General features: G+C 35.0%; 40 protein-coding genes and 1 pseudogene. 29 read left to right on the top strand and 12 right to left on the bottom strand.

Annotated features, from left to right (window positions below):
- Positions 1 to 1,020 precede the first annotated feature (1,020 nt).
- The 6 genes from ASU00_RS16145 to ASU00_RS16120 form a co-directional block, all read right to left on the bottom strand.
- The gene (locus ASU00_RS16145; protein WP_057914502.1) at positions 1,021 to 1,965 is read right to left on the bottom strand and encodes an alpha/beta hydrolase; all 945 of its coding nucleotides are present in this window, start codon (positions 1,963 to 1,965) and stop codon (positions 1,021 to 1,023) included.
- Positions 1,966 to 2,425: 460 nt separating this feature from the next.
- Positions 2,426 to 3,316, bottom strand: coding sequence for an ROK family protein (locus ASU00_RS16140; protein ID WP_057914501.1), 891 nt, complete (start codon positions 3,314 to 3,316; stop codon positions 2,426 to 2,428).
- A 14-nt stretch (positions 3,317 to 3,330) separates the two neighbouring features.
- The gene (locus tag ASU00_RS16135) at positions 3,331 to 3,774 is read right to left on the bottom strand and encodes a PTS sugar transporter subunit IIA (protein WP_057914500.1); all 444 of its coding nucleotides are present in this window, start codon (positions 3,772 to 3,774) and stop codon (positions 3,331 to 3,333) included.
- On the bottom strand, positions 3,764 to 4,441 hold the full coding sequence (locus ASU00_RS16130) for an HAD family hydrolase (RefSeq protein WP_057914499.1): 678 nt from the start codon (positions 4,439 to 4,441) through the stop codon (positions 3,764 to 3,766). The genes ASU00_RS16135 and ASU00_RS16130 overlap by 11 nt, the downstream gene beginning before the upstream one ends.
- 15 nt (positions 4,442 to 4,456) lie before the next feature.
- Entirely contained in the window at positions 4,457 to 5,866 is a 1,410-nt protein-coding gene (locus ASU00_RS16125) for a PTS mannitol transporter subunit IICB (RefSeq protein ID WP_057914498.1), read from the bottom strand.
- 65 nt (positions 5,867 to 5,931) lie between these two features.
- Entirely contained in the window at positions 5,932 to 6,933 is a 1,002-nt protein-coding gene (locus tag ASU00_RS16120) for a Gfo/Idh/MocA family protein (protein WP_057914497.1), read from the bottom strand.
- A 105-nt stretch (positions 6,934 to 7,038) separates the two neighbouring features.
- Here ASU00_RS16120 and ASU00_RS16115 point away from each other — a divergent pair, with 105 nt between their 5' ends.
- Positions 7,039 to 7,842: a MurR/RpiR family transcriptional regulator gene (locus tag ASU00_RS16115; RefSeq protein ID WP_057914496.1), complete on the top strand. Its 804-nt coding sequence runs from the start codon at positions 7,039 to 7,041 to the stop codon at positions 7,840 to 7,842.
- Positions 7,843 to 8,647: 805 nt separating this feature from the next.
- Here ASU00_RS16115 and ASU00_RS16110 read toward each other — a convergent pair.
- On the bottom strand, positions 8,648 to 9,946 hold the full coding sequence (locus ASU00_RS16110) for an MFS transporter (protein WP_057914495.1): 1,299 nt from the start codon (positions 9,944 to 9,946) through the stop codon (positions 8,648 to 8,650).
- 523 nt (positions 9,947 to 10,469) lie between these two features.
- Here ASU00_RS16110 and ASU00_RS16105 point away from each other — a divergent pair.
- The 14 genes from ASU00_RS16105 (at position 10,470) to ASU00_RS16045 (ending at position 23,070) form a co-directional block, all read left to right on the top strand.
- Entirely contained in the window at positions 10,470 to 11,345 is an 876-nt protein-coding gene (locus tag ASU00_RS16105; RefSeq protein ID WP_057914494.1) for a MurR/RpiR family transcriptional regulator, read from the top strand.
- Positions 11,346 to 11,371: 26 nt separating this feature from the next.
- Entirely contained in the window at positions 11,372 to 12,061 is a 690-nt protein-coding gene (locus tag ASU00_RS16100; RefSeq protein ID WP_057914493.1) for an N-acetylmannosamine-6-phosphate 2-epimerase, read from the top strand.
- Between the two features lie 245 nt (positions 12,062 to 12,306).
- Positions 12,307 to 12,858 carry a GNAT family N-acetyltransferase gene (locus tag ASU00_RS16095; protein WP_057914492.1) on the top strand — a complete coding sequence of 184 codons (552 nt, stop codon included), beginning with the start codon at positions 12,307 to 12,309 and terminating at the stop codon, positions 12,856 to 12,858.
- A 599-nt stretch (positions 12,859 to 13,457) separates the two neighbouring features.
- Positions 13,458 to 14,216, top strand: coding sequence for a glucosamine-6-phosphate deaminase (nagB, locus tag ASU00_RS16090; RefSeq protein WP_057914491.1), 759 nt, complete (start codon positions 13,458 to 13,460; stop codon positions 14,214 to 14,216).
- 42 nt (positions 14,217 to 14,258) lie between these two features.
- Positions 14,259 to 14,525 carry a hypothetical protein gene (locus tag ASU00_RS16085; RefSeq protein ID WP_057914490.1) on the top strand — a complete coding sequence of 89 codons (267 nt, stop codon included), beginning with the start codon at positions 14,259 to 14,261 and terminating at the stop codon, positions 14,523 to 14,525.
- A 443-nt stretch (positions 14,526 to 14,968) separates the two neighbouring features.
- Complete coding sequence (locus ASU00_RS16080) at positions 14,969 to 15,535, top strand: hypothetical protein (protein ID WP_057914489.1); 567 nt, start codon at positions 14,969 to 14,971, stop codon at positions 15,533 to 15,535.
- Between the two features lie 14 nt (positions 15,536 to 15,549).
- Positions 15,550 to 15,732, top strand: coding sequence for a hypothetical protein (locus ASU00_RS16075; RefSeq protein ID WP_057914488.1), 183 nt, complete (start codon positions 15,550 to 15,552; stop codon positions 15,730 to 15,732).
- Between the two features lie 348 nt (positions 15,733 to 16,080).
- Entirely contained in the window at positions 16,081 to 16,263 is a 183-nt protein-coding gene (locus tag ASU00_RS25040; protein ID WP_152983770.1) for a hypothetical protein, read from the top strand.
- Positions 16,264 to 16,306: 43 nt separating this feature from the next.
- Positions 16,307 to 16,483 carry a hypothetical protein gene (locus tag ASU00_RS25510; protein ID WP_161809748.1) on the top strand — a complete coding sequence of 59 codons (177 nt, stop codon included), beginning with the start codon at positions 16,307 to 16,309 and terminating at the stop codon, positions 16,481 to 16,483.
- Positions 16,484 to 16,622: 139 nt separating this feature from the next.
- Positions 16,623 to 17,078 (top strand): NUDIX hydrolase, encoded by a 456-nt coding sequence (locus ASU00_RS16065; protein ID WP_057914486.1) that lies wholly within the window; start codon positions 16,623 to 16,625, stop codon positions 17,076 to 17,078.
- 86 nt (positions 17,079 to 17,164) lie between these two features.
- Positions 17,165 to 17,524 (top strand): hypothetical protein, encoded by a 360-nt coding sequence (locus ASU00_RS16060; RefSeq protein WP_057914485.1) that lies wholly within the window; start codon positions 17,165 to 17,167, stop codon positions 17,522 to 17,524.
- Positions 17,511 to 19,493: a 7-cyano-7-deazaguanine synthase gene (locus ASU00_RS25505; protein ID WP_161809747.1), complete on the top strand. Its 1,983-nt coding sequence runs from the start codon at positions 17,511 to 17,513 to the stop codon at positions 19,491 to 19,493. The genes ASU00_RS16060 and ASU00_RS25505 overlap by 14 nt, the downstream gene beginning before the upstream one ends.
- Before the next feature lie 344 nt (positions 19,494 to 19,837).
- Positions 19,838 to 21,292: a zinc-ribbon domain-containing protein gene (locus ASU00_RS16050; RefSeq protein ID WP_057914484.1), complete on the top strand. Its 1,455-nt coding sequence runs from the start codon at positions 19,838 to 19,840 to the stop codon at positions 21,290 to 21,292.
- 932 nt (positions 21,293 to 22,224) lie between these two features.
- On the top strand, positions 22,225 to 23,070 hold the full coding sequence (locus ASU00_RS16045; protein WP_057914483.1) for a hypothetical protein: 846 nt from the start codon (positions 22,225 to 22,227) through the stop codon (positions 23,068 to 23,070).
- Positions 23,071 to 24,218: 1,148 nt separating this feature from the next.
- Here the strand turns inward: ASU00_RS16045 and ASU00_RS16040 are convergent.
- The 4 genes from ASU00_RS16040 to ASU00_RS16025 form a co-directional block, all read right to left on the bottom strand.
- A complete protein-coding gene (locus tag ASU00_RS16040) occupies positions 24,219 to 24,467 on the bottom strand; it encodes a hypothetical protein (protein WP_057914482.1) in 249 nt (82 codons plus the stop codon).
- A 389-nt stretch (positions 24,468 to 24,856) separates the two neighbouring features.
- Positions 24,857 to 26,740: a pLS20_p028 family conjugation system transmembrane protein gene (locus ASU00_RS16035; RefSeq protein ID WP_057914481.1), complete on the bottom strand. Its 1,884-nt coding sequence runs from the start codon at positions 26,738 to 26,740 to the stop codon at positions 24,857 to 24,859.
- Between the two features lie 68 nt (positions 26,741 to 26,808).
- Positions 26,809 to 27,231 (bottom strand): hypothetical protein, encoded by a 423-nt coding sequence (locus ASU00_RS16030; RefSeq protein WP_057914480.1) that lies wholly within the window; start codon positions 27,229 to 27,231, stop codon positions 26,809 to 26,811.
- 22 nt (positions 27,232 to 27,253) lie between these two features.
- On the bottom strand, positions 27,254 to 27,433 hold the full coding sequence (locus ASU00_RS16025; RefSeq protein ID WP_057914479.1) for a hypothetical protein: 180 nt from the start codon (positions 27,431 to 27,433) through the stop codon (positions 27,254 to 27,256).
- 1,179 nt (positions 27,434 to 28,612) lie between these two features.
- Here ASU00_RS16025 and ASU00_RS16020 point away from each other — a divergent pair.
- The 14 genes and pseudogenes from ASU00_RS16020 to ASU00_RS26950 form a co-directional block, all read left to right on the top strand.
- Complete coding sequence (locus ASU00_RS16020) at positions 28,613 to 31,330, top strand: alpha-mannosidase (RefSeq protein ID WP_057914478.1); 2,718 nt, start codon at positions 28,613 to 28,615, stop codon at positions 31,328 to 31,330.
- A 5-nt stretch (positions 31,331 to 31,335) separates the two neighbouring features.
- Positions 31,336 to 32,664 (top strand): glycoside hydrolase family 125 protein, encoded by a 1,329-nt coding sequence (locus ASU00_RS16015; RefSeq protein ID WP_057914477.1) that lies wholly within the window; start codon positions 31,336 to 31,338, stop codon positions 32,662 to 32,664.
- 37 nt (positions 32,665 to 32,701) lie between these two features.
- Positions 32,702 to 35,398, top strand: a complete 2,697-nt coding sequence (locus tag ASU00_RS16010) for an endo-beta-N-acetylglucosaminidase (protein WP_057914476.1) — start codon at positions 32,702 to 32,704, stop codon at positions 35,396 to 35,398.
- Positions 35,399 to 35,465: 67 nt separating this feature from the next.
- On the top strand, positions 35,466 to 36,110 hold the full coding sequence (locus tag ASU00_RS16005) for a YesL family protein (RefSeq protein ID WP_057914475.1): 645 nt from the start codon (positions 35,466 to 35,468) through the stop codon (positions 36,108 to 36,110).
- 23 nt (positions 36,111 to 36,133) lie between these two features.
- Positions 36,134 to 39,268: an alpha-mannosidase gene (locus tag ASU00_RS16000; RefSeq protein ID WP_057914474.1), complete on the top strand. Its 3,135-nt coding sequence runs from the start codon at positions 36,134 to 36,136 to the stop codon at positions 39,266 to 39,268.
- 141 nt (positions 39,269 to 39,409) lie between these two features.
- On the top strand, positions 39,410 to 41,227 hold the full coding sequence (locus ASU00_RS15995; protein WP_057914473.1) for a sensor histidine kinase: 1,818 nt from the start codon (positions 39,410 to 39,412) through the stop codon (positions 41,225 to 41,227).
- Position 41,228: 1 nt separating this feature from the next.
- Positions 41,229 to 42,737, top strand: a complete 1,509-nt coding sequence (locus ASU00_RS15990) for a response regulator transcription factor (protein WP_057914472.1) — start codon at positions 41,229 to 41,231, stop codon at positions 42,735 to 42,737.
- A gap of 235 nt (positions 42,738 to 42,972) precedes the next feature.
- Positions 42,973 to 43,857: an ABC transporter permease gene (locus ASU00_RS15985; RefSeq protein ID WP_057914509.1), complete on the top strand. Its 885-nt coding sequence runs from the start codon at positions 42,973 to 42,975 to the stop codon at positions 43,855 to 43,857.
- Positions 43,858 to 44,046: 189 nt separating this feature from the next.
- Positions 44,047 to 44,901 (top strand): carbohydrate ABC transporter permease, encoded by an 855-nt coding sequence (locus ASU00_RS15980; RefSeq protein WP_057914508.1) that lies wholly within the window; start codon positions 44,047 to 44,049, stop codon positions 44,899 to 44,901.
- 39 nt (positions 44,902 to 44,940) lie between these two features.
- Positions 44,941 to 46,392, top strand: a complete 1,452-nt coding sequence (locus tag ASU00_RS15975; protein ID WP_057914471.1) for an ABC transporter substrate-binding protein — start codon at positions 44,941 to 44,943, stop codon at positions 46,390 to 46,392.
- Positions 46,393 to 46,473: 81 nt separating this feature from the next.
- Positions 46,474 to 47,880 carry a glycoside hydrolase family 1 protein gene (locus ASU00_RS15970; RefSeq protein ID WP_057914470.1) on the top strand — a complete coding sequence of 469 codons (1,407 nt, stop codon included), beginning with the start codon at positions 46,474 to 46,476 and terminating at the stop codon, positions 47,878 to 47,880.
- 61 nt (positions 47,881 to 47,941) lie between these two features.
- Positions 47,942 to 48,877, top strand: a complete 936-nt coding sequence (locus tag ASU00_RS15965; RefSeq protein ID WP_057914469.1) for an ROK family protein — start codon at positions 47,942 to 47,944, stop codon at positions 48,875 to 48,877.
- On the top strand, positions 48,855 to 49,748 hold the full coding sequence (locus tag ASU00_RS15960) for an ROK family protein (protein WP_057914468.1): 894 nt from the start codon (positions 48,855 to 48,857) through the stop codon (positions 49,746 to 49,748). The genes ASU00_RS15965 and ASU00_RS15960 overlap by 23 nt, the downstream gene beginning before the upstream one ends.
- Before the next feature lie 71 nt (positions 49,749 to 49,819).
- Positions 49,820 to 49,903, top strand: a pseudogene (locus ASU00_RS26950) (hypothetical protein); the annotation flags it as partial.
- Between the two features lie 363 nt (positions 49,904 to 50,266).
- On the opposite strand, the gene ASU00_RS26290 reads toward ASU00_RS26950, so the two are convergent.
- Positions 50,267 to 50,374, bottom strand: a complete 108-nt coding sequence (locus ASU00_RS26290; RefSeq protein WP_236712755.1) for a hypothetical protein — start codon at positions 50,372 to 50,374, stop codon at positions 50,267 to 50,269.
- Between the last annotated feature and the right edge of the window lie 618 nt (positions 50,375 to 50,992).

Below are 50,992 nucleotides of genomic sequence, written 5' to 3'. Positions count from 1 at the left end.
TGAGAGTAATAAAGGGAAGGATATATTTTTCTTTCCAGATGAAAAGCAGGCAATTGAAAAACTAAGTTTAGTGTAATCATTACTGATAAAGATAATTTTTTTTTTTTATATTAAAGATAGTGAAAGGTTGTACTTTTTATTCAATTAACAACATTAAAATTTAAAAGAGCCTATTCATTAAGCAAGATTGTGATGAATTGTACTTAAACTAACGGGTGCGTTAGCTGAAGATCGGGGCTGTCATTAAGGTAGCTCTAGGAACTAACGGGGCATGATAGTTCTAGAAGTACTGTGTATTCGTACTATTCAACTATAAGTTCGTTGGTTATTTTGTTATTACTGGGACATATACTTAGATAGCAGCTATAAAGTTCTCCGAATATCTTATTTTCNCTTGTGTAACTATTCTAATTCCAGAGTAGTTACCTTTTTTATGTGGTTTATTCGTGCTGTGAGCTATATTTATATGAATGAATTAATATCATTTCAGTTACACACAATACGAGTATCTGTATTAAAAGGAGCGTTACCACTGGAAATTCTAATTTCTTTACTTTACTTATTCTTGGTTGTTTTATTTCTCGTAACCGCAGCATTTATCTTTTATAAGCTGTTTNGGACTCTCATGGATATTCGCTATCTATGGAATAATTCTTATTTTTGTGTTTGCTCTTTTGTTGGTCTCTTATTGGTCTTCATAGTTCCTTTACTATGACATAAATCCTTTTTGAATTACCAATTTTATTCTTTCATAAATAGGTTTCTTTTATATGTATATAAGGCGGTTCTGCCGACAAAACGCGGATTTTATACGCTAAGCAAATTTCATTCTAAAAAAAGTCGAATTCCTGTACTCTAAGGAACCGACTTTTATGTTTTGTTAAACGAACTACCGTTAGCGATATAACAGAACAAAATATTTAATTATACTCCATTCTTTTTCTTGATTTTAAGGATGGTATTTTTGCTTTAACGGTAATCATTTGCTTAACATGATAGGCCTGTGACACTACCCCTTGTTTACAAGGCTGGATGTAAAGCTCTTTTTAAAGCACGCTCATATGTCCCATTTGCTTCTTTACAAATTGTTGCATTTGGGACTAACAATTCAAATCCATGGAAACCACCAGGATAAAGATGGAATTCTACTGGAACTCCATGTTGTCTTAATGTTTGTACATACGTAATGGTTTCATCACGGAACGGGTCTAAATCACCGACAAATGTAAAAGTAGGTGGTAAATTTGAATAATCTTTAGCACGAGCTGGCGCTGCGTAAATTGGCACTTCATCATTTTCATCTAAAGCACTTAAATACATGTCCCAAGAATTTCGATTGCTAATACCGTTCCAAACACGATTATCTGTAATTTCTTTATTAGATGGTGATTCACATCTGTCATCAATCATTGGATATAGAGGAAATTGTGCTGCGATTTTTGGTCCTTTACGATCTCTCGCAAGTAGCGTTAATGCAGCGACTAACCCACCGCCTGCACTGCCTCCTGCTACAACAATATGATCTGGATTTGTTTTTAGCTCTGCTGCATAGTCTACAAACCATTGTAACCCAGCATAACAATCTTCAAGACCTGCTGGATATGGATGTTCTGGTGCTAAACGGTAATCAACATTTACTACTACACACTGCATATTAACAGCATAGTTCTCACATGTAGCAGCCATCAAATCTGCCTCTCCCATGACAAAAGCGCCACCATGAATGTAATATAAACCAGGTAATACATCCGTTTGGTTTTTTGGACGGTGAATCAGCACACGTACATCAGGATCCCCCTTTTTTCCTGGAATATACTTTTCAATCGTCTCTGCTTTTTCATTTCCTTGAACACTTGTCATTTGCCTTAAAGATTCTCGCATTCCTTGCAAGCTTTCCTTTGAAATAAGCATCGATGGTATAACTGAAAATAGATCACGTAATTCTGGGTGAATGTTCTCTTCCATAATAAACCCCCTTATCATTTTAATTGTATAAAATATTCACAATTAAAATATATCGAAATAGGTTAAAATAGTCCAATATTCTAAATGCTGCAAATAAGTTGTCATTTTAGAAGCTTTAACTGATGGGGCAGTATTACACTGTAAGATTTTCTTTTCTATTGGTTTATTTTGTATTCGCTTCACAAAATTCCGCGAAACGTAGAAGGAATATAAATAAAGAATCACGATTGGAATTATGAAGATACACACTTAAACTAACAGGTGCGTTAGCTGAAGATCGGAGCTGTCTTTAAGGTAGCTCTTTTCTTATTCAACTAAAAAAGTCGATTCCTTGAGATAGAAATCGGCTTTTTTAATACGTGGCATTTCCTTATAGTTGTAACTCCGCATTTTCCTGACGCTAACCTACTTATACACCTCCAACTGCTAGATTTTTGTCTAACAATCGACTTGCAGTTTATTATATGGTGCTTTTTTCTACACATTTTTTCAGAAGATGATACGCGCCATACATCCCAGCATTATTACCTAATTTAGCAAAAGATAAATCTATATTATTATTAAAAACTCCATTCATAGCGTATTGTATTTTTTTATTGATTATTGGATATAGATATTCCGATTGTTCCATAATACCTCCACCAATTATAATTTTTTCTGGGTTTAATACATAAAATATATTAATTATACCTTCTACCAAATTTTCACAAAACGTTTCAATAATTTGCTGTATTTGCTCATTTCCTTTTAAAGCCTGCTCAAAGATTTTTTTACCATTTAATTCTAATCCCGTGATAGATTTTACCCTTTTAACTAAAAATGATGTGGAAGCAATATCCTCAAAATTCATTTTGTTAATTTTCATATATCCAATTTCTCCTGCATTAAAGGATACTCCATGATAGATATTTTTATCTATAATTATTGCCCCCCCTATACCAGTGCCAACTGTTAAACAAAAAATATTAGAATAACCTTTACCAGAACCGTAATATAGTTCTCCTATTGCTGCACAATTCACATCATTTTCGACAATACATGGTAAATTATAAATATTTCTAACTGTGTTTGATAAATTTATCCCTGTATAAAAAGGTATATTTTCATTGGCATATAGAATTTCGTTCGTATTAGAATCTACACCGCCAGCAGTTGATATAGCTACCCCTTTAATATCGTATTTTACGATATAGTTTTTAATAATCTCTACAATTTTTTTTTCAATTCCAATCCCGTGTACCCTCTTGGCATTTGTTGGAAATTCTTTTTTGTCTAGTATTTCAACTATCCCGGATTCTTTTATTATTCCTGACTTGATATTGGTTCCACCAATATCAATTGAAAGATACATCTTATTTTCCCCTTTTAAACGGTTTGTAGTAATTCTAAGAATTCTTGTTCATTTTTAGTCTCGTACATTTTTTCTGTCTTTTCTTTATCGGATAGTATATCGGACAACTCCGATAACAGATCTAAGTGACTTTCTGAATCTGTTGCAGCTAAAGTGATAATTAGTTTTACTGGATCGAACATTTCTGAACCAAAGGTTACTGGTTCTTTGAAAGTTGTAAAAGAAATTCCTTTTTCTAAAACTCCATGTTCAGGTCTTGCATGAGCTAGTGCAATGTGTTTTGTTATCACAATATATGGGCCGTTTTCTTCTACTGCTCTAATCATTGCGTCTACATACGATGTTTTTATTTTTTTAGATTCTATTAATGACAAAGAAGCTACATGAATAGCATCTTTCCAGTCAATCGCTTCTTTATTAACCTTTATATCACTCAATTTAATTTCATCATTTAGCATATTTCACACTACTTTCATCGAATTTTTTCAGTATATTTTGTAAATCTATTTTTTCTAACGAATCAACTTTACTATAATAATTCTGGAATGTAGAATGTTTCGTAACAGAATTCGTACAGACGATCGTTTTGATATCTGCGTTATTTCCTGCTAAAAGACCATTTGCAGAATCTTCTACTATAATAGCTTCTTCTTTTTTTACTCCTAATTTTTCAATTGCTTTATTAAATAAATCTGGATAAGGTTTAATTTTTTCTACATCCTCTGAAGTAACAATCACATCAAAATATTGTATGATGTTAAGCCTTTTTAAATGAGTGATAGGCTTTTTTCTAGAAGATGAAGTTGCTAAAGCCAACAAGATATTTTCATTCTTTATACTCTTTATAAATTCAAAAACTCCCTCTTTAGGTAGAAGATTCTCACTTTTAACTATAAAGTTTTGTCTAGTTTCCTCATCAAATTTATTTCTATCGATTATTATTTTATGTTCCTTTTCCAACATATTAAAAAGCTCCCCGGAATGAGCCCCTACACAAACTAAAAACTCTTCGATAGTTAGGTCATAATTCCTGTTCTTTTTAAACCACTCAGTAAAGATTTCAAACCAAATTACTTCTGTATCCACTATTACTCCATCAAAATCCATTATGACAGCCTTTAGCATAAATTAAACTCCTTTTCATCCTGTTTTTTTTCTTGATTCTGCTAATTTATCCACTAAAACACCGTATTCTGGATCATTTAAATAATCAGAGATAGCGATACAATACGTATTAGGTTGTTTTTCTAAGACTCTATCGACTAAAGACTGATGCGTAACTACAATATCTGCTTCTACTGGTAGATTACTTATTGAAACATGAAAGACTGATATATCATCAATTCCAGATTTTTTAATTTTCTTTTGTAATATATTAGCTCCCATAGCACTTGAACCTAATCCTGCATCACAAGCATAAGCAACTTTAGAAACACTTGAATAGTTTATACTTTCGACTTTAGAAGTATTAAAAACGGAAGAAATACTACTTTTTTTACCTTTTAGTGCTTCCATTTTTGATGCTGCTTCTTGTAACTCAATATCATTATTCTTAGCTCGTTTAACTAAAGGAATTGCCACCAAACATGTAATGGCTGCTGAAGCTAATACTGAAATTAAAATCTGAATATAATCCCCACTAGCAGACATCATTAAAACAGCTAAAATACTACCTGGCGAGGCAACTCCTATTAAACCTACATCAAATAAACCAAATAAAAATGTACCTGTTACCCCACCAAGAATTAATGGCAGTAGAAGTATAGGATTCATTAAAACAAACGGAAAATATATTTCGTGAATTCCACCAAAGAAAAGGATAATACTTGATCCAAATGCTGAACCTTTAGAATTTCCTTTACCTGCAATCATGTAGGCTAGCAATATACCTAGACCAGGTCCAGGGTTTGATTCTAAAAGATATAAGATAGACTTTCCAAATTCACCCACCTGCAAACTGCCTAGCGGACTCAATATTCCTTGACCTATAGCATTATTCAAGAATAATATTTTAGCCGGCTCAATAAAAATGGCTGTTAAAGGAAGCAGGCTGTTATCTACTAATACATCTACTCCTGCAGATAATATATTTGTCAAAACAGACACCAAGGGGGCAATCCCAATATAGCCTAACCAAGCCAACATAGCGCCAAAAATACCTACTGAGAAGTTATTAACTAATAATTCAAAACCTGTAGGAATTTTTCCATCTACCAATTGATCAAATTTCTTTAAAATCCAAGCTGATAACGGTCCTAATATCATAGCACCAATAAACATCGTTACATCTGCTCCAAGGATTGCTCCCATAGTAGCAACAGTAGCTATTACTCCACCGCGATAGTCATGTACTGCTTTACCAGCAGCAAATGCTATAAGTATAGGTAACAAATAAGTCAGCATTGGACCTATAAATTCTTTCAAAGTGGCACTATCTGTAGCAATTGCAACGGCTGTTATTATTCCCCAGGCCATGAAAGCACCTAAGTTTGGAATAACCATCCCACTTAATTTACTACCAAATTGTTGAGCCTTTACTCTTAATGACAAAATAATGCCTCCTCCAAGGGAAATGCAGCTGAAGGCTTTAAAGCTTCAGCTCCACTTTAAATATTTTATAGATTTACTTCTTGACCTTTTTCAATGGAACGTTCAATTGCCTCGACTACCCTTAAAGAATCATATGCTTCCTTAGGGGTAATAATCGACTTTCTGTTATTCATTGAATCATTTACAAAAGCTATTATTTCTTCAGCTAAAGCTCCACTTACTTCACCGTTTACATAATACCAATGCCTAGAATCCGGATAAGAAATGCCATTATTAGAAACAAATTTAACTCCATTGTCGCAAGAATCAATATATGCGACTCCTTTTGTACCAACTAATTCTAATTTATCATCAATAATTGTAGGCGAATTTTCGGGAAGAACCCAACAAGCCTCAAGACATGCAATTGCTCCATTTTCATACGTAACTAATGCATAAATGACATCATTCATCCCTTGCTCTTTAAGTAATACACTTCTACTCTTCGCAAACACACTCACTGGTTCACAACCCATATACCAATTGATGTAATCGATATCATGAATCATGACATGCATACTTAAATCAGAAGCTCCAATATATCTTTTAGGTCCTGTTATCGGGCTATTCCTTCTACAATATAAGTGGATAATATCTCCTAATTCTCCATTATCTAATCTTTGCTTTACCATATTAAATCTTGGATCGTATCGTAATAGGAAACCTACAGTAAATGTTTTATCATAGTCTTTTGTAATTTCATAAATAGCCTTTCCATCTTCTAATTCTTTTGCAATTGGTTTTTCTAATAAAATATGCTTATTATTCTTCACAGCAATTTCAACTGCATTTCTATGAATATTATCTGGTAGTACAATACTTACTGCATCAATATCCGGATTTTCTAATAAGTCTTTATACTCTTTGTATACCTTACAACCAAATACTTCTTCAACTTCTACTCTTCTCTCGTCATTGTATTCGCACAAAGCTACTAATTCTACTTGAGGTAGTTTTCTATAAATCTCCGCATGATATGTTCCCATTTGACCTACGCCAATGACGCCTACTCTTAGTTTGTTTTCCATTTTTATCAATTCCTCTCATTATTTAAAAAATTTATTGTTTATTGCTTTTAATAAAAAAATAGACTAATATGAATTCGAAAAAAAAATACGTATTGGAGAATAAATATGAATAATTTTACTTTTAAAAATAGGCTGCAAATTTTTGAATATACTCTTTCAACAAGTGAAAAGAAAATCGCTGATTATGTGCTCAATCATGTTGAATCGGTTCCTTTTGAATCTATTAGCGACTTGTCTACTAAAATAGGTACTTCTCCTTCTACAATAACCAGATTTTGCAAAAAATTAGATTATAGAAGTTATGTAGAGTTCCAAACTCTTTTAAAAACAGATTCTTTAAAAGTTCCAAATTACGATACAATTGCTGAAAAGGTTATTGAATACTATCAATTAACGTTAAAACTATCAAAAAGTATTTTTCAAAAGATATCACCTGAAGTTTTGGTTAATGATATTGAAGCTTCTAACAAGATAGCAATCTTGGGTATAGGTAGTTCCGGTCTAACTGCCACAGAATTCTCTTTAAGATTAAATAGAATGGGTATAAATTCCATGGCAGTTACAGATAGTTACTCAATGTTTGCCCAATCTGTTTTATTGAATGCAAATGATTTAATTATTGCTATTTCAAATTCTGGAGAAACACCAGAAATAGTTAAAGCATGTAAAGAAGCTAAAAATAAAAATGTAAAAATAGTGGGACTAACAAAAAAATTTAACTCTTCTATTAGTGAAACTACAGACAAAATTTTTTATACTAGTGATAGTGATCTTTTAGAAGACGATAAATTTCACAATGACCAACTTTCTTTTCTATTCTTTATTGATGTAATTACTTATCATTTATTAAAAAAAAATAGGTATAACGAGAATTACCAAAAAGTTTTACATGTATGGAAAGAAAAGTGAATTATTAAACAGCTCCCGCCAAACGTTCGTTATAATCAGCAAACATAAACTTCCATTTCTTGTTTCGGTAAATAATTTAGGACGAGTAATTGCACAAACTCCTACAAAATCGGAACAAGCACCATTTTTTAGGGATTTCTTTGTCAATCAGTAGTACTAATATGTCCTTCTGCAATCATAGGGATATTAACATTCGTAAAAAAATTCAGCTAAAGTAAAAAATGTTACATAATAACCTTTAGAATTTTACTGTATATTTTTGTATGGTCGAAACACAATCAAATCCTGAAGAAATTAATTCTTCATTTTTTTTTTGGTAGTCTTTATATTTAGATTCAATATACGCAACCCATTCTCTGCACCTCGCTGAACTACAAATGCACTCTCCCCATTACTATTAATTGATAAAGTGGTCATCTACTATAGCCTGACATTTTACTACTATATAGCCTTTAAGTCTCTCTAACATCTAAACGATCACTCTTCCCTTAGTGAAAATAATTTCATTTTTAAATTAATAAATGAAATTATTTTCCTAATTATAAACTATCGTTTTATTTTGCGCAATTTCTTTTTTTGTTTATTTAGACAATATAGATTATTCAGATATCAAGTTTTGTGCCACTGGGTTCTGGTGCAAATATGACCTGTTAGAAATTTTTCTCTTTTTCCACAAGAACCTTTTTTAGGAAGTTAATTAGTTAACTATACAACTTAGACCCCAAACTATATGAAAAACTACAAAAAGGAAAAATTTATTAAGTCTCAAATTCGGGAGTTAACCCGGTTTATTGCATAGTAGGTATTATAAAATTTTTTCTTTGGTATCTGTTTTAATAAGGTCAGATTTAGTTATAATTTCAGGAACTCTTTCTGGTTCATCTAGAAAGTTTGTGAGTAAGGCACCCACAAAATACAATATTGCTATTACCCAAGTAACACCACTTGCTCCAATGTAATTTATAAATAAACCGACTATTGCCGGGCCAATGAGAACAGATAAGCCTGTACCTAAATTCAATACTGACATGACTGCCCCCTTATCTTTTTCAACCATATTAGCTGACATTGCATCTAAAGGTACATATCCGCCCAAACCTGCTCCCCAAATAATCCCCAATATAATTACTACAGGGTAATTTGCTCCGACAAATTGTGGAGCGAAAAATAGGAGTAGACATGATACTCCTGTTAAGACTCCACCAAACCAAATTATAGTCCTTTTACATCCAATTTTGTCTCCAACTATCCCCCAAATTAAAACAAATAGGATATTACTAGTAAAAGCAGTACCCCATATACTTAACCATTGGGTGGTAGTAAAACCTTGAGATATCATATACATAGGTAAGTAAACAGGAAAAGCAAACTGAGAAATTGTATTAATAATTCGAATGATACAGACAATAAATAACTTAGGGTGATCTTTTAGAATAGTTAATCCTTTTAGAACTTCTTTAATATTCTCAATAGTATTACCATTATTATTACTTTGAGGCGTGAAATTATCCCGATTGAGCACTAATGCAAAAAAAGTGCCAGAAATGATAAAAACGAGAGAAGTCCATAATGTATTAATATGACCCAGTTGATTTATAGCCCAACTAGAATAAAAAGTAGCTAACACACTCATTCCACCTGAAAAAACAAACCAAAACCAACCATATGCTGTGCTTAGTTTTTCTGCTGGGCTTCTATAAGCAATCCATGTCGCTAAAGCATATACAAAAAGAGGATAACCAAAACCCTTTATAGCCTGTGTAACTAATAATATGGGATAAGACATTTCACTTAATCCTAAACTTACGAAGCATACTGTACCAACCACACAAAAAATTGATCCTAGCAGCATTGTACGTTTAGCTCCAAATGTTTCAAAAAACACTCCCGCAAACCAGGATGATAACGCCACGGTTAAACCATATATACTAAATAAAGTAGATACTTGTTGTATGCTTAATCCGTTATCCTTTAAATAGGGACTTAGCCAACCTATTTCAATACCATTACCAATCATAAAGACCATGACACCTAAATAACTCCAAGATAAAACGCTTGGTATACCAATTCTATCGAAGTAATTTTCTTTCCTAGACTTCTTCATCCTAATTCCACCCAACCTTTTAATTTATCCATCCATTACAACTGTTTACTGAAATAAGTTATAATTCATTTTCAATTTGAAGTCGGAAATTAATTTAAACAAATGAAAATAATTAGTAAGGAGGCTTGAATTTTTCTTAATAACCGAAGAACTACTACGACATATTTTTATCACCCCTAAGACTTAATACTTTGTTTTAACTTATTGGTAGAAAAGGGAGTTCTTATATATACTTCTTAAGAAAAAAAGAATAAAATCACCAATAAATAAATTAAATTGGATTTATTCTTTTTTTACGAAGAGACTCGATTAAATTAATAGTTTAAATATTCTGACAGCGCTTTCTTCAACAAAGTATAGCATGAATTTTTCCATTTTCAACTTAAAAAGGAGAAAAAAACTAATTTTATGGATAACATTGGTGAATATATTCTTTATTATGTTATAATCAAATTAAATAACTGATTATTTCGACAAAAATAACGTAGTATCATTAAATATCTAAGTAAAGGAAAGAGATGTCATGAATAAACCTAATGAATTTAATGATAAAGTTCACCTTGTTGCTAAAATATCGAGCTATTTAAATGCCTTTACCAAAGCAGAAAAAAAAGTTGCAGATTATGTCTTAGCAAATATGGACTTGACTATTTACATGACTGTAACTGAATTGGCTGAGAGTATTGGAGTAGGTGAAACCACTGTTTTACGGTTTTGTAGAAAAATGGGGTTTAAAGGATATCAATCTTTTAAAATGGGTGTAACTAAAGAAGTCGCTAAGTTGTCATATGAGGTATTTGATGAAACAAACATGGGAGAATTGGCTGAAATGCAAAATATTGTCCAAAAAACCATGTCTAATAATATTCAAGTGTTAAAAGAAACTGCTAGCTTAATTGACACTCAGGAGTTAGAAAAAGCCATTCATCAAATCATTTATAGTAAAAGAATTCTATTTTATGGAGTAGGCGTATCAGGAAACACGGCAGCAGACGCTCGAAATAAATTAATGAGAATAGGTATTGTTGCTGAAATGTTTACTGATTCTCATATGCAAACAATGTCAGCAGCAACACTAACGGATCAGGATATGGCTATAGGTATATCAGTAAGTGGAAGTACTAAGGATACTATTGATGCTTTAAATATTGCCAGAGAAAATGGTGCGAAAATTATATCTATTACTCATTTTACTCGTTCTCCAATTACTAAGATATCTGATATCGTCTTACTAACTGGAGGAAGAGAAACTGCCCTGCAAGGAGGGTCAATGTCAGCAAAGATGGCCCAATTATTGGTGATTGATATGTTGTGCACTGGTGTTGCTATTCGATTAAAAGATAAAGCATTGAAATATAAAGAGGCTACTGCAAAAGCAGTCGCTGACAAAGCTTATTAGTAACATTTACTGAGAGGAGTTATTTTATGATTGAGGTACTAAATGGAGGATTAATTGTTTCGTGCCAGGCCCTGGATTCTGAACCATTACATGGTTCAGAATATATGGCTACAATGGCGGTTGCTGCTCAGGTTGGAGGAGCCGTAGGAATAAGAGCAAACGGGTACTCAGATATCAAAAGAATTAAAGAGCGAGTAGATTTACCTATTATAGGTATACATAAAAAACATTATCAAGGTTTTGATGCATTTATTACACCAACAAAGGCAGATGCTCAGCTAGTGGCTGAAGCAGGTGCAGACATTATTGCAATAGATGCAACCAGCCAATCAAGACCTGAAGATCTACAGGATTTAATTCATTTTATAAAGAATAATCTTAATAAAATACTTATGGCAGATATCTCTACATTAGAGGAAGGTATTAAAGCAGAATCTATGGGCTGTGATTTAATTAGCACTACTTTAGCTGGTTATACAAAAGAAACACAGAATACGGAAGATGGGCCAGCTTTTCGACTATTAAATAGTCTGGTTAAAACATTAACAGTTCCGGTAATAGCAGAAGGTAAGATTGAAACTCCAGAGGATGCGAGAAAGGCGTTGGAGATTGGTGCTTCTTTTGTAGTAGTAGGTGGAGCTATTTCCCGTCCTCAAGAAATAACAAGAAGATTTGTAAAGGGCTTGAACAAATATGAAACAAGCCATCGTAATTGATCTTGGAGTAACAAAAATAGAGATTGGGTTAGTAAAAGAGGGTGCACATTAGGCTAATATTGCTACTAAATAGAAGCTGCTGCCCTTGCTAAGTTCCAGTGGATTCAAGTGCAATTCGGTACAATGAGACGAGGTGGTTATGGCCGGAAAACTATGTAGAGCTATATGCAAAACTTGATAAGTTGAACTAATAATTCTAACTGTTTAAATTACAGACAATTAATCACTATGAGGAGATGATTTAAATGAAAAGGATTCCAGTTAGCATGGTGAGGAAAGATTTGTTGGATATTCCTGAATATTCGCTTCCAAACGAATATCGAATTAGGTTATTTGAAAAAGGTGACGAAGATAATTGGGCTAGGGTTGAAACCAGTGTAGATGAATTCAAAAACGAGAAAGAAGCACTAGAACACTTTAATAAAGAATTTGGACCATATATTGATGATATGTCCATGCGTTGTGTATTCATTGAGAATAAAAATGGAGAAGTAATTGGAACAACAACAGCGTGGTATGGCGACTTAAATGGAGATGGAGAGGTATCAGGTAGAATACATTGGGTAGCTATTTCACCTGAATATCAAGGGGCGAAACTCTCAAAACCATTACTTAGTGCAGCTATGAATATTTTGGCTAATCACCATTCTAAAGCCTACCTTACATCTCAAACTACAAGCTATCAAGCTATTAATATGTATTTAAACTATGGGTTTGAACCTTTAATTGAAAATCAAACCTGTTATGAAGCTTGGACTTTATTAGAAAATACGTTAAATAGAAAAATATTAATGTAAATTAAACTCTAAAAGAAATGAAAAAGTTCTTCCCTTTTCAAAAATTTTATATCACCCTTTATTATTAGAAGTTTTAAATATACTTATAGATAACTTTTTTAAAAAACCGACACTTAACAGATTTACTTAAATGAGCATTGACATAGCTATGATTTTAAACATAGCTATGTCAATAAATCTCTTCATTTTCATCCCTCCAGTACTTTCGAATCCGTTATTTCGTAAATAAAAAACTTATAAGTCCTGAATTCTATTGTATTTTTGCCTGTTTTACAATTGAAAATAAAAATACAAACAAAAAACACAATAGCTTTTTAACCTAATTGGTGAAGATAAATAGAGATTGGGGAAGGTAATTGATTTTAATTTCCTTCAAGATTATAGAATTATACCAGGAATTATCAATGTTTTATAATCATAGAGTAAAAAATGCCGTCGAAATGGCTTCCTTGAATCCAGACAAAAAGCTTAATCTTAATGATAAAAAGGAAGTATTAAAAAAGGGAAAGATGCTGATTTAATCATTTTAAACGAAAAAGTGAAGTGCTTATGAAAATTTGTAGAAGAGATATTACATTTAGGCAAATTGGAGGTTGAATATGGAAATTATTGAAGCAAAAAACTACGATGAAATGAGCCAGAAAGCAGCACAACTCATTCTTACCAAAGTAAAACAGACACCTTCTCTTGTTTTAGGTCTCGCTACTGGAAGAACACCCGTAGGGACCTACCTACACTTAGTGAAAGATTATCAAGAACATCAAACCTCCTATCGCCATGTTCATACAGTGAATCTAGATGAATATGTAGGATTAGGGAAAGAGAATCCAACTAGTTATCATACATATATGAAAGAACATCTCTTTAACCATATTGATATACCTAACCATCAAACTCATTTGCCAAATGGTATGGCAACAGACTTACAAGGAGAATGCCAAATCTATGATGAGCTCATTGAAAACCTGGGTGGGATAGATCTGCAAATATTAGGAATTGGAGTAAATGGGCATATTGGTTTTAATGAGCCAGGGACTTCTTTTTCTTCTACCACGAATGTAGTAGAACTAACACCCTCTACACGAGGAAAAAATGCCTGTTATTTTAACAATCTCTCCGAAGTACCTAGTGATGCGGTAACGATGGGGATTTCAACTATTATGAAAAGTAAACAAATTGTTCTGCTTGTTTCCGGAATGCAAAAGGCACATATTTTATATAAGCTACTATCTGAACCTATAAATGAGCAAATACCAGCTTCTATTTTAAAACAACATGACAATGTGATTATTATTGCTGATAATGAAGCATTGGCAGTAATAAGACATAACGGTTCTGCTGCAAAAACTCCAAGGTAATTGATGTAAATACTGTTGATCAGAGATTAAGGGGTATACAAAATGGAAATTCAGATTGAGGTTCAATTGTTTGCGAACGGTGCTAAGTTCTTACAGGCCGGTAGTTGTACAGTGATAACAACTGACTTCAGAAAAGAACCTGAATGGACTGCTGCTGTATCAGCTTATAAGTGGATACAAAAAATAAAAAACTCTGTCCACTATCCAGGCGACTTTCAAATTGTTAGTGTTGTTTGCAACAGAGATAATGACATTACAGATTTAGTAAGAAAGGTACGCCCTATAATAAAAGATGATTTACCTTTTTAAAATTAATCAACTAAAAATATAATTTAAGGATCTCTTTAGAGGTTCTTTTTTTGTTCATAATTAAAAATTTTATAGGCTAGACCCTAGAAACGTTTTAGTTTAATAGAAGAAATTCCACCTGAATAAGTAAGGGGAGTTTAATTTAATAGAATATACTCCACTTCATTAAGTAAGAGGGGGAATTTAAATGTTAAATATGAAAATTTAATTTGGCAAGGATAAGAACAGGTGGAACAGTTTCACAGTAGGAATAATCGTTGGTATCGGAAATGATCAATATTACATAGTAAGGTTTAAAGATGGAAGGAAAACGTGGATTAGGAAAGATTGGCTTTTGTTTTGGTATTAGAAAGCTCCCTGGGGGGGATTTTTTTATTTGTATAACTTCCATTATTTTCTTTACATGAGATAATAAAGAAAAAAGCTAATTTCGGGGGGGAGATATGTTCTTAATCGGAGCAGCAGTTCAAAGTACAGGGTTACCACCCAGTTTTTATGGTTCATTAATCGGTTCATTTTTTTTAGGTTCGGTAGCAGTAGGAATATTGGTTTACAACAACTGGCAAAAGAACAAGGAATTTAATTATCGTTGCTACGGCACAATGAAAGTTATTAATATTCATTTGGCTTCACTACTTACTGTGGAAAATATAACATTGAAAACCTTAAAAGAAATGATCGATAGCGATACAGAAGATAAGACCAAAAAACTTTTAGACCTTCTTACACAAAGCAGAGATTTTTTCGTAAAGAGTCATACATTTTTAGAAAAAGAGAGAGCAAATATTCCTTATGACTTTACAAGCAGGTACTTCACTATCACAAGTTCCATCAACAATGTCATTTTTAGATATGATGAGCTTATGAAGGAACCCTGGAATCCTAATAAATTTGAACCTCTTATTGGCAACTTGAATGAGTGTGACAAATTGTTAAAAGCATTTAACAAGAATACTGCTAAATACTTAAAAAATGTAGAAAAGAAATATAAAATAAGGGATTTTTATTAAATAGGGGGATGTAAATGAAAATTTTATCAAAGTTATCTTTAATCCTTATCTGTGCATATTTTTTGATGCCTGCATCCGAAGATTGGATGACTTGGAAACCATCCGTTTACATTTTTGATGAAAATGGAAAATTAGTGGATAAATTAGAAGATACACCTAAACATCCTCCAATTAATTTGGCAGATTTTTTTCCTTAATGAATCTCTTTAGAGGTTCTTTTTTTATTTTTTAGGATGTGGATTATATTGGATACGAATGTGTTAATTGATTTATTCCAGCTGAAAAGGTATCTAGAGAAACGTTCAATAACTTTATGGACTGTGTCATACTTGGAAGGGTGATAAAAGAGAATGGGATAAGTATAAAGTTGAAAGGAATGAAGAGTATTTGGAGGCAGCTATACGAGCCATAGAAAAGCATAAAAAGTTAACTGATCATAAGCCAGGCAACGGAGAAAGAGAACGAAATACATCGAGCAAATCAATACTTTGAAGAAGATGGCCGAACGGGAATATAGATACACGTATGGAGTAAGGGCCAGTCACTTGGATAAAATCATCAACGATAGCCATAAAACAATTATGCCTGATAAAGATAATGATATAGAACGACAAGTAGTCGAAATGTCGATTCAAAAAAGGGCTCCATTTTTTGGACCTAATGAAATCAACGGAATGGGCATTAAAAACAAAATGGCAGATGCGGTTATCTTTTTTAACAGCCTATGAGTTTATAAAAAAACAAGAAAATGATTTAAAGAAGATATATTTTGTGTCTTTGAACAAAAAGGATTTTTGTACCAAAGGAAACAACTCCATTTTCCATGCCAACTTGCAGTCTTATGCGGATGAAGTAGACATGCATTATGGCAATAGTTTGGAGAGATTAATAGAAGAGATCGGTCATAAGAAGAATGGGGAGGCGCAAGCCAGTTACGCTACAGAGTGAAAACGAGATGTGGCTGGTTTTTTTATGTAGAATTATTTAGTATTAAAATACATTTTTAGTCTGAGAAACAAATTTAGATTGACATGACTACGTTGCATGATACCTTAAAAATATATAAAAATATTTCGAGGTGAATAATATGAGCAACATATTTACCATGTGCTTTGTTGAAAACAATAATCAATTGCTTCTACAAAAGCGAGTAAAGAAACCGTTTAAAGGATTATGGAACGCACCCGGAGGGAAAGTAGAGGCGTATGAATCTCCTATTGAAGCATGTAAAAGAGAAATCCAAGGGGAAACAGGTCTAGACATAAATAATGTGAGTTTTAGAGGGATTATAACAGTTACGAATGAAAATCAAAAAAGAAGCGATGTGCTAATGTTATTTCACGCTAAAGAATTTTCAGGAAGCTTATGTGCCACTGATGAAGGCGAGATAGCTTGGGTAGAAACAGATAAAATATATTCGTATGACAATACTCCTGAAAGTTTTACATACCTTTTACCTTATATTCTTGAAACAGATAGTACACTAACAGGAAAAATGATTTACGGTAAGAAAAAATTGGAAATATTTGATATTAGTATATGATATGAAAAGTTTATCTAAACCTAGGAGGATTTCACTTGAAATTTGCCGAATACTGTCATTAAAACATTGTAGGAGGCTTATTCATTATGGGGAGTTCTGGGGTAGATAAATTTGGAGATTATCCAGGTAATACTAATCTAACCAAAGACATGTGTCGTATGGAAAGAAAAAACGTAGGTCTTGAGGAAGTTGGAAGGTCTGAATATTTTAATGTACATGGAGATGTTCCAGCGATAATAGAACCGATCGTATTGAGCGATCAATTAAAAAATGGGCGCTTGGTTGTATTGTCTGAAACAACCGGTGAAGAAATCGGTTTTTTACCTAGTACGTATAGCAGCTTACTAGCTTGTATGAGAAAAGGATTTAGTTACAGAGGGGATATAGTTTATAGCGTTTTAAGACCTATTCCAAAAGTGGATGTGGATTTAAATGCACACGAATGAACCACAAAAACGTTTTTTGATTATAGGTGAAGTATTTACTGATGTTCATTTAGACATTTCGGAATCACCTTTAAGACTTGGTGGTATTTTCCATAGTGCAAGGGCTTTTAGTGCCATTAATTGTGATTATGCTTTAGCTGCTATAGCACCTAAATACTTATTTAAAGTTATTGGAAAATTCGGAAATGAATTGAATGCGCAACAAACTTTTATTGTTGGCGAAATAAACGGTGCCCCAAACGTGATGAACATCCAGGAATCTGCTGAAAATGGAGATCAAGGATATAATGATATATTAAGGGGGGAGGCCGAAGTTACGGTCAACCACCAGCAACTAAACCAAATTATTGAAGAGTACAATCCAACAGACATATTAATTTATCCAGGAAAGTACAGTATTGAAGATATGTTTCCCGAGCTCAGAAATTTTAATGGGAACCTACACATTGATGTTCAATACGGGATTGATTCCCTTGAAAGGATGATTTCACATAATTTGAAGTTTAGTACAATCATTCTTTCAACTTCATCAACACTGTTTGAACAAAACTACTTCTCAGTGACAAATTTAGTCAGCTCTTCGCTAGTGGCTAACGCAAATTCATTTTTACTAAAAGAAAATAGAGGTGGTTCTACTTATTACGATACAACAAACCAAACATGGAATGAGGCACCAGCGTTTAAAACAGAGACAGTGCACTCAGTTGGGGTTGGAGATTGTTTTAATGCCGTTTTTTTATCTCTACAAAGTCAAAGAACAAATGGATCAGCCTTAAAGATTGCTTCCTATATTGCAATGATTTATGCCAGTACTTTTGTTTTTGAGGAATTTAAAGATCTAATATCAAATTTGGATTTTAATGATATTGATAATCTTCCTGCGAAAAGATTATCGTGGGGAGAAAGAGGAAAACACCATATCTATATAGCAGGTCCTGATTTTCCGGATGTTGATACAAGGTTAATTAAAGAAGTGCATGATAACTTAAAATATCACAACTTTATTCCACACAGGCCAGTGATTGAAAATGGCATAATTACCGGCAGTGAAACGGAGGAACAACAACAGGATGCATATCAAAAAGATATAGCGTTGCTTGAAAAGTCCTCTGTTTTAATCGCGGTAATACTAAACGATGACCCTGGAACGTATGTAGAGATAGGCTACATGGCTAAAAGTGGTAAACCTGTAATTGTTTTTGATCCCTATAAACAAGTTAGGAACCTGTTCCTCAAGAAATCTGCAGATTACATTGTGCACTCCATGAATGAGGTAATTGACACAGTGTACGATGTATTGGGAAGAAAAGACTTTGAAGCCATTGAAGAGTATGACGCACTGCTACTTGCTTCCGGGGGATTAGATTCAACTGTCTTAGCATATAAATTACTAGCAGAAGGCAAGAAAGTAATGCCTGTCTTCCTCAGATACGGCCAGCATTTTGCGGATACCGAATTTACTACATTATTAGATGTTTTGCCGCCAAAATTGCTTTCTCATGTAAAAGTAATTAACATAGAGGACATCTTTAAAAATTCTGAATCAAGAATGATAAAAGAGCCAAATTTATGGTTAGATGAGGTTAGTGCTGACGACTTATATTTACCTTATAGGAATCTATTATTCTTATCCATTGCATCATCTGTTGCACAGACAATGGGAATAGGGGAAGTTTATTCTGCGTTTATTAATTCTAACCATGCTAAAGAAATAGATTGTTCAAAAGAGTTCTTTGATAAATTATCTGGAATGCTATCTGAATATGGTACTGTACAAATAGAAATGCCTTTTAGAGACTTTTCCAAAGCAGATGTCATTAAGCGGGGGATTGATTTAAATGTTCCAGTAGCAAAAACGTACTCTTGCCAAGCAAATAGTACAACCCCATGTGGTGTTTGTCCAAATTGTGTTGACAGGCTTGCTGGCTTTGAATCCTTTCAAGAAACTAATATTAACCCTGGTCGGTAAAACTGGTTTTATAAAACGAGGGAGATCTATTAAAATTATGGTAAATGATCAATCTTTTTCTTCTTAAACAAACTGGGTGTATTAGTTGAGAAGGAACACCATTTGATTAAGCTTTTTATTTAAAAGAATGATTAATTGGATATATTAAGAGAGCCTGTTTTGTTAATCGATTTCAAAACAGGCTCCTTCTTTATTCATTTAAGGTTAATTAGTATTATATGGATTAGCTTCCTTTCTAAGCTACAGTAGGTGCATTTAAAAGAAAGAACATTCTTCCATTGTATAAATATTGTAAATTTGGGATATGCATGACCTAAGAAGCTAAGTTTTTTGGAGTGGTATAAATGAAGAAAAGTCTAGCAAGTGAATATCCAGAATTGGCCAATGAATGGGATTATGAATTAAACGGAGATATAAAGCCTAGTGATGTTCCTCCAAAAGGAAGACAGCATGTATGGTGGAAATGCAAAGAGGGACATCGTTATGAGGCTAAATTAGCATCTAGATCTAATGGAACAGGATGCCCATATTGCAAAGGTTCAAAAGTGTGTTTTGAACGTTCATTATTAGGAAGAAGACCAGATCTAGTAGCCATGTGGGACAAAGAGAGAAATAGTTCATTAACTCCAGATAAGGTACTTGCTGGATCCAATATTGTGATTTATTGGATTTGTAAAAAAGGTCATTCATTTGATATGTCAATTAAACAAATGACTAGAAAAAGAAGGAGTAGTGGGTGCCCATACTGTCGAGGTTTAAGGGTGAATGAAACAAACAGTCTAGCTACCCTCTATCCTCATATTGCAAATGAATGGGTTGAATGTATTGATTATAAAAGTAAGACTGCAAAAGATGTCACACCTGGTTCATCTTACAAGGTTTTATGGAGATGTAAGAAGGGACATGAGTGGAAAACCACTCCAAAACATCGGACAAGTGGTGGAACAGGGTGTCGAAGGTGTAATACAACGAAGAAAGTGTCAAAACAATCATATGCACTTTTTTATTATTTAAAAAAACATTTTGATGATGTTGAGATGGAAACACCACTTTTAGGCACACGTATGGTTTTGGATATTTACATTTCTTCGATTAAGTTAATAATTGAGTATGACGGAGGTCTATATCATAAGGATTATAAGCGTGATATAAAAAAAGACATTGCGTTACTAGAAAGAATGCCATATACAAAGCTCATTAGAATTCGAGAACCGGAATGTCCTACATATAAATCACCAAATCCAAATACATTTTTTTATGATATTAAAAATCATTCAATGAAAGCATTTCAAACGTGTCTTGAAAAGATATTTATTGATCATATTCAACAAAGTCCTGATATAAATATTGAAAGAGATAATGTGTCAATTTTAGATTTAATGGATCGTTGGGAATATGAAAATTCCTTAGCCAATGTTAGACCCGTACTATTAAAAGAATGGGATTACCATAAGAATGGGGATTTAAAACCGGAAAATTTTAAAGTTGCAAGTCATGAAAAAGTAAATTGGGTCTGTATTCATGGGCATCAATGGCCTGCTACAATTGCAAGTAGAACACAAGGAGGCAACAACTGTCCAGATTGTGGGAATAGAAGGTTGCATACGGATAATAATTTAGCTGCTGTAAATCCAGAACTAGTTAAGGAGTGGCACCCAACTAAAAATGAAAAAGGACCGCAAGCTTACTTTGCAAACTCTCATTTTAAAGTTTGGTGGTTATGTAAAAAGTGCAGTCACGAATGGGATGCACGAATCTACAATAGAAATAGTAATCGTAGTGGATGTCCGAATTGTTAGAGAACAATCTTTAAAACAAGCAATGTTAAAATTTCTTCCCTCCCCTAAGGCATAGTCCACTGAATGTTTTTACTTATATTGCACGCCAGAATAACAATTTGAATACCTATTGAATACATTGGTGCGATCAGTGAAATCAAATGTAAGCTAAATGGTTTTTACATCCGATGAACTCCCTCTAAAGTGTATCGAAAAATGGAGTAAAAAATACGGTCTTAACGGCGCACGTCGTGCACCTTAGTTCTCAAAATGTTAATTTATAAGTTCTCAAGCCCTTTCTAGGATTAACGAGGAAGGGTTTTCATTTGTAAAAGCCCCATTGAATACCTCTCTAAAAATCCATATAACTTTGAAATAAGTCTTCTGCCTCAGGCCACAACCATTGTAGAAAAAGAAGCGGCTCAGCTGCTAAATCAATCATTATCATCACTGTTGGTCTGTTAAATAAGAAGAAGCTACGATACCTCTGGCAAAATCGTAGAGGGCGATTGGTTCCGCCTGGAGTCCGGCTGCTACACCTGCTTATAAAGTAAACATTTTTATTCCAACTAGCTATTAGTACATATTAATTTGGCTAATTATATAGTAAAAGGAGTAGGGAGATGAATTAGAAAATTAGGGAGTTTGATTTGAATATTGAACAGGTCCTCGAACATTAGATCGTTTTTTTTGCGTTAAGATAAATTTTTGTAAATGCTATAGATAAGCAAGCATTAACCGGAGCGAAGATTAGGAAGTATTTATAGATAAAAGAGGTATTGGGCACATACGGGATTATGGTCGGGGGATAAAATATGTTTACACAAAACTAAAACAGGGAAAAACCCGAAAATATAGATGTTTTTGGAGTTCATATTTATTTTTGGTAATATTCAGAATAAATACTATATCCATTTTCATAATGATGCTTAGATATGAGAGGATGAATAGTGATGAACATTCCATCTGAAGGTTTTGAAAAAAAAGATGAGGTTAAGATTAAAAATCAAAATGTATTAAAAAATAGAATTGGAGCCTTAAAAGATGCTGCTTTAATCGTTGCACTTTTTACTGGCCTGTCTTATTTTATCACTACTGCTTATAAAATTGGATATTCGAATTATTATCAAATAGAAGACATCGCTTCAATAGAAATAGGACCTTCGGATTTATCATTAATTATTTCAACATTAAATAATTATATTACAGGTGCAGGATTTTTATATTTTGCGCTAACATGTATATTTGTAATATTCAATTTATTTAATAATAATTACCTAATAAATCCAATCGCAATTACATTTTCACTATTTACAATTATTAGTATACTTTATACAGGAGAATTAAATATATATAGATTACTTACGATTATCATTGGATTATCTGTATTTATAGTGGTTAAAAATTTTACAAAATCCAAAGATTTTAAAAATGTACCACTAATCCCAAAAATTCATCGGAACTTCTACACTATAAAGATAACATTATTTTCTAAATGGAAGGAAGCAGGTTTTTTTAAATGGATAACTATTGGCTTAATATTAACCTTATTTTTTGAAGCGTTTTATAATCTTGGAAGCAGAGATGCAGAAGATAAGGAAAACTATTTAATTATTAAACAAAACAATTCAGTTTATGTCCTTATCGAAAAAAAGAAAGACACTTTTATTATTGCACCTGTGCAATTGGAAAAGAGATATATTGTACCAAACTATTTAATCATAGAAGGAGAATCGAATATGAAAAATCCACTCAAATTCGAAAGAATTAGAATAAAAGGGGGATTAAATGTTAAGTGAAAGCAAAGCTTTTGACTTAATTATGGAAAAGATCCTTAAATTTTAAAAACCGTATAATTATTATAATTTTGAAATGACACGCAGTAATGGATTCCATTTTTCTTAATATATTTATTGTTTGGATTTTTTTCAATCTTTTACAGGGGATAATGTGCTGGTGGCTAGTTTCTGTCTATATTGGGATTATTGTGAACTCTTAGTAGAATAAGGTTTCAATTTTTAATATCTTGTTTTAAGAAAGAATTATAGATTATTTGCTGTTTGGTGATAAAATTACCGAAACAAAATACTCCTAGGAGTTGCTTATAACGGAGAGGCGGCTTGATTTATATTCTAGGTACGCCTCTAACTGGAAACTTGTACGTAATGGTGTTGTTTGTTGATTTCTCCGACCTACAGGGCACTCTATCGAAGGAAGGAACGTGATTTATCGGAATCCAAAATAGATTATTTGATTTGACGATGAAAGCAATGGCAAGTTTAAAACAGGAAGCCAATTAGCTTAAAAGAAAAAAGAGATGGGGTCCTTAATTGGATGCCTTTAATGAAATCTTGGTGGAAGGCGGGCCTAAACAGGAATTATACGCTGGTTATCAAAATCTAGTGTTTTAAGAGTGGATTCACAGGGAGCAACTCGCATGGATAGGGAAGACCGTGAGTAGCACCCCAAATAGCGAGTTGACCAAAAGTTTACCGTTATTTTACCAAAATGCAGAGATGTAAGGCTTTTCAACTTTTTTTAGTTCCGGAATTATTCGGTACTAACATGAGAAGTGTTTAAAAAGTTTAATGGAAGATATATGGTGGAAAATAAAGAAAAAACTTCACTTTAAATGATATTAATAAGCTGCACGGAAATCAAAGCAAAGACAACTTAACGTTATCGAATTTTGCATAAGACACCACTAGACCAAGAAAAAAAGCAGCAGGCTTTAAGAGCGCTGGCAAAAAGTGATACTAAATTAAGAAGAATGGGTTTACGTTAATAACTCCTTGATTATTCTCAAGGAGTTATTTTATTAGAAAAATACCTTGCCACATTTCACTATATCATACACAAAATATTTCAGTTATAAGCACGAATAAAAATGGTTATGAACATGAAATTATTCCACCTAACAATACAATTACTCTTTTGTTCAATCTGTTTATTCCTCCATGAGTTCGTACATTAAATTCTCAAGCCTTTCAACAGCTTCTGTCATTTTTCCCATGACTAAAATGTTTTTTGAAATAATCATTTCATTTCTCATGTCTTTTTCATTTTGTTCCTTTTCATATGCTACCTTTTCAATGACTGCTTTTAAAAGTTCTTGTCTCGAAATTGATTTTTTCTTTGCCATTTCATCAAATTTTTTTACCGCGATTGGGTCTATGTTTCTTAAAAAAATATCCATTTTTCAACTCTCCTTTTGGGTAGAAAACAAAATTTAGATTTAAAGGCTATAGAGCTAGAAAGAGCATAAGGAAAAACTGATATCACCAAGGGTGATATCCTAGGCAAAGCCTAGTGTTTTATATGATATCGTTAAATTCCTTCAGCTGGGCTGACATGGGACTCCTGATTGATATAGGTGGGCTGGCGTGGGATACCTGAACTTTCTCAGATGGACTGATGTGGGTCTTAAATAATAATTAAAAGCAGCTATTTAGTGATATCACTAAATGTTAATCAATGTCCCCTTTATGTCCCACTATTTTCGACCAATGTCCCCTTCGCGTCCCCCTATTTAATTGAATGTTATTTAAAAAAAGAGAAGGAAACCTTCTCTTTCATTTCACTTTTTTATTGGTTTTTTCGACGGAATTTAGCGATGTTGTTTCTTAAACTTTCGCCTGTATTTTGACCAATTTGATAGGTGTGTTTAACCGTTTTTACTGATTGACTGCTCCGCACATTATCAGAAATTATGCTTCCAACATGACGAGTTTCTCGATCAGTTCTTTTTTCTTGTAGTGGTGTTTTCATATTAGATTCTCCTTGCATTTCAGATGAAACCGAAGGGGAATTTGATTGTGAAAAGGAAGGTGGTGAAGGACTGGGATTGTTGTAGTCACCTGACATTTTCTCATTTTTTTGTATATCGCCATTGTTGATTTGGCTTGGCGATCCAGATGAAATGGAGTGTGGACTGTTTACAGCTGCACTCCGTTTTCCATTACCGGAGACACCATTCAGAGCCATTTGATCATGTAATCCCATTACTTTTCCTCTTCCTGTTTGCCCTTCTTCTTGTTGTTGTTGTTGTGCCATTTCTTGTTCAATTGAAGAAGAAACTTCTTGCGTTCCAATTTCGAATTCCCAGGAACCTTTCGAACCATTTGGACTTTGTTTTTCTTGACTTTGATCTTGTGCTTTTAAATCTACAGAATCACTACTTTCGGAACCATTCGGAGTCTGTTCTCTGGATTGATCCTGTCCTTTTGCTCTAAGGCCTTGTGCCATTCCTGCAACTCCTGCAATACCACTTACACCCTTCAATGCGGCCGATTTACCTTCACTTGATAATCCTTTCAGAGTATTTGCAGCACCCTTTGTTGCACCGGTTACACCTTTTGCAACGGCGTATCCACCAGCTACGGCTCCCCAGCTAGATTTTAGTCCTGCATCAATACCAAATAACCGTTCAACGATATTGGGGCCATCAATTACAGCAAGAGAGAAAGCAAATAATGCAATTAAATAGGCTACACCATCCAATTTATCGGTAATAAATCCTGTACCAATCAGATAGATTTTCATTGATAGGAAAATCATAATTGTCACTAGAAAAGTATTTAGGATACTTTGAAGGATTTGCTTTGTCTTTTGCCCCGAATGAATATCAGCAGGAGCTATAATGATAGCTAATACATAGTTGAATGTTAATTCAAAGAATAGTTTTGCTAGTTTTATAGCGATTGTCAGCATTGTAAAAGCCGTTATGCCTAAAGTGATTGCGATTGTCCAAAAGTTCCAGTTCCAACGGTAATATTTTTCTTTAAAAGCAGTAAAGAAACCATTATCTAATTTAACTTTCTTGGCATTACCAAGATCGTCATACTCCAAACGATGAGTGTAAACCTCACGCCCTGTATCTGTCATTTTTTCCCCTGCAAGTTCAAAATCTTTATCAATAGATTGTGTGATATTAATTTTTAAAATTCGATCTTTTGGAATTCGGTTTGGATGTTTAAGTTCAGTTGTAGTCCAACCCGTTACGTCAAATTGAGCAAGGTCAGTCATATTTTCTTTAATAACTTTTTGACTAATTGAACCTTCTTCAACAACATCAATAGATTCAATTGCTTTATCTGTGAATTGATTTGCCTTTTCCATTCCTTCTTGTATCAAAGCGAAAAAAAACATTATCATAAACACATTCACTATAATGGCTTCACGATCCAACTTTTTTTGAAAAATGAGCTGATATCCTGTGTAGAGAAGCGAAAACCCCATCAATATCACAGAAAGGGGAATAAGAAATTCAACAAAACTTGTAATTTCAACACTGTCGTAGAACATTTTTAATCCCAGGATTGAATCCGTTATGTTTGATAGGGAATCAACAAGCCACGCAAGGCCTTTTATAATGACCCATCCTATCCAACGAAGCATATAACTGATCGGATTCGTTACTTCGAGAAAATCAGAGAATTTTTCAAGTATCCTTGCTACTTCTTCATCCATGCAATCTCCTCCTAGTTAACTTTTAAATCCCCGTATTTCAGTAGTTAACTTAGTTTATTTTAGTTAACCTATTTCGAATGTTTTTGCTGCACACTTTGAACAAATGTTTCTACTTTAAAATAAATATCATCTTCTGAGAGATCGATAAAATCTAGTTTCTCTTTTACTTCACCATCTTGATAAAAAGCAAATGTTAACGAGTTCTGTTTTAGACCAAGCTTTGAAGTATCTTCTTTAGCAAGATAAATATTTATGTCAACGTTTTTTACTTTAGCCACACGTTCAATTTCCTTAATATTAAAATCTTCTTCTTCTTTTCTGCTCTCAAATGGTGACCTTACATATAAAAAGCCTGTTTCAAATTTTTCAGCTTCCTCTAGACTCAATTCAGTTGTTTTACCATTTCCTTTTACATCATCACTCCCACAAGCTGAAACATACAATACAAGGAAGAAAACAAGACACCCATTAAGAATCTTTTGAAAGTTCATTTATAAAATCTCCTCTCAATTTTTATAATAATATTGCACCTTTCACAGTTTTGCATGGAGATTTATAAACATAGAAAATCATATCTTCTGTTCCTTCTAAAACGAAAGCTTCAGTTAAAATGCCACCTTTTTCTTCACACTCATTTATGTGTTCCTTTAATATTGCAGCTTGAATTCGATTTAAGGATTTTTTCATTTTCATGATGATTTTTTCTCCTTCCGGTATAGTATAGGATTAGGTTTATTTAAAAATATGCTTCCTCTTGTAATAAAGGAGCTTTTTCAGGTTCTTCATACCAGTTATTTATAAGAATATAATCGAAAATGCTCACCTATTTGCTCACCTGAGATTGAAATATCATGACACTATGTGAAGTTATTCTAGGTGGCTTTGACTAAAAGTGTTGATATTATTACCTTGTTACTTCCTATTAAATTATTAATTGAATGGGCGGCATGATGTAATCATCGCCTTAAATCCTCTAATAAAGGATTTAACGAGGGTTCAGAAATGAAAGCTCACCAAACATGTGAATATCTTTAACGTTGAAGGCCTCCCACGGTTTACTGTGGGAGGCTTTTTTATTTGTCAGCGAGGACAAAAACTTTTCAGGAAAACTTTACACCTCATTTTCCGACAAACTTGGTGTAATTTAAATTGAGTTCTTAAAACGTTGGAAATCTGCTCGCCTCTTTTTTTCCCTCCTATTTAAATAAGGTCTTAAACTAAAAAATACACTCTCATAAGATATGCATAAATTTTAGATTATATGGAAAAAGCTTATCACTTTCTCTGTGGTGATTGACTATTGACTTGATGAAACATATCGTTAATGTGAAGAAAAATAGAAGAAGGCGATTGTACATGAAAACTGCTATAGGCATGATATTGGAAGAACGAATATAGCAATTGAATTTGTACAAGAGGGTGGAGACGTCTTAACAGCACATGTATTTCCGACCTAAGTAAAATACCAGGTTACGCTACCGACATGATTGATCGTGTGTATTAGAAATCAATGCAACAGTTCCCAACCACCACAGGAATCGGTATAGGTACTCCGACTCTGCTAGATTAGAAACAAGTAACGTACTAAATCCACACAATCTAAATCGTGGCATGGTTATCCTCTGGTACGAAATATTGATAGCGCTTTCCTAATGCCGACTCATGCAGATCAAGTATTAAATCCTTAGCTGTTTGTATTAGGTGGTGGTGCCATCATCGAACAGCCAGAATTTTATTAATGGCTAGTAGGAAATGATCAATTACCTTTTACACCTTACTGAAGATAGAAAAAGCGTCATGGTACATGGACGGGAATAAAGGGTGCTGCGGCTACTATCCTGTCGAAGAATTGAGATATAGGAGGGGAACAAAATGGAACTTAAGACTACTGCGCATATTATTTCTCACTCCCACTGGGATCGTGAATGGTATATGCCTTTTGAAAAGCATCGTTACTACTTAGTGAAGTTGATGGATACACTTATCGATTTGTTTGAAAAGGGGGGGGATTTTCAGAGTTTTCATTTGGATGGACAAATGATTATTTTGGAAGATTATTTCCAAGTTCGTCCTGATAAAAAAGAATTGATTAAAAAGCTAATACAAGAAAAAAAGATTCATATTGGTCCTTGGTATGTGTTACAGGACGCATTTTTAACAAGCTCGGAAGCGAATGTCAGAAATATGTTGTATGGATTACAAGCTGCAAAGGAATACGGTGCTGTGTCAAAGGTAGGGTACTTCCCAGATACATTCGGCATTTACGGGCAAGCGCCTCAAATGCTTCAGCAAGCTAATATTAATACTGCCGCGTTTGGGAGAGGTGTAAAACCAACCGGATTCAATAATATGGTGAGCGATGCGAAATCATTTGAATCGCCTTTTTCAGAACTTAAGTGGGAGTCGCCGGATGGTTCGGCGGTGCTTGGTGTGTTGTTTGCGAATTGGTATTCCAACGGCAATGAGGTACCAGTAGATAGAGAGAGTGCGAAAAAGTATTGGGAAACAAAACTAGCTGATGCCAAGAAATATTCTTCAACATCAAATCTTCTTTTCATGAATGGTTGTGATCATCAGCCAATTCAAGTGGATATAGGAGAAGCAATCAAGGTGGCTGAAGAACTTTTTCCGGATATCACGTTTGTACACTCAAATTTTGATGATTATATGGAAGTACTTCAGGAATCTTTACCAGAACATCTCCAGACGATTACGGGTGAACTGCGGAATCAACGTACAGATGGGTGGTCAACTCTTGTAAATACAGCCTCTGCCCGTATTTATTTAAAGCAGATGAATCAAGAGTGTCAAACACTTTTAGAAAAAGTGGCTGAGCCACTTTCTGTGTTTTCATATTTCCTTGGTCATGAATATCCACGTGATTACTTACGGTATGCATGGAAAACTTTGATGGAAAACCATCCACATGACAGTATTTGCGGTTGTAGTGTAGATGAAGTACATCGAGAAATGGTAACTCGTTTCGAGAAGGTGCAACAGACTGCTTCAACTATTATCGAGGATAAGGTTAATGAAGTTGTATCTCATATTTCAACAAAACAAAGTTTTGTTGATGAGGGAATGATTCCAGTAGTTGTTTTTAACACATCTGGAAATACACGAGATGTGGTTATTGAAAAGGAAATTGAACTAGAAAAAGTCTATTTTTCAGATATGCCTTTTTCAGAGATTCCAGTTTTCCTTGGTTCGAAGGATTTACCTCATATAAATTTGGTTGATAAAAGTGGTAAGGTACAGGTTTGTAAAACAATGGACCTTGGTACCCGTTTTGGATATGAGTTACCAGGAGATGGTTTCCGACGTCCCTATTATGCAAGATTGATCAAATTAACATTCCTAGCTCAATCTCTTCCGGGCTATGGATATAAAACATTTTATCTCAAACCGGCCAAGGAAACGAAGTTGAATGAACAGCCATCGATTAATCGATGTGCTCGTGAATTGGAGAATGAATTTGTTCATTTGTTTGTTCATGAAAATGGTTCGTATACATTGACTGATAAACAGACTGGTAAAGTATTCGAAAATCTAGGAATCTATGAGAATAGCGGGGACCTTGGTAACGAATATATGTTTAGGAAGCCAAACGGTGAAGTTCCACTTACAACGAAAGATTTAAAAGCGGAGATAAAAGTAGTTGAAGACCATTCATTACGTTCCGTTATAGAACTTGTTCATGAGTGGGAGATTCCAAAAGAGGCAGATGAACAGTTTCAACGAGAAAAGGAGCTATTAGTTTGGCATAAGGACCGGCTATCAGGTCGATCTTCTGAAAATGTAAAAATTCGTTTAACTACCCAAATACAGTTAGATCAAAAAGCGAAGGGGCCTTCTGTGAAGGTTACAATTGAAAATCAAGCAAAGGATCATCGTCTACGTGTTCTTTTTCCGACTAATCTAAGTACAAATGAACACTATGCAGACAGTATTTTTGAAGTGGCAAAACGTCCTAATATACCTGAAAGAGAGTGGGACAATCCTAGTTTCGATCATCACCAACAGGTTTTTGTAAGTGTAACAGATGGAAAGCATGGGATAACAATTGCGAATAAAGGATTACATGAGTATGAAATCCTTGAGGAACAACAAACAATAGCCGTTACGATTCTCCGTTCAACTTCTGAGTTAGGGGATTGGGGTCTATTTCCGACACCAGAGGCTCAATGTATCGGTACGTACCAAGCGGAATGGATGGTTATCCCTCACAAAGGTACAGTGGTTGAGTCAGAGGTATTCAAAGAGGCGTATGACTTCCAAGTGCCTGTGATTACTGTACAAACAGATGTACATGAGGGGGTACTTCCAACCGAAAAGACATTTTTTACATGGGAAGGTAAATCATTAGCAATCTCTTCTATTAAGCTAGCGGAGGAAAGAGATGATGTAATTGCTCGATGGTTTAACACATCTGAAAAAGAAACAATGGTAAACGCTCAACCAATGCATGGTACGAAAAGCTATAAGAGTACTATCGTTGAGAATGTGAAAGAACCATTAGAAAATACGCAAGTTCAAGAAAAAGTAAAACCGTTTGAAATTATTAGCCTTGGTTGGCAAGCGAAGGAGTGAAGGTAATGAACACTGAGAAAACAATCCCACAATCACTAACTTATTTAATTGAAAAGGTGAAGGAGAATTTTCCTGAAGATAAAAAGCTTCAGGAAATGTTTGAACAATGTTTTGTTAATACGTATCAAACAACACTAAAGCCACAAGAAGATGGATCAACATTTGTCATTACTGGTGATATTCCAGCTATGTGGTTAAGAGATTCAGCTGCCCAAGTACGTCCATATTTACTTGCTGCTGAAAACGACGAAGAAATGGCGAAATTAATTGAAGGTGTTGTTCGTCGTCAAATGATCTATATCATTCATGACCCATATGCAAATGCATTCAATGAAACCGCTAATGGAAATGGCCATCAAGATGATAAAACTGATATGTCCCCAATGACATGGGAACGTAAATATGAAATTGATTCACTTTGCTATCCAATTCAGCTTTCTTATCTTTTGTGGAAATCAACTGGAAGAACGGCCTACTTTGATGACACATTTGTAAAAGCATTGAACAAGATTTTGAATGTCTGGAGAGTGGAACAAAATCATGAGGATGAATCACCATATAGCTTTGAAAGATTGGATGTAAGACAATCAGATACTCTGAACAGAGATGGGAAAGGATCTAAAACTGTGAGAACAGGAATGACTTGGAGTGGATTTAGACCAAGTGATGATGCTTGCTTATATGGTTATTTGGTACCTGCAAATATGTTTGCGGTAGTAGTACTAGGTTATGCATCAGAAATTTGTAGAGAAGTTTTAAAGGATGAAAGTCTTGCAAAGCAATGTGAGCGACTAGCTTCTGAGATAAAAACGGGAATAGAAGAACATGCAGTGTTAGAACATCCGATTTATGGAGATTTATATGTCTATGAAACGGATGGGATGGGAAGATATCATCTTATGGATGATGCGAACATCCCTAGTTTACTAGCAGCTCCTTATCTGGGCTGGTGTCAATTTGATGATAACATCTATCAGAATACTCGCCGCTTTTTATTAAGTAGAGATAATCCTTACTTTTATGAAGGAAAAGTGGCCAATGGAATTGGTAGTCCTCATACACCCGATCATTATATATGGCATATTGCATTAGCAATTGAGGGGATGACAGCTACAGATGCTTCTGATAAAAAGAGAATTTTGGAAGAGATGAAGCAATCTGATGGCGGAACTGGATTTATGCATGAGGGCTTCAATGCAGACCAACCAGAAGAATTTACGAGAGAGTGGTTCTCATGGGCGAATTCGATGTTTAGTGAATTTGTATTAAGTTTATGCGGTTTTGCAGTCAAGGGTAGTCCGCTTTATAAAAAGCTACAAGAAAACAATATCTAAATATAGTCACAGTACCGCATCTTGGTTGTTACAGAGGATGGATAAAATAATCTTACTAACAGGGGATGGGGATTTATTGAAAATTAGATATGGTCTTGTCGCTGCGTTCTTAGGTTTGCTTTTAGTTTGTGTACTTCCGGCTGCTGGTTTTGCAAAACAGCCGGAATCATCCTATTGGTTTCCTGAAACATTATTAAAATGGAGTCCAGAAAATGATTCAGATGCTGTATATAACAAAAGTACTGTTCCATTAGCTGATAGAGAAATTGTTTTCAATGTGAATGAAACATCTCAGGCAGAAGCTAAATTGGTTGCATTATCGGCATTAAATCCCAACACGAGCGGGGTTCCATCTCAAGGGGGAAATAAATTTTTTGCCAATACATTTAGCTACTGGCAGTATGTTGATTTAATGGTGTATTGGGCGGGTTCTGCCGAAGAAGGAATTATTACTCCTCCAAGCGCTGATGTGATTGATGCTTCTCATAAAAATGGCGTTCCCATCTTAGGTACTATTTTCTTTCCACCAATAGCTTACGGAGGACAAGAGAAATGGGTGGATCAAATGCTTACACAGCGTGAAGATGGGTCATTTCCTGCTGCTGACAAACTTTTAGAAGTTGCCAAATATTACGGATTTGATGGCTGGTTTATCAACCAAGAAACAGCAGGTGGAAATAATGAAACCGCACAAAAAACGAAAGAGTTTTTAAAATACCTACAAGACAATAAGCAAGAAGACATGCACATTATGTGGTATGACTCAATGGTAGAAAACGGATCAATTAACTGGCAAAATCACTTAACAGATCGTAATAAGATGTTCTTACAAGATGGTCATGACAGAATCTCCGACAGTATGTTTTTGAATTTCTGGTGGACGAATCAACAAGCTTCTCATGATAAGGCATTGGAAATTGGTAGAAGTCCATATGACCTATATACGGGCATTGATGTAGAAGCAAATGGAACTAAGACAAACATTCCCTGGAATGGCATTTTCCCAGAAGGACAAAAACCTTTAACTTCCTTAGGGATTTACCGTCCAGACTGGGCTTTTAAAACAACTGAAACAATGGAAGCGTTCTATCAGAAAGAACAAGAATTTTGGACTGGAAAAGCTGGGGATCCTCGCAAGACAGGTGAAAATGGAAACTGGAAAGGAATGGCTCACTATTTTACGGCAAAAACGGTGATTCAAGAGCTTCCGTTTATCACCCATTTTAATACAGGTAGTGGGAAATTCTTTGCAGTAGATGGTGCTACACAAAGTAAAGAAGAATGGAATAATCGTAGTTTACAAGATATTTTACCAACATGGCGTTGGCTAAAGGATAGTAAAGGGGAGTCTCTAAATGTTGATTTCGATTGGGATACAGCATTTTACGGTGGTAGCTCTTTGAAGATTTCTGGTAACCTAACGAAAAAAAATGCGACACATGTAAAACTCTACAAAACGAATCTACAAGTTGAAAAGGATACGGAGATCTCTGTAACTTACAAAACTGATGTGAAAAAGCCTAACATGAAGCTTGGTATAAGCTTTGTGGATCAACCTGATGATTTTGTGTTTTTTGATGTAAAGAAAAATAGTCGAGATCAATGGGTCGAAAAAGCATTTAACTTAAACAAATATAAAGGGAAGAAAATTGCGGCGATTTCTCTATTTTTTGAGAGTGAAGAAGCAATAAAAGATTATCAAATCAACATCGGAGAAATTAAAGTTACAAAAAAACATAAGGATAATGAAGTCCCGGCTATACCAGCGAAAGCTAAGGTGAAAAATCCATCTTTTTCGGAAGGACTATATGCTGATTTAGATTTATCTTGGAATCCAGTGAAAGGTGATATTCAGCATTATGAAATTTATCGCAACCTTCCTAAAGGTAAAAAAGAATTTATCGGAGCAGTTCCAAACAATGCCTACTATATTTCGAATTTACGCAGAAGTGGTAAAGAAACAGCAACTACTCTAGAAATCGTAGCTGTAACTACTGATTTTGTTCGAGGCAGAGCAGCGAAGGTAATGTTAAAATGGCCTGCATACCCACGACCAAAGGCAGACTTTAGCGTAAATCAAACAGTCGCGGCGCCAGGTGAAGAAATCCAGTTTTTCAACCATTCATCTGAAGCGACAGAAGAAGTCGAATGGCAGATTGAAGGTGGTACACCTTCAATAAGTACTGAGAATAATCCAGTTGTAAAGTATGAAGAAGAAGGAGTGTACTCCGTTACCCTAATCGCTAAAAATAGCGAGGGAGAAAATGCCCTCACAAAAGCAGGCTTTATTACAATTTCAAAAGATGCAAAAAACCTTACTAACGTTGCTCTAAGCAAAACAGCAACTGCTAGTGGTCAATGCAGCCCTTCTGAAGGACCAAAGTATGCAATGGATGGAATCGTGACAAATAATAGTAAATGGTGTGCAATTGGTGCAAATCATTGGTTACAAGTGGACTTGGGTGAGGCTTATAATCTATCAAAGTTTGTTGTTAAACATGCTGAAGCAGGCGGAGAGCCAGCTGCCTTTAATTCGAGGGCTTTCACAATTGAGGTAAGTCATGATGGTGAAACTTGGACGAACGCAGTAAATGCCACAAATAATACAGATGCTATTTCAGAACATTCCATTAAAACGACAGAAGCTCGATATATTCGCCTGTCTGTCCAACAACCAACACAAGGTGGAGACCAAGCAATTAGAATATTCGAATTCGAAGCATATGGATATTAAGTAATATCATAATCGGAAAGGGGATTTTCCCTCTTTCCTTTTATCATATTGGTAGGGGATGAAAAGTATGGGGAGAATGTTACAAGAAGTAAGTGATTGGATTGTTAGGTTAGTATGGACGAATATTCTTTGGTTTGTATTTATTGTTGCTGGATTAGGTGTTTTTGGGATTATGCCGGCAACTGTCGCTTTATTCGCTGTTACACGAAAGTGGAAGATGAAGGACCTGGATATTTCCTTATTGAAAACATTTAAAGAAACCTATAAAAAAGAATTTGTCCGTTCAAATTGCATTGGGCTGATTTATACAGTAATTGGCTTTTTTTTATATGTCGATTTAAGAATTGCTGAAAGCATGGAAGGAACGTTTTCCGTTATTCTTTATGTCTTTATTAGTTTTATCATTCTTTTATTTTTGAATGCTATTGTTCACTTTTTCCCTCTGTATGTACATTATCATTACTCACTAAAGGATTACATAAAACAATCATTTATCATTTCGCTTATTAGTCCTTTTTCCACATTAATGATTTGTATTGGTTTGTTTTTTATTGGCTATTTAATCACGAATATGCCGGGACTTATACCATTTATTTCAGGTGTACTACCTGCATATTGGATTATGAATGTTTGCATAAAAAGGTTTAAAAACCTAGAACAACAGCAATCACACGTAAATAAACAGATGAAGATCGAGGAAAGTATAAATTAATATAATAATGGGAGGGGAAGTATATGTTTTTAGTGGAAAGAAAGCTAGAAGCAAGAATACAAGAATTGGCACAGTACCGCTATCGGGATGGAATGGAGATTGGTCATTTTAGTACAATGGAGGATGAGGGTGTAGTAGGCACATATCCTCCTATGCAAAAGGGTGAATCGACTTTACAACTAAGAGAGCAATGGACGGGGCGAGACCGGTATCTTTGGCTACATACCGATGTTGAACTTCCGATGGAATGGGCTGATAGAAAAGTAGTTGGTTTATTTGACTTTGGACGTACAGGCGGAGGAAATAATTCCGGATTCGAATCATTATTATTCTTAAATGGAAATCCATACCAAGGTGTTGACTCTAACCATCAAGAAGTATTTTTTCCACCAACCGAAATAGGTAACACTGTGAAATTAGATTTCAGACTTTGGTCTGGACTTGAAGGTGGTGGAGAGCCAAAGGAGCAAACGTATACGCTTGAGATGGCTAAAGTGGCTTGGTTAGACGAAGCTGTAGATGATTTATATTATACATCCTTAGCAGCGTGGCAAACAATTATAGAACTTGATGATGACCGAACAGAAAAGCATGCAATCATAAAAGCATTGAATCAAGCTTTTCTAAAAATAAATTGGAGTAAACCAGGTGATGAAGCGTTTTTTAGTAGTTGTGAGATTGCTAGTGTGGAATTGAATAAAAGTCTTGGCGAAATCGAAAAACATCATCCTGTGACCATTCATTGTGTTGGTCATACACATATTGATGTTGCGTGGCTATGGCGTTTAAAACATACACGTGAAAAGGCTGCTCGATCTTTTTCTACTGTTTTAAGATTAATGGAACAATATCCTGAATATTATTTTCTCCAAACACAGCCACAGTTATATGAATATATTAAAGAGGACTACCCAGAAATCTATGAAAATATTAAAAAGCGTGTAAAAGAAGGTCGTTGGGAAACGGAGGGGGCAATGTGGTTAGAAGCAGATTGTAATATTCCTAGCGGGGAATCACTAGTGAGACAAATTTTGTATGGGAAGGAATTTTTCAAAAGGGAATTTGAGGTAGATTGCAAGTATCTATGGCTGCCAGATGTATTTGGGTATTGCTGGGCACTACCACAAATTTTGAGAAAGTCGGGAATCGATACATTTATGACAACTAAAATAAGTTGGAATCAGTACAATCGTATGCCAAACGATACGTTTAATTGGCGAGGAATTGATGGGACAGAAATCCTGACTCATTTTGTAACCACTCCAGAACCTTGGAATTCGGAAGATTCATGGTTTTATACATATAATGGGCTGATTACCGCAAAGACTGTAAACGGTACATGGAATTCATACCGGAATAAGGATGTTAACCAAGATTTACTTCTTTCCTATGGGTATGGTGATGGCGGTGGAGGCGTCAATCGAGAGATGATAGAGCTGCGTCGCAGATTTGAGAATATGCCAGGACTGCCAAAAGTAAAAACGGCAAAAGCTGGAGAGTACTTTCAAAAGTTACACGAAAATATGGAGAATTCAAATGAGTATGTCCACACTTGGGACGGTGAATTGTACCTTGAATACCACAGGGGGACCTATACAAGTCAAGCATATACAAAACGAATGAATCGTAAGCTCGAGTTGAGTTATAGGGAGTCGGAATGGTTGTCTGTGTGGAACTCTCTAGTGTCTTCATGGGCGAAATATCCTAAGCAGCAGCTTGATGAAGGTTGGAAAATTATTTTGCGAAATCAATTCCATGATATTATTCCTGGCTCATCGATTAAGGAAGTATATGAAGATGCAAAAATGGAATATAACCAAGCAGAAGATATACAACTCGAAATAGATCGGAATAATTTCAATGAGTTCATAGAACCTAAACAAGGAACGTATACAGTCTTCAATGCAACGAGTTGGCAAGAACAACAAAGTGTGTTCATCCCATACGATCAAACGAATGATGTGGTTGGAGGATGGATATCAGGTTCAGGTGCTATTCTAAATAGCCAACGCACTGATAATGGTTGGTTTGTTGAATTAGAGGAGACCAAACAATTCGGTGCCGAAGAAATTCGATTCATACAAGATCTTATGGTAGAAAATAAAACACCATTTCTTATTCAGGGAATGTTGTTGGAAACACCTTTTTATCTAGTTGAATGGAATGACTCCATTCAACTGACTCGTATATTCGATAAGGAAGCTAGGCGTGAAGTACTTGCAAAACAAGGAAAAGGAAACATCATTCAAATTTTTGAAGATAAACCGCTAGCACATGATGCATGGGATATTGATTTGTATTACCAAGAAAAGATGGAGGAAATCCGTGAAGTCGTATCAAGTGAAGTTGTTGAAAATGGCCCGCTTCGTATTGTCATCCGGACGAAATGGAAGTATCAAAGTTCTGTGGTTGAACAAGATATGATTTTCTATGCTCAGAATAGGCGTATTGATTTTAAAACAAAAGTAGATTGGCATGAGCAACGTAAGTTAATGAAGGCAGCATTCCCAGTTGATATTCGTTCTACCGAAGCAACTTATGATATTCAATTTGGTAATGTTAAGAGACCAACACATTGGAATACGAGTTGGGATATGGCCCGATTTGAAACTGTTGGACATCAGTGGGCAGACCTTTCTGAAACAGGGTACGGAGTGAGTTTGTTAAATGATTGCAAATACGGGTATGACATTAAAGATCAAACGATACGGTTATCGTTACTAAAAGCGGCAATCTACCCTGATCCAACCGCAGATCAAGGAGAACATGAGTTTACGTATTCACTGCTGCCTCATCAGGGAGATTGGAGAGTTGGGCAAACAGTAAAGCAAGCTTGGTTTATAAATAATCGCTTGAAGGTAGTGAAGGGTCGCTTTTTACCAGCAGAAAGCTCGTTTATGAATGTGAATAACGATCATGTTAAGATCGATGCGATAAAGAAAAAAGAGGGCGATGAAGCAGTAATTATTCGCCTTCATGAGTATGAAGGACGGCGCGGAAATGTCTTGATTGAATTCCCAAGAAACGTTGAAAAATGGTATGAAACAAACTTGATGGAACAAGTTGATAGTAAGAAACAAACCGAACCAATCGACTTAGAAATCAAACCGTATGAAATAAAAACAATATTAGTCTATTTTCATGATGAAATAGGATAACATATCCCTCTGTCGGACGGTGGATCAACTTCACTTTCCGACAGAAAATACAGTAAAATGGTAGTTGAGTTAGGTAATCTGCATGGAAGGAGATAAGGGATGTTCTTTGAGATAGCAAGTCATCACGGGAGGATATAAAGGATGTTCTTGAATAATATGATAAGACGGCTAACGAATAAGATGTTTAGCAAAATTTTAATCACTTATTCTGTAATAATCCTTTTAACAATGTTTCTATTACTACTAGTATTATCACGATATTATACGGAAGTAATCATTCAGAAAGAAATGGACGCAAGTACAGAAACGCTAGAACGGGTTGAATCTTATCTCCAACAAAAAGATGAGCATGTACAATATGTTATGCAACAATTATATTTAAAAACAGATCTGATTTATAACGATATTGCATTCGCCTTGCAGCATGATTATGATTCATATTTAGCTTATCGACTAGATAATTACAGTGAAAACTCTTCATTTATTCCGAACAATCTTAATACTTTTTTTCAAGCGTATTTTAGCCAAGACCCTGATATTAATGCTGTGAGTTTAAAAAGTGTAAGCCCAGGTACAAAGTATGAATATATAAATAGCCATTATAGATGGAATAAATATAGTGATAAGAGAGAGCAGAAAAAAGGCAATCAGGAAGGCTTACCTGTTTATCCTCAAGACTTACAAACCCAGCAGGTTGAGTGGGAACAAGATAGGACTATCTTCAACAATATTCAGATATCGCGTTCCATCAATGATCCTGCTACACTTAAGAAATTAGGCGATCTGACGGTTTTTTATGATACAGCGGGAATCCAAGATTTGGTCCGATTGAGGCAATCCCAGTTTAAAGGAACAGTCCATATTTTTCAACGTAATGGTGATTATCTTTACTCGTCAGAAGATGGTTCCATTCCAGAACCATTGAAAGATATATCCTTTGAAACAAACTTTAAGAAAATAAAATGGAAAGGAAAAAACTACTATATTAATACACTGGCTGATGACCACAGTGGATACTTATATGTAGGTTTCATGCCTGAGGATGATATTAAGAAAGTGACGATTGTTCATAGGTATATGTTATTATTTACCGTTTCACTTTCTTGTATAGCAATTGCTGTAACCTATTTTGCCATGAGATCTTATTCTAAAAGAATTAAAAAAATAGAAACTGCCATTCACGAAGTTCGAGATGGAAACTTGCAAATTAGAATACCTGATAGTAGGGGAAAAGACGAGTTAACAGCCATATCGGAAAGTTTCAATGATATGTTAGATGATCTAAACATGTATATTAAAGATGTATATGTTTTAAATATCCGGCAAAGAGAGGCTGAAATGAAAGCGCTTCAGTCACAAATCCAGCCGCATTTTCTATATAATACGTTAGAAGCTATTCGCATGAAAGCTATAGCAGACGGATCTAAACCAACTAGTAATATGATTTATAGTTTAGGACAATTATTTCGTTATTCGTTAAGTAGTAAAGAAATCGTTCAAATTTCTGATGAAATTCAACATGCTAAAGAGTTTATAGGTCTAAATCAGATTAGATATTCTAACCGCTTACACGTAACGTACGAGATTCCAGAAAATTGTTTAGACGAAAAGATGCTCAAATTTACCCTTCAACCCCTTATTGAAAATTATTTGATTCATGGTTTCCGAAAAGAAACAAGTAATAATGAATTACTAATAAAAGTGCAAAGAATTGGTGGGTCAATAGAAATCGTAATAAAAGACAATGGCAAAGGCATTCCGATAGATAAACTATGGGCTATCCAAACTAAATTATTGGAAGGAAACACCACATCCGAGGGCTCGATTGGGCTGAGTAATGTTCATCAAAGAATTCAACTAAAATACGGACAAGATTTTGGAATTCAGATTAGCAGTAAAGAAGGGGAAGAGACTATTGTAGAAGTTAGAATTCCAGCAGGTAGGAGGGAACAGATATAACATGTATCGAGTATTTTTAGTAGATGATGAACCATTTATTATTGAAGGCATGAAAGCGTTGGTACCGTGGGAAGATTACGGACTTAAAGTGGTTGGTGAAGCTTCTAATGGTAGTGAGGCTATCAAAAAGTTAGAAACGTGTCAGGTTGATATATTATTAACTGATATCATGATGCCCATAATGGATGGACTAGAGTTAATTAGTACGTTGAGGGAACGTCATCCTAATACAAAATATATCGTTTTATCTGGATACGAGGAATTTGAATATGTGAAAAAGGGTATGAAGCTAGGAATTGAAAATTATCTTTTAAAGCCTGTCAATGAGCATGAGCTCATTTCAACATTGCAAAATAGTATAGAGAAACTTGAGAAATCTACCAATAATGAAGAAGCCTATACTATTTTAAGAGATAATACAATTTGGCGATGTCTTAATCAAGACATCGATGCAAAAGAATGGCGTGAGAGAGTAGAGTTATATAGTTTGGAGTTTAACGGTCAGAAGCTAGCTGTCATTTTAATGCAAATTTCAGATGAGATTGAACATGAAAAATCTTCTTTTTTCAGAAAAAGAGTCGAGGAGTTATTTCAATCTGTCTGTATTGTTAATCCAGATGGCGAACTGATTCTTGTAGTTTCGTTTAATTGTGAAGATGCCCTTAATAAAAAACTCGATGAAATGAATAGGCTATTTTCTGGGTATGTTTCTGGAAAGTATCACATTAATGTTGGATCATTTGTTTGCTCCACAAGTGAATTGTATAAGAGCTATCAACGAGCAAAAGAGTTATCTAGCTATCGATTAGTGCTTAAAGAAAGTGGTCTCATAACAGATGAATTAATAAGGCAGTATACGCAAGCGAGCCTTTCTCCTTCGATTGAATTGGATGAACTAAAAAGATATATCGTTGGCTCAGAACGGGAAAAGGCATTTTTGTGGATCAAAGGTGCCTTTGATGAGATTAATAAATCGACCAAGAAGGTTGCTCCTACTATAATTAGAGGTTTCGCTATTGATATAGTTACGTCTATACAAAAAGATGTATCGTCACATGCAGGTAATCAAACAGTAGGTATTGTAAAGCGAATTTTAGAGGCCTATTCAGTTGAGATGTTGGTAGACATTATTATTGAGTTTATCGAAGTGATTTTTAAAACATTGAAACAAAAATCGGAGCATCGAAGTCCTATTATTCAGAGTGTGGTTCAATATATTCAAGAACACTTTTATGAAGAGCTTTCTTTAAAAACACTTAGCTATAAATTTCATATAAATGCTATTTACTTAGGACAACTTTTTCAGAAAGAAACCGGCTTAGTTTTCTCAGAGTACATTAATCATTTAAGACTCGAAAAAGCAAAGCAATTGTTGAGAGGGACTCATTTAAAGGCTGGTATAATTGGAAAGCAAGTTGGCTATTCGGATTCTGCTTATTTTTATAAACAGTTTAAGAAGGCGGTGGGGATTACACCATCAGCTTGGAGAACAATGAATATCAAATCTTAGGATCCCGTCATTCGGGATTTTTTTCTTTTAAGGAGTGCCTCCGATCCTAAAAGATACTGTATGAACTATCAAATGTTTAATAAGTACAGTAAATCTTGATATTGTTAACTTTATACATTTTTGACTTTTTCTTAATATAGATATGTAAGGGTTTTCAATATAAAGGAGGAGGGGCTTTGTGAATCGTATCAAGAGTTTTTTCCAAGATGTTTATAAGAATCGAGTGTGGCTCCTCATGGTTTTACCAGGAACCATTTGGCTATTGTTATTTTCATATCTTCCGATGTTTGGGACAGTCATTGCCTTTAAAAATTTCCGATATGATCCTAATGGTTTTTTTGCAAGTATCCTAAATAGTGAGTGGGTTGGCTTCGAGAACTTCAAGTTTTTATTCAATACAAATGACGCCTGGATCATAACAAGAAATACCGTTCTATATAATTTAGTCTTTATCGTTGTAGGGCTTATATTAGCGGTGTTTGTAGCAATCGTTCTAAGTGAGCTAGCAAATAAGAAGTTGTCTAAAGTTTACCAAACAGGCATGCTGTTTCCACACTTTTTATCATGGGTTGTTGTTAGTTATTTCGTATTCACGTTTCTGAGCGTAGATAGAGGACTGCTTAATAATATACTTGTATGGTTTGGAGTGGAGGACCCTATATCCTGGTATAACGAAGCAAAGTATTGGCCTTTTATTATCGTTCTAACGAGCATGTGGAAGGGTGTTGGTTATGGAAGCATCGTTTATTTAGCAGCTATAGTTGGGATTGATAAAAACTATTACGAAGCCGCTATGATAGATGGTGCTAATAAGTGGCAGCAGATTCGCAATATTACGATTCCGATGATCACACCGCTCATCGTTATTTTAACCATTTTAAACGTTGGCAGGATTTTTAGTGCAGACTTTGGTCTGTTTTTTCAGGTTCCTCGTGATTCAGGTCCGTTATATTCAGTAACAAACGTTATAGATACTTATGTATATCGAGGGATAACGACAATGGGTGACATTAGTATGAGTACTGCCGCTGGTCTTTACCAATCAATTGTAGGGTTTTCATTAGTGTTGCTGACAAATTATCTTGTTCAGAAGGTTGATAAAGAATATGCCCTATTTTAAAAAATCGAGAGAGAAAGGAGGGTGGCCGCAGTTTTGTGGCAAATGACAATGATGACTAATCATAATAGCTCTCAACCTACGCCATTAAATAAAGGCGATGCTCAAATCCAAATAAATCAACCTAACAGGGAAAGTAAGCGGAAGAAAAAGTACACACCACATGGTCTAAGCGGGTTTCCTAATCTTATCATGAATATTTTGTTAGGAACATTTTCTATCATGTGTATTTTTCCATTTCTATATGTAATCGTCATCTCTTTAACTGATGAGAAAACCTTGGCTCGGAATGGATATCAGCTGCTCCCTGAAATATGGAGTTTTGAAGCCTATAGATATTTGTGGCAAATGAAGGATCAATTACTGCAATCTTATACTATAACGATTGTAGTAACGGTGCTTGGTACCCTTGTAAGTGTCATAATGATTGCTTTATACGCCTATGCCATTTCTAGAAAGCAATTCAAATATCGCGGTTTCTTTACTTTCTTCGCATTCTTTACAATGCTTTTTAGTGGAGGACTAATTCCTTTCTATATAGTAGCAACTCAGTTTTTACATCTGCGTAACTCTATTTGGGCATTGATCTTACCACTTGCAATGAATGCATTTTACATTCTAATTATGAGAACCTTTTTCCAAAGGTCCGTACCTGAATCCATTTTGGAATCAGCTAGAATTGATGGAGCAAGTGAATTGAGAATCTTTGTCAAGATCGTTGCTCCGCTTTCATTACCAGGTCTTTCGACAATCGCCCTTTTTAGTACATTGGGTTACTGGAATGATTGGTTCAATGCATTGTTGTTCATTGATGAACCGCACTTGGTGCCATTGCAATCGATGTTGATGAAGATTGAAAACAACATAGAATTTTTAAGGCAAAATTCGTTAGCAGGCGGTGCTCAAAATGATTTATTAAGTGCAGTGCCTCAAGATGCTGCCAAAATGGCAATGGTTGTTATTTCAACTTTGCCAATAGCGATCGCCTATCCATTTTTCCAAAAATACTTTGTTAATGGATTGACAATCGGTGGGGTTAAGGAATAAGTGATTTTAGAAAAAAACAAATAAAAGGGGGGAGTTAAAATGAATAAAAAGTTCTCTATTATTCTAGTACTCTTATTATGTTTATCTACATTTTTAGCTGCATGTAGTGGAGGAAACTCAGATGAAACAGGCGGTAAAGCCGGTGATGAAAAACCTTATGAAATTACATGGTACACGATTGGAACACCTCAAAAAGATGTTGATAAAGTAATGAAAGAAGTAAGTAAGTACACGAAAGAAAAAATTAACGCAACCGTTAAAATGAGACAAATCGACTGGGGCGATTATGATCAAAAAATGCAAGTTATGATTGCTTCAGGTGAATCTTTTGATATTGCCTATACGGCTGGTGGAAACTATGTGTTAAATGCACAAAAAGGAGCATTTAAAGATCTAAATGAGCTCCTTGACACACATGGAAAAGAATTAAAAGCAACAATTGATCCAGCGTATTTAGAAGGGGCCAAAATTGATGGCAAGCTTTATGGTATTCCTTCTAACAAAGAAGTAGGTCAGCAAAGTGTGTACGTATTTAATAAGGAAATAGTAGATAAATACAATATGGATATTTCAAGCATTAACTCTTTAGAAGACTTAAAACCCCTATTGAAAACAGTTAAGGAAAATGAGCCAGACTTTACGCCAATTGCAACTTTCAAACCGTATTTACCATTTGATTATGTATTAGAAGACGAATTGCCGTTTGCCTTTCCTCTAGAAGGAGATAAAGGAAAGATAGTTAATATCTTTGAAACAGATATTATGATGGAAACGTTAAAAACAATGCACGAATTCTATAAAGCTGGTTATATAAAAGCAGATGCAGCAACAAGTACAGATCCTTGGCCGTTAGAAGTGCAAAACTGGTTTGTACGTAAAGAAATGTATCAGCCATATGCGGAATTAATATGGTCTCGTTCTGCAGGTTATAATGTAGCCGTTCAATCCATGCATGATCCGATCACATTTAATAACTCTGTAACAGGGTCTATCCAAGCTATCTCAGCAACGTCCAAACATCCCGAGAAAGCTATGGCGTTCTTAAATCTATTAAATACAGATCCATACCTTCGTAACTTAATCGATAGAGGTATCGAAGGTGTGCATTATGAAGAGGATGACGACGGTAAAATCAAAGATCTTCCAGCTCGTGTGAAGAACTATAACATGCCAAGTTACTCCCTAGGAAACCATTTCATACTTAAGTTATATGAAAATGATCCTGAAGATAAATGGGAAGCGTTCAAAAAATTCAATGATGATTCTGTTCAAGCGCCAACCTTAGGTTTCTATTTTGATACAAATCCTGTTCGTACAGAAATCGCGGCAATTGCAAACGTTGCTAATGAATTTGCACCTCCGCTATTAACTGGTAGTGTTGACCCTGAAGAATATCTGCCAAAGGCTAATAAAAAGTTTAAAGAAGCTGGATTAGATAAAGTGCTTGCAGAAATTCAAAAACAATATGATGAATGGAAAAAAGAAAGATAACATGTAGATTTCATTCAGGGAGCTAAGTCGGAAAATTAATTTTCCGACTGATTTCTTTTAAGGGAAGGTGAGGATAAGGAAATGAATGCAGAGGTAGAAAAGAATACTTACATGTTTCCAAATGACTTTTGGTGGGGATCTGCATCATCTGCAACACAAATGGAAGGATTTTCAGATGCAGATGGTAAAGGAAAGAATATATGGGACTACTGGTATGAAACAGAACCAAATCGGTTTTACGAAGGTATTGGACCTGAAAACACTTCCCTGTTTTATACGAAATTCATTGACGATATACGGCTCATGAAAGAAACGGGACATAACAGTTTTCGCTTTTCCATCTCATGGTCTCGCATGTTTCCTATGGGTCGCGGAGAAATGAACCCAAAGGCGATTGACTTTTATAATACCGTCATTAACACCTTACTAGAAAATAAGATTGAGCCTTTTGTGAATCTTTATCATTTTGACATGCCTATGGCTATGCAAAAAGAGGGTGGTTGGGAAAGCCGTTCTGTAGTTGATGCGTATGTGGAATATGCGTCTACTTGTTTTGAGAACTTTGGAGACCGTGTGCTGAAATGGTTTACACATAATGAGCCAATCGTACCTGTTGAATGCGGTTATTTATATGGACATCATTATCCAGCAGTTTGTGATTTTGGAAAGGCTGTTCAAGTTGGGTTCCATTCTGTATTAGCTTCCGCAAAAGCAATTAAGACATATCGTGATAAAGAGCTAGGAGGGAAAATTGGGATCATACTGAATGTTACTCCCTCGTACCCAAGGAGTGATCACCCTGCTGACTTAGATGCTGCTGACAAAGCGGATTTGCTATTTAACCGTTCCTTTCTAGATCCATCCGTCAAAGGCATCTTCCCTGAGAAGCTAATCGACATGTTAAGGATGGAAAACTTCTTACCTAAGTATTTAATTGAAGATTTGGAAATTATCCGTGACAATACAGTTGACCTTTTAGGGATTAATTACTACCAACCACGAAGAGTTAAGGCGAAGGAAAATATTCCGAATCCCAATGCTCCATTCATGCCAGAGCGGTACTTTGATCATTATGACATGCCAGGGAAAAAGGTGAACCGATACAGAGGCTGGGAGATTTATGAAAAGGGTGTTTACGATATTTTAAAAAACATCCAGGAAAACTATGGAAATATTGAATGTTTCATATCGGAAAGCGGGATGGGAGTTGAAGGCGAAGAACGCTTTAAGGATGAGAGTGGAATGATTCAGGATGATTACCGAATTACCTTTTACGAAGATCATTTAAAGTGGATACATAAAGCACTAAACGAAGGTGCCAATGTAAAAGGGTATCATGTATGGACATTTATGGATAACTGGTCATGGTTAAATTCATATAAGAACCGATACGGACTAGTAGAAGTAGATTTAAATAAAAACTATAAGCGTACAATCAAAAAATCAGGTAAGTGGTACAAAGAGTTATCTGAAAACAATGGTTTTTAATTATTAGAAGAGCGCTAATGAGCAATTGTTCTATCAGGATATCACGAAGGAAGTGAAGTGAATGGACAAGTATCTTCTTGGCATTGATTTGGGTGGGACCAACTTGAGAATTGCGGTTGTATCATTGGAAGGCAAACTTATAGAAGAGGTCAATGTAAAAACGGAAAGTGATAAAGGACCACATCATGTCATCGATAACATGATTAAAATATGCGAGGGGCTGTTACAGAAAAGAAATATTGAAGCGATAGGAATCGGAGCTCCAGGTCCTTTAGATTCGAAGCGAGGTATTATTTTAAACCCTCCCAATTTACCTGGGTGGGATGAGGTTCCTTTAGCCCTTATGTTAGAAAAAGCTTTAGAGAAAAAAGTAGTGCTCGATAATGATGCCAACGCAGCTGCTTTAGCGGAAGCAACGATTGGGGTAGGCAAAGGAAAAGAATCTGTTTTTTATATGACGATCAGTACAGGAATCGGCGGAGGATATGTATATCGCAATCAGTTGATTCAAGGAGCTAATTTCTGTGCGGGTGAAGTGGGTAACATGATGATTAATCAAGATGGTCCAATGCATCATATTTTGAATATTGGCTCTTTGGAATCTTTGGCAAGCGGTACTGCTGTGCATCGTCTCGGAAAAGAAAAGTTAGGTTTAACAGGACATGCAGGTGAAGTGTTTACTTTGGCGATGAACGGTCAGCAAGAAGCGAAGGAGATTGTTGATACGATGCTAACTTATTTGGCAAAAGGAATCTCCAATATTGTTCATACAATTGATCCCCATATGATTGTGTTAGGCGGGGGAGTCATGCAATCAAAAGAGTATATAATGCCGAATCTTATTGAAAAAGTAAATGATTATTTATATCCACAGATACGTAATAGAATACAAATTGAATGTGCCTCGTTAGGAACAAAAGCTGGTGTTATCGGAGCGGCACTGTTGGCGCAGCAAGTAAGTGAAGGGGATGACAATGAAAGCTTACATGGTGTTTGATATTGGCGGAACTTATATAAAGTATGCGGTGATGGATGATAAATCAAAGAAACTGGAATGTGGGAAGATTCCAACTCCTAAAGAAGGATTAGATATATTTTTAGATCAAATTACCGAAAAAGTTAATCATTATTCGAATTCGTTTGACATTCAAGGTATCGCTTTAAGTTCGCCTGGAGCCGTAGACGTGGAAACAGGGTTTGTTGGCGGTGCAAGTGCTATTCCCTTTATACATGGCGTTTATATGACAGAAAAACTAAAGGAACGAACAGGTCTGGAGGTGTCCGTTGAAAATGATGCAAACTGTGCGGCTTTGGCAGAAGGCTGGTTAGGTGCAGCGAAAGAAACTGATTTCTACATTTGTATTGTAATTGGTACTGGAATTGGCGGGGGAGTTGTGATTAACCAATCAATTTTACGTGGAGCTACTCTTCACGGAGGTGAGTTTGGGTACATGATAATGGGAGAATCATGTAAGAGCCCTCTACAATCAACTTGGAGCAAAGTTGCATCGACAAATTCACTTGTAGAAGAAGTTGAAATGAGAAAATCTCTAGTAAAGGGAACGTTGGACGGAGAAGAAATATTTCGATTGGCGGAAGCAGGAGACTCAATTGCGAATGAATGCATTACCAACCTATATAAGAAACTGGCAATGGGAATCTATAATTTGAAGTACATACTAGATCCCCAAAAGATCCTAATTGGTGGGGGAATCAGCAAGCGCCCGGATGTGATTGAAGGCATAAATAATGAATTGGCACAATTGAAGGATGATATCTCTACATTGGATATTACGGTTGAACCTTGTAAATTTGAAAACGATGCAAACTTAATTGGAGCCTTATTTCATTTCTTGAATCAAAAATAGGGAGCGTTTATAAGATAGTTATCCTCTTTTACCTATGCAAATTAAAACTGGTTGTACAAGAACTCATTTAGGGTGGAACAGCTCTTTATGACCATTTTGGCTATGAAATCCCTTCAGCAATTACAGGAGAATGTTGGGCAATTTCCGCTCATCCAAATCGGTATGTCAGCACTAAATCAACTTCCCTATTGACAAAAATGGAGTAACAAAAAAGTAACACAACCTCGTGTTACTCCATTAAATTTGTTAAAGATATTACATTTCCATTCATAAGAAAATGCTTGATAACGCCGTTTAGTTAGCATAGGTTAACTCGCGTTAAACATGTTACGTAGTGGAAATATGGGCGGCATGAAGTAATCTAATAAAGGATTTAACGAGGTTCAGAAAGAATGCTCACCAAACATGTGAATATCTTTAAAGTTGAAGGCCTCCCACTGCTTACTGTTGGAAGGCCTTTTCTTCGGAATATTTGGACATATGAGAGTGAATTTTTTTAGTTGTCCTCCCTATGGGCCTTAAGCTAAACTTCTTTTTGGTCTGAAACCGTAACTGAATTCACTAAATGGCTTTTCAAATAGTGGACTGAGAACTTGATGAATGGCTTGTTGAACAACCCTATCCACTACTGTTGGTATTCCCAATTTGCGTATCTTTCCATTTTCTTTTGGGATCTCCACTCTTAAGGCAGCTTGTGGTTGGTATTTTCTTGTTCTGATGCGCTGACGCAACTCATCCTTATTCTCTTTAAGATGTTGCTTCAGTTCTTCGACTGTTACTCCATCAACACCACTGGCACCCTAATTTTTATAAACACGTAAGTAGGCTTCGTTCATATTTTGATTACGTAGAATTTGTTCTAAAAGTTCCACACTCGTTTCTCCTTTCCTCTCACGTAGTAAGTGATAGCTCCATTTTTGGTTATCCTTTGAGGTACGCTCATACTTTCACCATTAACACATTCGGAGTTCGTCACTTGCGCATTCGTGGCGTTGAAACACTATAAATTGTTCATCCCTTCATGAAATTAATATCATTACTATGGCTTCTGCTGACTTCTTGCGATAAACCTTTTTCGACTGTACATCTGTACATCCGCAAGACCACCCAGGGTAAGACACCTATCTTTCCTCTTTTACTCGCCTAATTTACCCTACAAAGTTACGCACATCTTTTGGACTTTAACTTGCTTAGGAGTTTTATCCCTTCATAGAGCCTTAGTATCAGATTTCTGTTCGTCGAGT

It is taken from the genome of Peribacillus muralis, assembly GCF_001439925.1.
In the GTDB taxonomy this organism is placed as follows: domain Bacteria; phylum Bacillota; class Bacilli; order Bacillales; family DSM-1321; genus Peribacillus; species Peribacillus muralis.
Note: the sequence above shows the minus strand (reverse complement) of the source record. Positions and strands in the feature narration are given on the sequence as shown.

What these genes read in the sequence shown, in the direction of transcription:
- ASU00_RS16015 (WP_057914477.1), top strand. Translation starts at nt 31,336, where the DNA reads ATGAACACTGAGAAAACAATCCCACAATCACTAACTTATTTAATTGAA.
- ASU00_RS16075 (WP_057914488.1), top strand. Translation starts at nt 15,550, where the DNA reads ATGAAAATTTTATCAAAGTTATCTTTAATCCTTATCTGTGCATATTTT.
- ASU00_RS16105 (WP_057914494.1), top strand. Translation starts at nt 10,470, where the DNA reads ATGAATAAACCTAATGAATTTAATGATAAAGTTCACCTTGTTGCTAAA.
- ASU00_RS16035 (WP_057914481.1), bottom strand. Translation starts at nt 26,740, where the DNA reads ATGGATGAAGAAGTAGCAAGGATACTTGAAAAATTCTCTGATTTTCTC.
- ASU00_RS16040 (WP_057914482.1), bottom strand. Translation starts at nt 24,467, where the DNA reads ATGGATATTTTTTTAAGAAACATAGACCCAATCGCGGTAAAAAAATTT.
- ASU00_RS15965 (WP_057914469.1), top strand. Translation starts at nt 47,942, where the DNA reads ATGGACAAGTATCTTCTTGGCATTGATTTGGGTGGGACCAACTTGAGA.
- ASU00_RS15970 (WP_057914470.1), top strand. Translation starts at nt 46,474, where the DNA reads ATGAATGCAGAGGTAGAAAAGAATACTTACATGTTTCCAAATGACTTT.
- ASU00_RS16110 (WP_057914495.1), bottom strand. Translation starts at nt 9,946, where the DNA reads ATGAAGAAGTCTAGGAAAGAAAATTACTTCGATAGAATTGGTATACCA.
- ASU00_RS16060 (WP_057914485.1), top strand. Translation starts at nt 17,165, where the DNA reads ATGGGGAGTTCTGGGGTAGATAAATTTGGAGATTATCCAGGTAATACT.
- ASU00_RS16010 (WP_057914476.1), top strand. Translation starts at nt 32,702, where the DNA reads ATGGATAAAATAATCTTACTAACAGGGGATGGGGATTTATTGAAAATT.
- ASU00_RS15990 (WP_057914472.1), top strand. Translation starts at nt 41,229, where the DNA reads ATGTATCGAGTATTTTTAGTAGATGATGAACCATTTATTATTGAAGGC.
- ASU00_RS16080 (WP_057914489.1), top strand. Translation starts at nt 14,969, where the DNA reads ATGTTCTTAATCGGAGCAGCAGTTCAAAGTACAGGGTTACCACCCAGT.
- ASU00_RS16020 (WP_057914478.1), top strand. Translation starts at nt 28,613, where the DNA reads ATGGAACTTAAGACTACTGCGCATATTATTTCTCACTCCCACTGGGAT.
- ASU00_RS16100 (WP_057914493.1), top strand. Translation starts at nt 11,372, where the DNA reads ATGATTGAGGTACTAAATGGAGGATTAATTGTTTCGTGCCAGGCCCTG.
- ASU00_RS16065 (WP_057914486.1), top strand. Translation starts at nt 16,623, where the DNA reads ATGAGCAACATATTTACCATGTGCTTTGTTGAAAACAATAATCAATTG.
- ASU00_RS15975 (WP_057914471.1), top strand. Translation starts at nt 44,941, where the DNA reads ATGAATAAAAAGTTCTCTATTATTCTAGTACTCTTATTATGTTTATCT.
- ASU00_RS25505 (WP_161809747.1), top strand. Translation starts at nt 17,511, where the DNA reads ATGCACACGAATGAACCACAAAAACGTTTTTTGATTATAGGTGAAGTA.
- ASU00_RS16045 (WP_057914483.1), top strand. Translation starts at nt 22,225, where the DNA reads ATGAACATTCCATCTGAAGGTTTTGAAAAAAAAGATGAGGTTAAGATT.
- ASU00_RS16135 (WP_057914500.1), bottom strand. Translation starts at nt 3,774, where the DNA reads ATGCTAAATGATGAAATTAAATTGAGTGATATAAAGGTTAATAAAGAA.
- ASU00_RS15985 (WP_057914509.1), top strand. Translation starts at nt 42,973, where the DNA reads ATGGTTTTACCAGGAACCATTTGGCTATTGTTATTTTCATATCTTCCG.
- ASU00_RS16145 (WP_057914502.1), bottom strand. Translation starts at nt 1,965, where the DNA reads ATGGAAGAGAACATTCACCCAGAATTACGTGATCTATTTTCAGTTATA.
- ASU00_RS16140 (WP_057914501.1), bottom strand. Translation starts at nt 3,316, where the DNA reads ATGTATCTTTCAATTGATATTGGTGGAACCAATATCAAGTCAGGAATA.
- ASU00_RS15960 (WP_057914468.1), top strand. Translation starts at nt 48,855, where the DNA reads ATGAAAGCTTACATGGTGTTTGATATTGGCGGAACTTATATAAAGTAT.
- ASU00_RS16030 (WP_057914480.1), bottom strand. Translation starts at nt 27,231, where the DNA reads ATGAACTTTCAAAAGATTCTTAATGGGTGTCTTGTTTTCTTCCTTGTA.
- ASU00_RS16085 (WP_057914490.1), top strand. Translation starts at nt 14,259, where the DNA reads ATGGAAATTCAGATTGAGGTTCAATTGTTTGCGAACGGTGCTAAGTTC.
- ASU00_RS16025 (WP_057914479.1), bottom strand. Translation starts at nt 27,433, where the DNA reads ATGAAAATGAAAAAATCCTTAAATCGAATTCAAGCTGCAATATTAAAG.
- ASU00_RS16115 (WP_057914496.1), top strand. Translation starts at nt 7,039, where the DNA reads ATGAATAATTTTACTTTTAAAAATAGGCTGCAAATTTTTGAATATACT.
- ASU00_RS15980 (WP_057914508.1), top strand. Translation starts at nt 44,047, where the DNA reads ATGAATATTTTGTTAGGAACATTTTCTATCATGTGTATTTTTCCATTT.
- ASU00_RS16120 (WP_057914497.1), bottom strand. Translation starts at nt 6,933, where the DNA reads ATGGAAAACAAACTAAGAGTAGGCGTCATTGGCGTAGGTCAAATGGGA.
- ASU00_RS15995 (WP_057914473.1), top strand. Translation starts at nt 39,410, where the DNA reads ATGTTCTTGAATAATATGATAAGACGGCTAACGAATAAGATGTTTAGC.
- ASU00_RS16130 (WP_057914499.1), bottom strand. Translation starts at nt 4,441, where the DNA reads ATGCTAAAGGCTGTCATAATGGATTTTGATGGAGTAATAGTGGATACA.
- ASU00_RS16095 (WP_057914492.1), top strand. Translation starts at nt 12,307, where the DNA reads ATGAAAAGGATTCCAGTTAGCATGGTGAGGAAAGATTTGTTGGATATT.
- ASU00_RS16005 (WP_057914475.1), top strand. Translation starts at nt 35,466, where the DNA reads ATGGGGAGAATGTTACAAGAAGTAAGTGATTGGATTGTTAGGTTAGTA.
- ASU00_RS16050 (WP_057914484.1), top strand. Translation starts at nt 19,838, where the DNA reads ATGAAGAAAAGTCTAGCAAGTGAATATCCAGAATTGGCCAATGAATGG.
- ASU00_RS16000 (WP_057914474.1), top strand. Translation starts at nt 36,134, where the DNA reads ATGTTTTTAGTGGAAAGAAAGCTAGAAGCAAGAATACAAGAATTGGCA.
- nagB (WP_057914491.1), top strand. Translation starts at nt 13,458, where the DNA reads ATGGAAATTATTGAAGCAAAAAACTACGATGAAATGAGCCAGAAAGCA.